Below are 57,060 nucleotides of genomic sequence, written 5' to 3' on the forward strand. Positions count from 1 at the left end.
CACGTTGCGGCCCTTGGGGCCGAGCGTGACCTTCACTGCGTCGGCGAGGATGTTGACGCCGCGCAGCATGCGCTCACGGGCGTCGCGGGAGAATTTTACGTCTTTGGCAGCCATTTTTTACTCCTGGGCTCAGTGCCCTTAAAGGTCTGTCTGGTGAAGAGGCGAACTGGTTTCGGCGGGTTCAGCCGATGATGCCCATGATGTCGGCTTCCTTCATGATCAGAAGGTCTTCGCCGTTGAGCTTGACTTCGGTGCCCGACCACTTGCCGAACAGGATGCGGTCGCCAGCCTTGACGTCCAGCGGGACGAGCTTGCCGGCTTCGTCGCGAGCGCCGGAACCAACGGCGATGATCTCGCCTTCCTGCGGCTTTTCCTTCGCCGTATCCGGAATGATGATCCCGCCGGCGGTCTTCGCTTCGGATTCGACGCGACGAACGACCACGCGGTCATGCAGCGGCCGGAAATTCGACTTTGCCATTTTTGGATGTCCCTGGTGCGGATGTTGAACGGTGCGGATGTTGAACGGTTCTCCGTTGCCGGAGAGTGGTTAGCACTCATCAGAAGCGAGTGCTAACGTGGCGTGAAATAGGTCGTAGGCTGGTACTAGTCAAGACGGAAGAGGGGACGGGCGAAGAGCGCATCAGGAGCAGATCATTCAAGGGATGATCCTATTGGCAGCGGCCGGGGTGAAAATCCGCGAGGGAAAGCAGCTTGCTGCCGCGCGCCATGCGGCGACAGCTGCAGCGCTTTTTTCGTCAGTTCGATCTTCTCGGCGCTCCGAAATCTCTTCGTCACTCCACATCACAGACGCTCCGCTCTCGCCACTCACATTCATCGCATCCGCGCAATGGCGCATTGGAAAGCTGTGACGGTCCTCCTGCCTCGCAGTTCGGCTGATAACGGCCTGCGAACATGCGCCGCCTCCTTCAGCACGTCGAGCAGCCCGGTCATCGGCCAGCGCGCCGATCTCGTTTTTGATCGAAGCGAGGCCCTTCGGTTCGGCCAAAGGCTTGAACGGCGTATAGCTATCCGGTTATCGCCGCCACAAAATACGAACCTTCTCATTCTGCGGAATATTGGCATCGAGGAGAAACAGTTCTTGCTCCAGCTCCTTCCGGATGGAAGCATGGAAGCGGTAAATCACCGTGCATCTTGTTGTCAGGTTCAGGCCAGAATAGTACGCATCTCCCGCACGGAACGTGATCGAGTGCATGTTCTGCAAGTTCAAGAATTGGCGTCGCATCGCAACACGATACGATCGCCATGCAGAACTACCTCTCAGCCCTTGCTCTCGCTAACAAAAAGACCCGGCACCCAATCTGGAGGGATTGGGTGCCGGGTCTTTAAGGTCACATTCGATTGGGAAGGTGCAGTGACGCTTCTTGGCTACGCCCCGCATGATTAACGAGCGGTTAACTGCGGGCATATTCGTCAGCTCCTATCCGGCGACAAGGGCGTCCAGATAGTCGTCTGGGTGACCGGGAATAACCGATAAGACCCCGACAGTGTGCCGGTGTCGATTCAGGTGCCTTGTTGCGTTCATGGATGATTGATTTCGCCGTTTTCGGGCGATGGCGCTTGTAGACAGGATCGCAAAGAGCGGCAGGACGTTCGGTCATGGCCCGACATACGAACCCTGCCTTCAGCGCCAACCTTATGCGACGGTACCCTCCCGACGTACCTTGCGTTGACCCCTACTGTCGGGTTTGTCGAGTCCGCGACACGGTGATGTTCGGCCCGGCGTGCCGCCGCGCTCTCAGTGAAGCCATTGAATAATATGCAGAACAGTTTTTCTGAGGCGCTTCCTGCGCAGTTGGCACGACTCTTGATGTTCTCGTTGTGCGGCGGCACATGCCGCCGACCGGCATCACTGATTCATCCTCGTATTTGAGCTCTAGGAAAGGAGACAACAATGAAGGCGGATATGTCAGCTTATGGTGTGACTGAATTAGCTCCTGAAGAAGCGTCTGCAATTTCGGGAGGGGTGTTTTGGGCAATAGCTTTCGCGGTTTTGGGGCTATTAGGCCTTGCAGCTGTAAGTATAGCGGCAAAAGCCGCCGACCGGCATCACTGATTCATCCTCTTATTTGAGCTCTAGGAAAGGAGACAACAATGAAGGCGGATATGTCAGCTTATGGTGTGACCGAATTAGCTCCTGAAGAAGCATCTGCAATTTCGGGAGGGCTATTCTGGGGAGTGGTTTGGGCAGCTGTTACGCTACTAGCTTTTGTAGCTGCGACTATAGCTGAAGGGGTAGTACGCGATAAGATACAGGGTTAGGACATAAGTGCGCAAGCTAACTATGCTTCATACTGAACATAGATCAGAATTTCCCCTTTCTCCTGAAATAGCCTGCTACACCGCAGAGAGCATTCTCTCCCGAAGATCAGGACGATCTTTGGTCATTTATAAGATGATTGTGCTCTCTGTGGTAGCGACATTGGTGTCGCTGCCACTCATCACCATAACGGTCTCTGCCCAAAGTGCCGGTATCATTCGCCCCACCGTCGAGAAGACGCCCCTGATCGCGCCCGTGTCCGGACGCATCTCCCGTATCCTTGCCGTTGAGAACGATCTCGTAGCCCAGGGGCAGGAGATCCTCGCCCTCGATGATGAGGTGGTTGAGGAAAAGCTCAGGGCGCTTACAGGCGATATTCGCGCTAAGAGCGATCTTGCCCGTGACCTCGAAACCCTGATCTCCTCCGGCACACAGGCCAAGGACCCGATCCGCCTCCTGACCGAGCCCGCTACGGCCGAGCGGGCGCATTTTCTCAACCTGCTGCGGGAGAACCAATATGCCCGCAGTAATGCCGCGGCGGAACTCGACCGCGCTAAGCGACTGCTCTCCGCTGCTGCAACGCCCGCAAAGGCCGTTGACGAGAAGGCTTTCGCCCTCCAGACAATTGAGGTTCAGGGCGAGATCCTCGCGCTGCGCAAATCCGCCGAATGGAACCAGCAGCTCTTCGACATTAACCTACGCCTCAAGGAACTCACGGCCACCTTGCATCAGCTCGAGAACGAACGGAATCTGACCCGCATTCGATCCCCCGTGTCAGGCGCTATCGAGCAATTCTCCGGCCTCACCCCCGGCAGCTACATCCAGGCCGGGCAAACCGTCGCTTGGGTCTCGCCGGACGGCGAACTGGTGGCGGAAATCTACGTCTCCCCCAACGACATTGGCTTCGTGCGGCCGGGCCAGGCGGTGCGGCTCCAAGTGGATGCCTTCAACTACAATCAATGGGGTGTCATTGACGCGACAGTGCTCGACGTGGCGCAGGACTTCACACTCCACGACAGGAGCCCGGTCTTCAAGGTCCGCTGCGCGCTCTCTCGCAGCCATCTCGCGCTCAAGAACGGGGTCATCGGTCACCTGAAGAGGGGCATGACCGTACGGGCCCGCTTCCTCGTGGCCGACCGCACTCTCCTGCAACTCCTCTACAATGAGGTCGACGATTGGCTCAATCCGCTCCTGGCGGGCCACTAATCCTTCGTTTTCCAAACAGCCAGCGAGCCGCCATGTCGAGCAAGGTCATCAAGTTCAAGCAACGCGACATCACCGATTGCGGGGCCGCCAGCCTTGCTTCTGTCGCAGCCTTCTATGGCTACAAGTTGCCATTGTCACGCATCCGCCAGTATGCCTCGACCGACCGCTCCGGCACCACCGTGCTGGGCCTCACGGAAGCGGCCCAGAAGCTGGGCTTTATCGCCAAAGGGGTGAAGGGTGGCTTCGACAGCCTATACAAGATCCCCAAGCCCGCTATCGCGCACGTGATCGTGAAGGAGGTTCTGCACCACTTCGTCGTAATCCAGGCGATCGACGCCAGGTGGGTCATCGTCATGGACCCAGCCCATGGCGAAATCCGCAAGCTGCCGCACGAGGAATTCAAGACGCAATGGACTGGCGTTCTGGTGCTCCTCGTTCCGGCAGACACCTTCAAGCGCCGCGAAAAGACCACCTCACCCCTCGCCCGCTTCGCGCGTCTGCTTGCGCCACACACGGCGGTGATGGCGCAGGCTCTCGTCGGGGCGCTGGTGACGACGATCCTCGCCCTCTCGACGGCCATTTACGTCCAGAAGATCGTCGATCACGTGATCACAGCGGGCAACCGCAACCTGCTCAACCTGATGAGCGTCGCCATGCTGCTGATCCTGGTCGCACAGATCCTGATCAATCTCCTCAGAAACCGGATCGTCCTGCAAACGGGGCAGAAAATCGATGTCCACCTGATCCTCGGCTACTACAATCACATCCTAAGCCTGCCCCAGAAGTTCTTCGACAGCATGCGCATGGGCGAAATCGTGTCCCGCATGAACGACGCGGTGAAGATCAGGAACTTCCTGAACGACGTCTCGATCAACATGTTCGTCGACGTGCTAATGATACTGTTCTCGCTCGGGCTGATGTTCATCTACTCGTGGAAGATCGCCTTGGTCGTGGCGGTCTCGATCCCATTGTACCTCTTAGTCTATTGGACCATCAACCGGCTGAATAGGAAGCGCCAGCGCGCCATTATGGAGAATGCCGCCGATCTGGAGGCACAACTGGTGGAATCCCTCGCAGCTGTCTCCACGATCAAGACCTCCGGCATGGAGAGCTTCGCCAACTTCAAGGTGGAGACCCGCTTCATCAAGATGCTGCACTCCGTCTACAGCTCCGGCCTCATCTCGATCTTCGGAGACAACGCCTCGAATTTCCTCTCGACCTTATTCATCATCGTGCTGATGTGGTTCGGAACGACGCTTGCCCTCGATCAAACCATCACGCCCGGCGAATTACTGTCCTGCTATACGTTGCTCGGCTATGTTACCCGGCCGGTTGCCAGCCTGATCCAGACCAACCGGATCGTTCAGGATGCTTTTATCGCAGCGGATCGCCTGTTCGAGATCTTCGACCTGGAGCCGGAGACAAGCGGCGGCGGCATTGATGCCACAAAGTCCAACCTTGGTGATATCCGCCTGGAGAACGTCACGTTCCGCTATGGCGCGCAGCCGGAGCTTTTCCAGGACCTCAGCGTCACCTTCCGCCGAGGCGAGATGACGGCCGTAGTCGGGGAAAGCGGCTCGGGCAAGAGCACCCTTGCGGCGCTGCTGCAGAATGTCTACCCGCATGAGGGCGGACGCATCCAGATCGGTCCCTTTGCTCTCCAGGATCTCTCAACCGTATCCCTGCGCAAGGCTATCGCTGCGGTGCCGCAATCGGTCGATGCGTTCTCGGGCTCGATGATCGAGAACATCGCCCTTGGCGAGTTCGAGCCGGACATCAAGAAGATCCTGCAAATCTGCGATCAATTAGGGCTACGAGAGCTGATCGATCGCTGGCCCGGCGGTCTCCAGACCCATGTGGGCGAGAACGGTGTACGCCTCTCCGGCGGCGAGAAGCAGCGCCTTGCCTTGGCTCGGGCTCTGTACCGGGATCCAGAGATCCTGATCCTCGACGAGGCGACCTCCTCTCTTGACTCGGTCGCCGAGGCGTTTGTCCTGCGGGTCGTCGAGGATCTGCGTCGGGCCGGTAAGACCATCGTCGTTATCGCTCATCGGCTCAGCACCATTTGTGGGGCCGACAAGATCGTGGTCTTGGATAAGGGGAGAGTTGTTGAGGAGGGAAGGCATGCTGATCTGCTGGCAACAGATGGCGCTTACGCTTGCTTGTGGCGGGCGCAGACCGGATCCAGCTACAGGTTCAGGTGGGGGGTCATCGCAGAATCTTCCCGGACCGTCGATCGGCCGATTCGAGGAAGGCCTGTCGCTGCGCCGTCACGTTAAATCGCGCAAGATCGACTACGTGCCCAATCTGGAGGGATGAGGCAACAGCGCTGGTCACGGCGTTCCAGTGCGCCATAGCGCAGATACGATGAATGTGGATGGCCGAAGGCGGAGCGTTTGTGATGCGGTGCGACGAAGAGTTTTCAAACCCCCGAGAAGACCGAGACGAAGCGCTGCGCCGCGGTTATCTTCCGTCACGCCTGCCATCACCGTTCGTGGCTCGAAGAGAAGCCACAGCCGATCGTCACCCCAATCTAGGCGGGTGCCGATGCCTTCGCGCCAAATTAGATCTGGGTGATTTGGACCACTTCCGGAGAGATTTCCGACCAACTTTCGCAGTGGTGCACAGCGCGGGTCAGCGGGATCAGCCGGAGCGAGAAGATCGGTGTTTCGGCGGCGGATGAGCGTCAGGTTATGTTTGCGCGCGAGCGCATGGGAGAGGGCTTGTCTAATAAGTCCGCGCTCCCCGTGGAGCGTGCGGCCACGATGTTCACGGACATGGCCGAAGAACCGCGGCGCGTCGACGGCAGCATCATGGCCGACCCGGCATGCTTGCATTTCATCCCGGCATGCCGGACCCGGATAATTTTCCGTTCAACACCTGGTCGAAACTGCTCAGCCTCCGGGTCGGTCCGTTCGAATTCGATGAAGCCGCGCAGCACGGGTGGTGGGTGGTGATCCAGGTTTGTGGTGTGGTCGATGTGGTGATCTCTGGATGAATTGACTGGCCTTTTTGTGCCAGCCGGGAAGACTGATGCTGTGTGGGTGTCTGGAATCGCGAAAAATACTATCAGAGCGCATCCCGATGGAATTGGGGCAAGCCTCTATCGGGGCCATGGCGATTGCGCTTGCGAGATTCGAGACGTCGAATATCTATCTAAGATGGACACGCTTTCGGTCGAGCAGCGACGCAGCATCATGAAGGCCGTCCGACGCGAGGACACCGCGCCGGAAATTGTGGTACGGCGCCTGCTGCGCACCTAATGCCGAAACGAATGGCAGCTCAGCAATCTGAGTGAGCTTCCGAGTGACAAAGCTGCTCCCACCTGTTATGTTCGACAAAACACACGACTTGGCTAACGCATAGGAGATATCGATATGACGAAGACGCTGAGAATGCGGTCGTCATCGACTGCTCCGCAACAGCGCCTCGTTGCGAAAAAGAAGCGCATGCGGAGTCTGATCCGTAAGGACGCCAACAAGGACATGCCGGGCGAGCAGAAGTTTGTCGTTCGGCAGACGCTTCGTGCTGCCATTCGCAAAGGCCTGATCGGCTCTAAAGACGAGCGGATCACAGCACGTTTGAGCCATGCCCTCATTGAGCAGGCTAAGCGCCAGACGGGCATTAAGGGTGACACCGAGTTGCTTGAATTCGCTCTCGCGAATGTTGCGCTCGAGGACAATTTCCCCGCGACCATGAACAAGCTCGCGGGCACCATCGATCCAGACATCAAGCTCGGCTTCTGATTGAGGTTTGAGTGTCAGAATTCGATGTTGAAGCAGCCCTTCGCTCGCTCCGTGGCTTTCCAACCAAAACACTTGCTCGCCGACCTGATGATCAGCTGCCCTTCGTGAACGAGGGCGAGCTCGGCGGACAAGCCCTATTGCTCGACACCTGTGTGTACATCGACAGGCTCCAAGGCAAAGCTCCTGCATTGGTGAAGCAGATCATGGACGGTCGGCACAACAACCATTCAGCCATCTGCATCCAGGAGTTGGCCCATACGCTTGGTGTCCTGAAGCCCGACGATCCCCGCACTGCGGGCGTGCATAGGGCTGTGTCCGAGGTAATCCGATCGATGCCCGGACACCGGATCCTAACGCCCGATGCCGACGTCCTTGGCCGCGCTGCTGTTCTCAATGGCGTGCTCTGTCGGCTGCAGGGCTACCAGGGCGACCAGAAGCTGCGCTGCCTGCATGACTGCACTCTGTATCTACAGGCATCGAAATCGGGGCTTGTCCTGTTGACTCGGAACATCGCCGACTACGACTTCTGCCGACAACTCATTCCTGGTGGCAAAGTCCTTTTCTACAGGTAGCGACTCCTCGGTTCGCCACCCTCTTGCTGCCCTTTGGAGCTGCCGCTCATCGGCCGACGCGACGCGTCAGGTCCGGGGTGTTCCTGGTGCATCCTCCAAGCGGCGCCAGCCTTCTTCCCGAAGAGCGTCTTCTCTAATTTAGATTGTATTAGCGGATGTTAAATTTAGAGCGTCTCGGCTTGCCGGAAATTAGGATCTCGGTGGCATAAGCCCGCATAGCTTTTGGGGTGTTGGCAGGAAGACCGATGCGCGGGCGTGGATGGATAAAGGCATTGCGTCAGGAAGAGGCTCGGCAGGTGCGTGCGCGCATTGCCGAACTGGAGCGCGATCTCATGGCGACCACACCTCAGGGGCGCCATCGACGTTTCGAAGCCGGACATGAACTTCGCAATGCGAAGTTCCGCCTGGAGCGTCTCGAGGAATCTATCCCCGAAATACCGGAGAAATGTGGGCGTTAGCGCAAGCTTCGCCGCTCTCAATCCTTGCCACGCGGTCGGCTGGTCGGCGGGGAACAGATGCCGGTCGTGCGGGTATATGCGTCGATGATGCCTTCATACAGAACGCGGCAACGATGCGAATGCGAGTTCAGGCCGAAATGAAAGACTCCAGTTCGACTCCTCGGAGGTGGGTCCCATTCGCATTTTGTAATGAAATCGCCGGCTTTTCCGGTTGGCACAAGCGTTGCAGAGCCATTTGCGAGAACATTTCGCCCAATGGGAGGAACGCATGAATCGCTGCAACAAGCTGGCCGACGTCGGCCGCCGTCAATTTCTAAGGGGAGGAGCGTTTGCCGCTGGAGGAATGGCCATAGCCGTGGCACTGCCGGCGCAGGCTCAGACAAAGACTGCACCGGGGCTGGCACTCGTCGAATACCCATCGAAGAGGCTGGCCAACTTAGGTGACCTGAAGCCGAACGAACCCCTCGACGTCAGTTACCACGACAGTGCGGGACCGGACGGCGACATTGTCGGATTCTCGACCACGTGCCCGCACAAGGGATTCCCATTGAACTACAACGCCGACGACCACTCCTTCAATTGTTCCGGCCAATACTCACATTTTGACGCTGATGCCGGAGGGCAGCAGATCTGGGGCCAGTCGACGGCCAATATTCCCCAATACGCGCTGCGCATCGACGCCAAGGGCGAAATCTACGCCGAGGGAGTCGACGAGCTCCTTTACGGCCGCCTGAGCAACGTACTTTAAGGGAGGATCGGATCATGGCTTACAAACATATCGACCGCCTGCCGTATCTTCAATCGGGGAGTTCCTGCGTGAAATATCTGTTCGTCGGTGCCACAATGGTTTTGGCGTTACTGCCTCCGGTCGCCCGGGCCCAGGATATCGAGGGAGGCAAGGCGGTCTTCAAAAAGTGCGCCGCCTGTCACAACGCTGATACCGAAGCGAACAAAGTCGGGCCAACCTTGAAAGGCGTCGTGGGCCGGACAGCGGGGACCGTCCTTGGCTATTCTTATTCGAAAGCCATGAAGGATGTGGGCGCTGCGGGCCTCGTATGGGATGAGCCGAACCTGATGGAATATCTGGCAAATCCCAAGGCGAAAGTGCCGGCGAACAAAATGGGGTTCCCTGGCCTCAAGAATCCCGACGACGTCAAAAACGTCATCGCCTATCTCAAGAGTGTGTCAGGTTAGAATCCTTTGGCCATTGCGTTTCGAGAACAACGCAAAGGAGGGAGCGATCATGGTTCACGCCGTGAAACCTGTTTTGAAAGCCGACTGTTCTGCCGGGCAGAGTGGCGAAGCTATCCCGTTCGAGACGGCGGTAGCCAAAGCCATCGCGCTCGCCAAACCTGTTCGATATAGGGAAACAGTCTCGCTCGTCGGTGCATTGGGGCGGGTTTGCGCGGCCGATATATGCTCGCCTATTTCGCTGCCTCCGTTCGATAATTCGGCCATGGACGGGTTTGCCGTTCGAACGGCGGATTTCGACGGGGAAGGGCCTTGGACTTTTCGTGTGGCTGAACGGGTGGTCGCCGGCGATGTACGCGCTCTTGAGAACCTCGACCCTCGAACTGCACTCAGGATATTCACGGGAGCACCCGTTCCGTGGACCTTCGACGCCGTGGTCATGCAAGAGCGCTGCGAGCGAATTGGCGACACCGTCACGATGTACGAGCGGCCCCGTCGTGGCCGTCACATCCGTTTTGCTGGCGAGGACGTCAGCGCCGACTCGGAACTGATAAGGCGGGGCAAGGGCCTATCCGCCAGGGATCTAACCTTGTTGGCAGCGGTGGGGATCGTCGACGTCCAGGTGCTTCGAAAAATCCGGATAGGACTGCTCTCGACCGGAACCGAATTGAAAGAACCGGGTGAACCCCTCGAACACGGTCAGATTTACAATTCCAATCAGATCATGCTGAGCTCGTTGCTGGCGGCTTGTCCTTGGGCGGAAATCGTCGACTTCGGCATGGTCCCTGACAGCCTGGGGCTCCTCACAGACGTTGTCGCTCGCGCCGTCACGTCCTGTGATGCCCTGGTTACCACAGGCGGGGTCTCGGCTGGCGAGGAAGACCATATGGTGGTGGCTGTTCAGGCTCATGGTGCCGACCTTGATGTCCTCAACGTCGCGATGCGGCCGGGCAAGCCGCTGAAGGTCGGAAGGATCAGGAAAACAGTCTTTGCAGGGTTGCCGGGCAATCCCAACGCGGCGCTGATAGCGTTCCGGCAGATTGTCCTGCCTGCCTTGCGAAGGCTGGCTGGCCTCGCGGAGATCCAGCCGCAATGGTTCTCGGCGGTGGCTGGCTTCAACTGCAAAAAGCGGCAAGGCCGAACCGAGTTTGTACCCGTCCGCATATCCGGCCGCACCGAAATGGGTGAACCTGTGCTGGAGATGCTTGAACGTGGAACCTCGGCCAATTTGATGGCCATTGCGTTGGCCGACGGCGTCGCACTCCTGCCGCCTGAGGCAGCCGAAATCACAAACAGCATGCCGCTACGCTACGAGCCGTTTGGGACCTAGCATTAGGGCGAGTCTGTGGGGAAGGTCAGCCTGCCCGCCGCAAATCCCGATGCCGCGCCCGAGCTGCGATGAGCAGGCAGGTCTCGTCGCTAAGTCCGGCCTGGAAAAGTCGAACCAGGTCAGAGGCAACGTTCTCGGCTTCTGGTGACCCTGGCTGGATATGGCTCTCTTGGGAAAGCTGGTCGAAAACCGACTTCAGGCTTTCCAAGTCACTCGGATAGAGGGCTGGGTCAAGGTTGAGACGATCAATCATCTGCGCCTCCCGCGGGCTGAGATCCTGAACGAAACAAAAGGGCGGCGGCGAGGGAGACCCGCCGACAGGCAAAAATGACTCCGCCAAAAGCGCTTGTCATCAAAAAAATTGTCGATTGAAATCTTGGTACATTCATGAAATCTCGAAACGAGATAGGAGCATATTCTTATCTCGTTTTTGCCGGCGTCAGCAATGCCCGCCCGCCACAAAGGCATCCACACCGAGGCCTTCCTGGATCGCTTTTGGCCCTAACAACGCCGTCATCCCCTGGGAGAACTGCTGCGAGAGGCCTACGAGCCCGATCATAGCTGGGCAGCGTCAATGGGAACCGCCGACCGCAGAGTACATATCCGCCTCGACGCCAAGGAATATCTCGCCTTTCGGTTCAAGGAAAAAGGCAGCGGCTGGGAGAAGGTGGCGGAAGAAGCGGAAGAATACCCACCACGGCCAGACCTACTAGTACCTCTGCACAGAGGATTTGACGGGTTCGATGGGTTGTAACCTGGGCAGGCTATCGGGTTCGACGAGCAGTTCAATGCTGCGCGCGAGGCCCGGTTGCCTGCGGATCAATCCCGCGCGCTCGAGGGTGAGCACCATCTGATGGACGGAAGGCGCGGTGACGCCGAAGAAGCGCTGCATGTCGCGTTCGGCCGGCGAGCGCCCGTTGAGCAGGCCGTAGGTCCAGATGAAGGCGAGATACTGTCCCTGCTTTTCGGTGAAGCGGGGTTGGGCAGGCGGCTGTCCGTCAAGTAATTGATTCATTTTCCGATTCTTCCGGAACCTCCGCAACCGAAGGAGGCCATCCGGATGAATGTACGCTATCGCGTCGATCTCGACCAACCCGAGCGCGACGAACTCACAGCCATGCTGCGAAGCGGCAAGCATCCGGCGCGCAAGCTCAAGCGGGCCCAGATCCTGCTCGCTGCCGATGCCGGCTTGGGCGACGAGACCATTGCGACGACGGTGGTGGTCGGCGGCTCCACGGTCTATCGCACCAAGCGCGCTTCGTGGAGATAGGCCTGGAGGCGGCGCTCAGCGAAGAGCCGCGCGCCGGGGCAGAGCGCAAGCTGACCGGCAAGGAGGAAGCCTTGCTGGTGGCCACCGCCTGCTCCAGCCCGCCGCCCGGACGGGCCCGCTGGACACTGGAGCTGCTGGCCGACGCGTTCGTCAAGTTGACTGAGCACGAACAGCTGTCGCGCGAGACAGTGCGTCGGCGTCTGGCCGAGAACGATCTCAAGCCATGGCGCAAGAACATGTGGTGCATTCCCAAGGTCGACGCCGAGTATGTCGCGCGCATGGAAGATGTGCTCGACCTCTACGCCGAGGCGCCCGATCCACAGCGACCGGTCGTGTGCTTCGACGAAAGCCCGACCCAGCTCATCGGCGAAGTGCGCCAGCCGATCCCGGCCGCGCCGGGAAGGCTGGAGCGCTATGACTGCGAGTACAAGCGCAACGGCACCGCCAACCTGTTTGTCTTCCTCGACGCGCACCGCTCCTGGCGCAAGGTCAAAGTCACCGAGCGGCGTGCGGCACACGACTTTGCCCACTGCATGCGCGATCTCGTCGATATCCATTATCCCGAGGCCGAGCCCATCCGCGTGGTGCTCGACAATCTGTCGACCCACACGCCCGCCGCGCTCTACCAGGCCCTGCCGCCATCAGAGGCGCGACGCATCCTCAAAAGACTGGAGTTCCATTACACCCCCAAGCACGCCAGCTGGCTCAACATGGTCGAGATCGAGATCGGCGTCCTGCGCGGCCAATGCCTCGACCGCCGCATCGAAACTCGCGGCAGCCTCACTGCCGAGGTCGCCGCTTGGGAAAACCAGCGAAACAACAGCGGCGCCCGCATCAACTGGATGTTCTCAACCAAACAGGCCCGCCTCAAATTGGCCAAAGCCTATCCAATACCAGCCAAAGAGTCATAATCCCTGTGCAGAGCCACTAGGCGAATCTTTCCTAGTTAAGGACCCGGCGCGCGTGAAGTGAAGGGCTGCTGGCATCCAGCGAGGAAACCAGGCGTATGACAACTTGGAGCCGATACGCTACCACGGTCAGAACGACACAGTGGAGGGTGCTCTGGCTTCGTTTTCCCAGGAACAGCTGCAGGCCATTGCAGATGCGCTCGCGGATACTTCGGAAGGACTGCGGGGCCCCGAGATTGGTCACCTTCTGGCGAGCTGCCACATTAAGGACAGCGACCCGGGCATCACGAAGCGCCACCGTCTCTATAACGCCTTTGCCCACGAGGAGAATACACGCCGCGATCGCACCCGCATCATGGGGTTCATCCGGAAGGCCATGAAGCCGGCGCGGTTCGCCCGCGAGCCTGAACGCTTCGAGCCAATGCGTGCCAACCTCAACCGGGCGCTCGCTTTCACCGGACTTTCCGTTGCCGCCTCTGGCGAGCTGTCGAAGGCAGAAAAGGTCCAGACGCTCGGGCAGGCAGAGCGGCGGGCGCGGGAACTCCGCGAAGACCTCGCGTCGCGAGGCGTGCATCCGGATGTGATGAGGTTCTGTCGGCAAGAGCTGCTGCAGGACAACTATTTCCACGCCGTGCTCGAAGCGGTGAAGAGCATCGCCGCCAAAGTGCGGTCCCGCACCGGGCTCGATGATGAAGGCGCCGGGCTCGTCGACAGGGCGTTTTCGGGAACGCCTCCGATGCTCGGCGGCGCTTCACCATAGGCGAGATGCAGGAAGCTAAGGACCACCTGCATTTGATTGCGAACCGCGTCCACGATCTCGGCTTCTGAGCCGTGACCTTCGCGATCGCTCAACCCGCGACATACAGCTTCAACCCAGCCTTGGAACAAGCGAACCGCGCTACCATCGTTGCAGAGGAGCCGTTCACCAGATAGCTCCACTTGTAGTCCGCGCCTTTGGTTGACATTGCGGACTGACTCTCGCCACCGGCAAGGTTGAAGAGCGCTCCCTTGTTGCAGTCGTACTTGGCCTGCGTGAACCAGATGCCTGTGTTGGCGCTACCGCGTGAGCTTATCACGTTGACGACGCCAGCACCTTCGTAGGTCACCTTCTCGACCATATACGTCACGCCACGCTCGCCCGCCCGATCGACGCGAGTGGGCTCTGTAATCAAACCGCCGTCATGTGGCGCTTCCACGACGGCACTGACGGCAGCCGTCTTGTCAGCGGCCGCGGTTGGACGTGTCAGCATAACGCCGACGAATCCGATGGTGGCAAGAACAAGCAGACCAAGCACCGCGGAGAAGCCGTAGTCCGCTCGAGTTCGCCTTGGAGGTGGAACGACAATGGGCCTGATCTGCCTTGGCATGCCAACATTGTCAGCACGCTTTCCGAAGCTTCTGAATTCCTTAGTGTCCATTTCCATTCAACCTCCGCCCAATTGTCGATTCTGAACCTAAAAGGTCGGCAAGTTGACAATGCGTACGGTCAGACAACGCGCAAAATCAGGAATTTTGAGGTTGGTACGGCGCTTGCTTGTTCACGGGACCATTATCCGATCGCTTATGAGAGCGAGATGGATAGTTTGGCAACATTGAGCAAAGGCAGGAATTAGCTATGCCGAGAACTGACTTAGAGCGATTCGTCAACGATTTAGGCAAAAAAGGCAGTCTGCTTGAAAGGCTCAAACAACGCGCTGGAGGGCTTGCATCGATTGTAGCGATTGGAAAGAGCCTCGACTACAACATCACGCTTGACGAGGTTAAAAGTTACATCCGATCGAACAGCCGACAGAAGCCAAGTAGTAAGAAGCTCGGCGCGATTACGGGCCGCAAGCGTGGTTCTAGCGCTTCGGCCTTGACCAGCCTTGTACAGACCACTGCGTTGGCTAATTTCGCTACAGATGTACCCATGAGCCCTGTGCAAGTCAGGGAAAAGGCTAGCGTCGCCGCGGTCGTTATAGTTGTTGTAGTTGTTGTTTTTGTCGCGACCTGATGTAATTTTAGCTCTAACCGCATTGGCTCGGACGAGCCGGTCTGAAGTAACATGAAAGCAAACCGTGTCGAGGATGAGATCATGCCATCAGGCCTACAACGGGCCGCTTCAAGGGCTCACCTGTGCCCTCGGGGCGAACACTGGCAACAAATCTTTGACCGGCGCACGCCGGAGGAACGGCGCACGTTGTCACACGTCAAGCGCTTCATGGAGCGGCTGGCCGGTGACAGGGAGTTCCGCACGGCGCTTTTGGAGAACCTCGACGCCCCTCGAGCGGTAACAGAGCGCTACGGCATCGAAGTTGACCCAATGGAGATGCTGCCGCTCTGGTGCGGTGACTACCTGAAGTACCGCTTCAAGCCGGAGTCTGCCCCGTGGCCGCTGGCTATGATGTGGGACGAGTATATGCGCGAGATGTTGCGCCATCGCGACCTCCTGCGCGACCAAGGCGAAATGTCGATGATCAACCCTCGCTTTCATGCCTGGCGCGAGCGCCAAATCCGGCGCTGTAACGACGAATTGGGCGAATTGGCGCCGTCGATCACGCACCCCATCCTCGCTTTCGAGCTGAGCGAAGGCTGCACCGTCGGTTGCTGGTTCTGTGGCCTCTCGGCGGACCGCTTCAAGGGTTATTATGAATATAGCGAGGAGCATGCAGAGCTTTGGCGCGGCGTGGTCGGTGTCGCGAGCGAGATGTTTGGTTCGGCAGTCCGCACTGGCTTCTGCTACTGGGCCACAGATCCGATCGATAACCCGGACTACGACCGCTTTCTGTTCGACTACCATCAAATCACGGGCGCATTGCCACAAACGACGACGGCCGCCCCGCTCAAGGATCAGGCACTCACCAGGCGCGTGCTCGAACTGTTCAAACGCTACGGTGGCGTGACGAATCGTTTCTCCGTGCTAAGTACGAACCATCTCAATCAGATTCACGCGGCGTTTTCGCCCGAGGACCTGATGGGGGTCGAACTCATCCTGCAGGGCAAGGAGGCGCCGACCGCAAAGGCTTTCACCGGGCGCGCACGCGCGCGGAAGGAGAAACTCAAGGCAGCCAACAAAGATGATGCAATCGCCTTGCCGGAGGGCTATCCCACGACGATCGCCTGTGTTTCCGGCTTCCTCGTAAATATGCTGCAGGGACGTTTACAACTGGTGACGCCGGTACCGGGTAGCGAACGCTGGCCTCTTGGGTACCGAACCGTGGGTCAACGTTTCTTCAGGACGCCCGACGAGTTCCGGGAGGGGCTCCAGAGCATCATCGACGAGCATATGGTCGAAAGCCCACCTCCCAACCTACCGATCCGCTTCCGCGGAGACCTGCAATACGAGGCAGGGAACCGGTGCTTCCATCTCCGCTCACGCAACATTGAACACCGGGTGCCCGACGAGGTCGTTCCGATTTCCGTTGGCGATCTAATCGCGTGCGGCAACTGTACAGCCTCGGAGCTGATTATGCGGGTCACGACGGACGGAGCGAGCGCCCTTGCAGTCGCCGACCTGCTCGATCAGCTATACGCGGCCGGGGTGATCGAAGAGGACCTCGACATCCTTGCCGCCGCATAGCACGGCCCGCCATCTCATCCTCCTTCGGCTCAACGAAGATTTGCAACAGAACCATCTGACGAGCATTCCCAATTCTGCCCCTAAACTAGAAACCCGACTTTGCGCACAACCGGCATTCATGATCGCGACAGCGGACAGGTTGCCAGCCAGACCCGCGTAAACGACAGACGTGTCGCCTGAAAATAGTCCGCGAGGGCCGCCGGATCGCTCGCAAGGCCTCATCGTCGACAATGCAGACGCTTGGTCTCGTCGAGAGATACTCTAGCGCCATTGCTCGGGTTGCCGAGCCGCCCGTCGGCTCCCCATCGGGGAGCCATCCTACATTCACATGTTCGGAGTCGCTTGCTCGATAACCGATCTGCGAACCGCGCAAGCAGATGTTTCAGATCCCGCCCACGCAGAGGTATTTCATTTCGAGGTAGTCCTCGAGGCCATGGCGGGAACCCTCCCGCCCGATACCGGACTGTTTTATCCCGCCGAAGGGTGCCGCTTCCGATGACATGCGTCCCGTGTTGATGCCAACCATGCCATATTCCAAAGCCTCGGCCACACGCCAGACACGCTTCAGGTTTGAGGCATAAAAATAGGCGGCGAGGCCGTAGATCGTGTCGTTGGCCTCACGTACCACCTGATCAGCATCGTTGAAGCGAATGATCGGCGCCAGCGGCCCGAATGTCTCCTCCTGCGCAACTGCCATCACGCTGGAAATCTCGGTGAGGACCGTGGGTTCAAAAAACGTGCCTTCCTCGCCGATGCGTTTGCCCCCGCATCGAATTGTGCCGCGTTTGGCGACGGCATCGGCGATATGGGATTCGATCTTGGCCAGAGCTTGCTTGTCGATGAGCGGTCCGATGTCCACTCCGGGAGCGAAGCCGTCGCCAACCGATAGGCGCCGGACTTTCTCCACGAATTTCTCGACGAACTCATCGTGAACGCGCGACTGGACATAAAGGCGGTTCGCCGAAACGCAGGTCTGGCCGGCATTGCGGAACTTCGCCTGGATCGCTCCGTCAACCGCAGCGTCGATATCGGCGTCGTCGAAGACGATGAAAGGTGCATTGCCGCCCAACTCGAGGCTGACCTTCTTGATCTGGTCCGAGCACTGGCGCATCAGCAGCCGGCCAACCTCGGTCGAGCCGGTGAAGCTGATCTTGCGGACCTTGGGGTTGGTGCAGAGTTCACGGCCGACGCCATCACCTTCGGACGCATAGATCAGGTTGACGACGCCTTCGGGAAACCCAGCCTCATGCGCTAGGGCGAACATTGCGCCAGCCACGAGCGGCGTCTGTTCAGCGGGCTTGAGGGTGATCGTGCAGCCCGCCGCCAAGGCTGGTGAGATCTTGCGCGCCACCATGGAAGCGGGGAAATTCCATGGCGTGATCGTGCCGACGACGCCGATGGGCTGCTTGATCACCAGCATCCGACGGTCCGTCGATGGTGCGGAGATCGTCTCGCCATAGATGCGATTGGCCTCTTCGGCGTACCATTGCAGATACGCCGCAGCATGCGATATCTCCGACCTGGCTTCCGCAAGCGGCTTGCCCATCTCCGCAGTGAGAATCGCGGCGAGATCGTCGGCGTGGTCGATGATCGACTGGTGCCATCGCCACAGAACATCGCTGCGCTCACGTGCGGTCAACGCCGCCCATCCAGGCTGCGCGATATAGGCTTTGTCGATCGCAGCGCGTGTCTCCTCCGCGCCCATGTCGGGGAGTTCTGCCAGCACTTCGCCGGTCGATGGATTGAAGACCTCGAATGTCCGGCCGCTAACAGGCGTGACAAGTGCCGGCAGGCAGTCGATGGCTCCAAACAGGTCGGGGGATTTCAGGTGGCGGATCATCGGCAGGCACAGGGGCAATACCGGATTCCTCCTCAACGCAGCGGATATTCATGTCGGCAGAGTGTTGGTATGTATTCCCCACGTCCGGGTTCCTTATAGGGCCTCGGCCAGACGGCTGGTAGACCACCGTATCCAACTGCAAAGGGAAAATACTTTGAATTCTCTAATCGATGCTCGCGGTTCTCGCTAGGCGAAAAAATCGGACGTCGGCTTTGCCATCCGCACGCAGTGCATGCTGGTGGCCTGCGCCTACAATCTGCGGACCACGATCGGCGTCCTCTATCACCCAAGAGAGGCTGGCGTGAGGAGGAGCGCGCCACAATCAGACGAGTCGGCCGCCTGAACCGGCAAATGCCTTGCAAGGCCCCGAAAACCGCTCCGCGGGCCTTTAAAAAACCTCACTAGCCCACCGAATCGGACTTCGCTCCACACGCGAAAAGGCCTCACAAGGGGACAAGGAAGACGAATGGGCTCCTGGACTTATCCTTTGCCCCCCAGCGGCGGGCCAACGACCATAATGGCGGGCTCGGCCGAAAGCAGCTTCTTCGCCGCGGCCTTGACCTGGTCGAGCGTCACCTGATCGATGAGGGCGGCGCGGCGCTGGATGTGGTCGATGCCGAAATCGTCGAGCTGCATCTCGACCAGCGTGGCTGCAATCGAGCTGGAGGAATCCAGATGGTTGATGGCATAGGCGCCGATCAGATATTTTTTGCTCGCCTCGAGCTCGGACTCCGTCGGCCCCTTCTCCGCCAGCTCCTTCACCACTTGGCGCAAGATGCTCAGCGTCTCGGCGGCGCGGTCCGACCGTGTCGCCGTTGTAACCAGCAGCGCATGAGAATGCTCGTTATCGACCAGATAAGAGCCGACGCCATAGGCAAGGCCGCGCTTTTCGCGCACCTCCTCCCACAGGCGCGACGTGAAGGGCGAGCCGCCGAGGATGTCGTTCATCAGCAGCGCGGCGAAGAAATCCGGCTCGCTGCGTCCAACGCCTGGAAAAGCCAACCGCAGCGAGGTCTGCGGAAGGTCGTAGTTCGCCTCCACCTGTTGTCCGAGTTTTGCGGCGACATCGGCAACGGGGGAGAGCGTCTGCTTCTGAGGCAATTCGCCAAACAGCTGGTCGAGCTTTTCACTCAGCCTCTTCGCGTCAATGTCTCCGACCACGGCAACATGGAGCCCGCCGCGTGCGAAAGTGGCCTTGTGGAAGGCGCCGAGATCGGCCGGCGTGACGCCGGCGAGGCTCTCTTTGGTCCCTTCGTCCGGCCTCGAATAGGGGTGCGCGCCGTAGATCGCGCGCAGCCATTTGCGCTCGGCGATCGCCTTGGGGTCGCGCTTACTAGCGATGATGCCGGAGAGAATCTGGGCGCGGATGCGGTCGATCGGCTCCTGGTCGAAGCGCGGCCTGTTGACCGCGAGCCGAAGCAGATCGAAAGCGGCGTCCTTCCGCAGGGAAAGCATGCGCATCGAGCCATAAATGCCGTCGCGCTGCGCTTCGAAGCTCATCTCGGCGCCGGCATCGTCGAGCTTCACCTGGAAGGCATCCCTGTCGAGATCGCCGGCGCCCTCGGCGAACAGGCCGGTCATCAGATGAGCGAGCCCCTCCTTGCCGACCGGGTCCTGGGTGGTGCCGCCGTCGAAGACAAAGCGGATGGCGACAATCGGCACCGTATGGTCCTCCACCAGCCAGGCGGTGATGCCCTTTTCAGATTTCACCTCCTGGATGGTCATCGCCGCATGGGCGGTGAGCGCCGGCAGGATGAGGAAGAAAGTGGCGAGGAGAAGGATGGCCAGCGGGGTGACGAGCCGCGCGGCCCTCCCTTCTCCCAGAAGGGGAGAAGGCAAGGCGTGCGCGAAGGTGCTGCGGTATTGGTTCGTCATCACATCATTTCTCTGTCTTGGGCAAGAGATAGCCGGTGGTCGAATGGTCGGGCACGAGATAGCGGCCGGCAACGCCCTTTACTTGGTCGGCGGTGACCTTGCGGATGCGGTCCGGCCATTCCTCGACATCATTTACGCTGCCGCCGGTGGCAAGCGTGGCGCCATACATGAGGGCCATGTAGGCCGGGTTGTCGCGGGCGAGGATCACCGAGCGGACCTGGCGGTCCTTGGCCTCGTCCAGCTCGTCATCGGTCACACCGTCCTTGACGATGCGGGCGATCTCCGCGTCGACCGCCGCTTCCAGATCGGCGATCTTGGCATCGCCGCGCGGCGAGCCGTAGATGGTGAAGCTGGTGGCATCGAGCATGGTGCCCCCGAAATTGGCGCCGGCCTCGGCGGCAATGCCCTGCTTCACCAACAGCTGCTGGTAGAGCCGGCTGCGATTGTTGCCGCCGAGGATTTCGGCCAGGAGGTCGAGCGCTTCGGCCTCGCCAGGTTCGGCCGTATGATAGGACGGCACCACCCATTGCGTGGAAAAGCGGGGCACCGAAACGCGCGCGTCGGTCAGCGTCACCGTGCGCTTGGTGTTCTGCTCGGGTTCGACCGGACGGATGCGGGCTAAACCAAGACCCGCCGCAACCTTTCCATACGTCTTCTCGGCCAGCGCCTTCACCGTTTCCGGCTCGACGTCGCCGGTCACCACCAGAACGGCGTTATTGGGCCTATAATATAGGTTATAGAAACAGACCGCGTCGTTCCAGTTCAGCTTCTCCAACTCCTGCATCCAGCCGATGACCGGGATACGGTAGGGCTGGCTCTGCCACAACGTCGCGTCGACCTCCTCGTCCATCACCGCCTGCGGATTGTTGTCGATGCGCGAGCGGCGCTCCTCCAGGATCACGTCGCGCTCGGTCTTGATATCATCGTCGGTGAGGTTGAGGTTGAACATGCGATCGGCCTCGAAGCTCATCATCTGCTCCAACGCCGAAGGCGCCACCGTCTCATAGAAGGCGGTGTAGTCGTAATCGGTGAAGGCATTATGCGAGCCGCCGATCTCGGCCACGGCGCGGTCGAACTCGCCGGCGGCATGGTTGATCGTCGCCGCCTTGAACATCAGATGCTCGACGAAATGGGCAATGCCCGACTTGCCCGGCTGCTCGTCGGCGCTGCCGATATTGTACCACACCATATGGGTGACGACCGGCGCACGGTGATCAGGAATGACGACCACCTCCATGCCGTTGTCGAGCAGGAAATCCGTCGCCTTGCCGTGATTGTTGGTGGCCAGAACCGGAGCGGTCGTCGAGAGAACCAACGCGGTCGCAATGAATGCCCTGCGCAGCCAGTGAGACCGAAGTTCGATCAATGGCTCCCGTTGTGGTGGCGGGTCGACAGGCAAGGTTCGAGGCAAAGTGATTTGTTCCTCATTTTGAAGGCGCTGCGTCCCCGTCTCCCCTTGTTGTGGGCGAAGGTGGGCCGGCGGGCAGCGCCGAGCCAGATGAGCAACCGTCTTCATCTTGCCAGGCCTTGCTCGAGCGTCATCTTCGGATGGGTCTGGGAGGCCCGCGGCTGTATTTTTTGGTGAGGTGATCATGAGTTCTCCTTGGTCAGTGACGCGTTTGCGGATGACCACGCATGTACCGTGCCAATCAGAAAACCGTTGGAGGCAATGTGATAAATCGGGCTCTGCTATGTTGCGTATCCGACATTGTCGGACATCGGACCTCGCCGAACGCGAAGCGCTTGCGGCTTGAGGCGATACCTTACGCGTGCGGAAGACGATCGAGCATGCTGCCGCGGAGGGAGATAGGATGCGCCTCGAATTCACTGCGGCACTAAGAGGGTTGGAATGGAGACGATGCTCGTCGCCGCAGGATGCTGTCCTCGACAGGGAGGCCAAGGTCGACGCTGAACGAGCAGTGTGTGCCCGGCAGGGAAGAGGAGCTGGCCGCCAAGCTATTCGCAGTGCAGGTGGCGGAGAGGCGAGGGGAGCTTGGCGGGCCGACGTCGAGGAGGCGCTCAACGGCACCTGGCTAAAGCGTGGCATCGCCGGGTCTGGCCTCGGCAGCGTGCCTGATCAGCTGTCAGAGTTGTCCAAAGCTATCAGGGATCGCGAGGCAATGTGTGTACACCTCCCGACAAGATCGCGGGCTGCCAGACGCTGGGCCGTGCACCCAAGCCGACAAAGAGCGCGTAGACGTTTTGAAAAACCGACAAACAAGCCAGCGACGGGAGGTGCTCTTGGCGTGTTTCCTATCGGCGTGCCTTCTTCAATTTCCGGAGCGGACCACGAAACCGCAATCGCCGTCCTCAAGGACGCTGAGACATTGCGGCTAATTGATCATAAATCGGCGGATGCGCGGACGAAGCGGCCTTGCGCGATGCCCTTTGCTGATCCCGCCGGGCGACCGCAGGCTGCAGCTGATCGAGATTTGGTAAAAGGCGATCGACGGCCGGACGGCGATTGGTGGACGGCATGAGCAGCGCGCTAAATATTACGCTTCGCGTCAAAAATCTAAATTCGCGACAGAATCACAAGCGATAGCTTCCGAACCTTTCGCCGAGAGCGGGTTCGTATAGCACCGCCACAGCCGCATTCACCTTGAATCGCAAGTTCACCTGTGGCCGTAAAAGAATGCAGTCATCGCGCAACGCCCCGATCTTCAATTGTTGCCTCTTTGCTGGCTTGGTCGCGCATCGAGCTCTTTCAGAATAGAGTGCTGGATTTTGCCCAACGCCGTTCGCGGCAATTCTTTGGTGAAAATAAACTCGCGCGGGACTTTGAAACGGGCGACCTGGGACTGCACATGGGCAGCCAGTGCTTCTGCTTCGATCCGAGCCCCCGCCCGCCTGATCACGTAGGCGACCGGCACTTCGTCCCAGCGCGGATCCGGCCGGCCGACGACAGCGCATTCTGCGACATCGGGGTGCTCGTTAAGCACACGCTCGACTTCCGCCGGATAGATGTTTTCTCCGCCGGAAATGATCAGGTTCTTTTTGCGATCACGGACCCAAAAATAACCGTCGGCATCGCGGTGACCGAGGTCGCCACTGCGATACCAGCCGTCACGCAGCGCCTTTCGGGTCGCTTGTTGATCGCGCCAATATTCATAGAAGACGTTGGGGCCCCGCACCGCGATTTCACCTGGTACGCCTGGCTGCAACTCCTTGCCAGCGTCGTCGATAATCATGGCTTCGCAACATAGTCCCGGTAGGCCAGTCGACCCCTCGCGCGAAAGATCACCGCCGAGCCTCGTATAGATGGCGAGGGGACAAGTTTCCGTGGAGCCGTAGACCTGCAGTACCGGTACCCCTCGCGCGGTAACGCGCTCGATCAAATGTTGAGCTACAATTGTCGAGCCGGTCGAAACAGCCTTTAAGGACGATAGATCGGTTGTCGACCATTCGGCGTGGTCTGCCAACGCTTGAATGGTCGTCGGTACCAATGCCGTAAGCGTTGGCCGATCGCGCTCGAAGGCAGCAAGTGTCGCGTTTGGCGCAAACCGAGAATGGATCGTGACCGTCGCACCATGATGCAATGCCGGAGTGGTCTGAATGTTGAGCCCGCCCACGTGAAAGAACGGCAATACCGAGAGCACATGATCCTCCGAAGTCAGGGCATGCATGTGCTGACTCATCACCCCATTCCAGAGCAATGCTTCTTGGCGGAGGACCGCGCCTTTCGGCCGTCCGGTAGTGCCAGAAGTGTAGATTATCATAAGCGGACAGCTCAAGTCGGCATGTGGGTTGCGGCCATCGCCAATGCCTTGGTCCAACAGGTTGCCCCATGTACTCCCGCGAGGGGGAGCGAAGTCGAAACCGACGACGAAGATGTCGGGCAGCCTGTGTGCCAGAGGCGGCAGAAGTGCCGCAAAGGCCTGCTCAACCACTACTACCTTTGCATCGGCGTTGGACAAGATGAAGAGCTGCTCAGCCACGGAGAGCCGCCAGTTCAAAGGCACCAAAATCGCGCCAATACGCGCACAGGCATAGAGGAGAACCAGGTAATCAGGTCGGTTTAGGCTGAGGATAGCCACGCGGTCGCCTTTATTGACTCCGAGCCCGGTGTTCAGGGCGCGAGCGGTTTGCTCAATGCGTTGGCCTAAGGCGGCGTAGCTCAAGGTCTCGCCCTCGAACCGGATTGCGAGCTTGTCGGGAGCAAACGCCGCATTGCGGTCTATCAGCGTGCAGAGATCCATCGTCAGCCATCCTTCTGTCCGGGCCCTTACAGAGCCTCTCCCGACGCGGACGATGCCACTCCGGGTCTTGATTACCTTGTGCTACCTCTAACACGCGATCCCGTTGCGATTTCTATTGCGCATGGTGGCAAGGTTGAGGCATCGCGAGGAATACCATCGCCCTATCCAGCCAAGACTGATCAGCGGTTACGTGCCATCACATATCGCCCTCCCGCAAAGGACCCCTGCTCGACCAGCGAGCGGGCGATTCGCCTGGTCGAGACCCGCCAGTGCGGTGTCCGCGACCGGCCGCGATAGGCCAAATGTGCATTTTTGACAGATCGGAAACACTACATTCTAAAGACGCCGTAACGCGGCGTTTCGATGGGAGCATTGAGCGAAGCACTCACGGCCATTGCGAGCGCGTTTCTGGTATCGGCGGGATCAAGAATCCCGTCGTCCCAGATCTCAGAGGTTGCGTAGTATGCGCTCGAGCGCTCCCAGTATTCTTCCGAAATCGACTCTCGAATAGCCTCCAACTCCTCCTCGGACAGGTGCCTACCGTCGACGGCCAGTTGCTTTGCCTTGATATCCGTCAGGACTCGCGTCGCTTGATCGGTACCTATGGCTGAAATCTGAGCCTGCGGCCAGGTGAACAGAAAACGCGGGTCGAAGGCTCGCCCGGCCATGGCGAATGCTCCTGCTCCGTGAGAATGGTTACAAACGACCGTGAATTTAGGCACCGACGCCCCCGACACGGCCATGATGAGCTTTGCGCCATTCTTCGTGATGCCACCCTGCTCATAGTCGCGGCCGACCATGAAGCCGGTGATATTTTGCAGGAATAACAGAGGCGTCCGATTCATGTCGCACAATTGGATGAAGTGAGCGCCCTTCAGCGCACTGTCGCCGAACAGCACGCCATTGTTCGCAAGAACACCGATTTGATATCCATGAAGGCGCGCGAAGCCGCACACCAGAGATCGGCCGTAGCGTGGCTGGTATTCGTGGAACCGGCTGCCATCGACCAAGCGGGCAATAATCTCCCGCATTTCAAAGTGCGCTCGAGGATCCTTTGGAATTATGCCGTACAATTCAGACGCATGATATGCAGGCGGTTCCGGAGTGACTCGATCGATCGGGGCTTTCTCGGTACGGTTGAAACGGGCGACGATGTCGCGGGCGATGGCGATCGCGTGCATCTCTGAGTTCGCGAGATAGTCAGCCGTTCCCGATACGCTGGTATGCATGTCAGCGCCGCCGAGCTCTTCGACAGATACGTGCTGGCCGGTCGCAACTTTCACGACCGATGGGCCCCCGAGAAATATCGCTCCGCTTCCCTGCACGATAATGTTGTATTCGCTTAGCGCAGGGACGTAGGCCCCTCCCGCAATGCAATGGCCCATCACGACGGCGACCTGCGGCACGCCCATCTTCGAGAGAATGGATTGGTTGTGGAAGATTCTGCCCGCGTGGTGGCGATCGGCGAAAAACTCCGCCTGCAAAGGCAGGAATCCTCCACCACAGTCGCACAGATGAACAACGGGCAGACGATTTTCGATTGCTATTTCCAAAGACCGTACGATCTTCTTGACTGACAGCGGATACCATGCTCCACCCTTCACGCTCGCGTCATCCGCGTGAACAATCACCTCGCGACCCGCTACGATACCGATGCCGACGACCTGCGCTGCGCTAGGCACCTCGCCGTCATAAGCCCTGTTCGCAGCCAGTGTCGAAAGTTCGAGGAATGGAGTTTCTGGATCGAGCAATGCCTCGACCCGTTCACGAACAAAAAGCTTGTTCTGTCGCCGTAGGCGCTCATGGTCCCGCTCTGGACGGTTGAAGCGCACGGCACGCTGGCGCTCCTTTAATTCAGCTGCAAGCCGTCTGTTGTGGAGCTCATTGAGACGAAATTCTTGCGATTTGACATCGACCAGAGAAGTGATCCGCTGCATCTCAATGCCCTTCCGCTGAGAGCGTAACCAGCACAGCATCTTGCTCGAAGCTCTCGCCTTCTTTGAAGTGCACTCGCTCGACCACGCCGTTCTGTGAGGAGCGTATGACGGTTTCCAGCTTCATGCTCTCGACCACCATCAGCGCCGTGCCTGCGGCAATCACTTCACCAGGCAAAACACTTGTTGCAACGACGACGCCCGGCATCGGCGCGCGTGCGACCAGATGACCTGCATGCTTTTCCGCCAGAGCAAGCGTTGACAATGGGTCGCGGTAGCGCAAAACGCTCGTCCTGCCCCGAATATGCAGGTGAATGGTGTCACCATCGATGGCGAACCTGACCGGCTCTTTTGCGCCGGCAACGGTAAGGATGCCGCATCCATCGCCTTGATGGCAGAAATCGATCGGGGCGGTCACCTCGTCGCCCAAGTGAAGACGATAGCCCTGCTTACAGCGTGAAAGCCATAACTGATAATCTACGCCTTCCAGCTCCAAGAAGTGGTTCACGTCAGTTTCTCCAACTGCCCAGGGACGCGTGAAGCTCAGGCACGGCATCTGCCGAATCGCGGACTGGTCGCGTTAGGAGGGCGGCGGCTGCCAGGAACGCCGTCAAGTCGGACGCAAATTCGCCAGCGGCAAGGTGCGGATTTTCGTCGAGATATCCAGTATGGACTTGCCCGCTTAGAAACTGCTCGTCCGCGAGGACGCGCGCGAGGAAACTCGTGTTTGTTTCGCAGCCGAGGAGCACCAGCTCCTGCATCGCGCGTTCGGCTTTGAGCGCAGCTTCAGTGCGCGTGGGCGAATGCACGATGACCTTTGCCAACATGGAATCGAAGGCTGTCGTAATCTGCTGACCTTGCAAGATGCCACTGTCGATCCGTACGCCTGGACTGCCCGGATAGTCGAGCACCAATACCTTGCCGGTCGTAGGAGCAAAGCCGCGTGCGGGAGCTTCAGCATATACCCGGGCCTCGATTGCGTGTCCTGCCAAGACGATATCGGATTGTGAAAGTCTAAGTTCGTGGCTCCCCGTGACATAGACCTGTTCGGCAACAAGATCGATGCCAGTGATCATTTCGGTGACGGGGTGCTCCACTTGCAGGCGCGTATTCATCTCGAGGAAATAAAACCCGCTCCCGTCGAAGATGAATTCCACAGTCCCGGCATTTCGATAGTTGGCGGCTCGAGCGATGTCGACGGCAGTTTCACAGATTTTCTTGCGCAACTGCGGGGAGAGCGCTGGCGAGGGCGCCTCCTCGATGACCTTCTGGAACCTGCGCTGCACCGAGCATTCCCGCTCGAACAGATGAATGACATTTCCGAAGGAGTCGCCAAGCACCTGCACTTCGATATGCCTCGGCTTTTCGACGTATCGTTCGACATAAAGCCGAGCATCTCCGAAGTACCGCTGCGCCTCACTGCGTGCTTGCACAATGGCGTGTTCCAATGCATCGAGGTCGCGCACGATCCGCATGCCCTTGCCGCCGCCGCCGGCGGATGGTTTCACCAGCAAAGGCGCGCCAATGGACCGTGCGCGGGAAATGAACGTTGCTGGATCATCCTCTTCGATCGCCGAAGGCGCGACGGGAAATCCATTCCGCTGAACGAACTTGCGGGCCCGGATCTTGTCGCCCATCAATTCGATATTCTCAGGAGTAGGCCCAATGAACACGATGCCGGCCTCCAACACCTTGCGAGCAAACTCCGCATTCTCCGACAGAAATCCATAGCCCGGGTGAATCGCCCCGGCGTTCACCTCGTGGGCGGCAGCGATGATTTGAGCGCTATCGAGATAGGCCGCGACCGGTGTGCGACCGCTTATGGGAATCGCCACGTCGGCCATTGAGACGGCTGGCGTCCCCGCATCGAGATCGTGGTAGACAATTGCAGAGCGCAGCTCCAGCTCGCGCAGCGTCTTGATGATTCGTATGGCGATCTCGCCTCTATTGGCGATCAGAACTGTATCAAAGGGTAATTTTCGCATTATCCTATTTTTCCAGGAACAGAGCTAGGGTAGTATTGTCATTATTTGCAGTTTAGGTGGCTGCCTACCTCAAGCTGTTGGGCCAATCATCCAAGATAGATACTGCCATTCGAGAGCCGAAATCGCACGTTGGTTGCATAGCCATTTTCGGCAACGGAAATGGACTTCGTTCATTCTAGCCTGGCGCAGCTAGGATCCGGCGCAACCCCGATTGAAGGCAGAACATCTAACTGCTTCGCCATCTGCGAAAGTGCCAAAAGCACGCTTTGCAGTTTGGGCAGTTTGGATCAGAAATTTTTCTTCTCCGTTCAGTCGTCGGGACAGGCAGAAACCGTAACAATTTCCGCCGATCGGGTTCTTCGGTGCTAGGTGGTTAAGTGGGCGACAAAGAGGGCCTTTTGCGTAGGCGCCACGCCGAGTGCGCTATTTGAACGTTTCCTTTTCCGATCGGGGTGGCAATGCTGGAAAGGTGAGGAGCTGCAGCCGCCGCTGGCTGAGGAGGCGACGGAATTTTGCACGCGCATGCAGGCAGTTTTTGCGCGCTGGTTAGCCGACGAACAGATCGATGCTAACCGGGACCGGCTCTGAGCTCAAGGCTATGATGCCAACAACAGCCTGACCCTGGTCAATTTCATGTGTGCCAACCGCCGCGCCGGATTGTGGAACATCTCTTGGGTGCTTTCAATAACAAACACCAGGGTCATCAAATCAAGCAGGAAGTCGTCGATCGCTTGGACGATTGTTTGTGACTTGTCGTCGAACTGATCCAGCAAAACGCGCGCCCTATCGATCGCATCCGCGCTGGCCGCATCGATTAACGCCTCGATCCTTTCGAAACAATCCAATTCCGAACTCCTTCAAGCCCTCGCCAGGGTTATGCACTAAGGTGGCGACGTGAACCACCCGGCCGTTGACTCAGTGGCGCGAGCCACCATCAGCAGATCGAGCCGGGCCCTGCAGTTTTTCGTTGTTGCTTTGCCTAAAGTCTCGGCTATGAATCGGACTGGCCTAATGGCCTGCCCCACGTTGCAATTGTTACAAAGGAATACGCAAATGGCGACCGGAACAGTGAAGTGGTTTAACAGCAGCAAGGGATTTGGATTTATCCAGCCCGACAATGGCGGTCAGGATGTTTTCGTCCACATTTCCGCTGTCGAACGCGCGGGCCTTTCGACCCTCAATGAAGGCCAGAAGATCAACTATGAAATCGAACAGGACCGCCGCACTGGCAAGTCATCCGCCGGCAGCCTCAGCAAAGCTGGCTGATTTTTCGGCTGCGTCACGCAAGAGCCGGAAGCACGCGCCGCGTCCCGGATTGGCTGACCCGCTCATAAAAGTGGACGAGAACATGGCTTGACCGGAGAATCGGGGCAGCAGATTGCGGCAAGCCGTCGCGAATTCCTGAAACCAGGCTGTCTGTAAAGACAAGGCGGGATTGCTCGCCCGCCCTTTCATATTCCGCGCAGATCATGCCAATGGCAGCAGCGCACTCTAAAACGAATCTCGGTTGCCGAAATTAAGCCGCTACCTTCTTGCGGGTCCGCTTCGCCGGCGCCGGCGTTTCCGGCTCCTTCGGTTTGCGGCCGAGCCCCATCGTCTTGGCCAATGCCGAGCGCGCTGCGGCGTAGTTCGGCGCGACCATGGGATAATCCGCCGGCAGGCCCCATTTGGCGCGATATTTGTCCGGCGTCAGCCCATAGTGAGTCGACAGATGGCGCTTTAGCGATTTGAATTTCTTCCCGTCCTCAAGGGAGATGATGTAGTCCGGTGTCACCGACTTCTTGATCGGGACTGCAGGCTTAAGGACCACCGGGTCTTCTGCGGAGACGCTTCCGGCCGTGCCTTTCAGAGCCGCATGCACTTGGCCAATCAGAGCAGGGAGATCCCCTACCGGAATCGGATTGTTCGAGACATAGGCTGAGACAACATCGGCGGTGAGCTCGATGAGTGTGTCGATGTTTTTGTCGGCTTCTTCTGTCATGAAACTCTCCGGGCAGCTTGAAACATAGTCGGCGAAGGGTCGCTTCATAGTGGCGGTTGTCGCTGAAAGCAACAAGTGTCTCGCGGTGCTCGTCCACCATCGAGGTCTATAGCGCAGCATCCCGCTGTCGTGCACATTTGATCCGCTCGGTGTTGGCTGTCCCGTAACTGGGTCGGAGTTTGCTTTGATTCTCGATCCCCTACGTTTGAATTTTGCAAAATGAAAAAGCTGAAGGTGTTTCGCGCCGCTGAAGGCTTCGTATGTCATCGGATACACGGCTTAGACATTCATGGTCTCCATGATGCTTTCCGCCTTGGCATTGTCGTGGGGAGTCGCCACGCCCCAGAGAACCAACCGTCAGCGCGAGCAAATTGCGATGGCGCCCGGCCACGTGGGATCCACGGTCGGAGCGATGGACACAGCCTGGTGGCGGCTTCCGCCACTCGATCGCAGCCCGATCGAAGTCTGGCCGTCAGGCCCGGTCCTCTCCCACCGTTGATCTAGCGCAGGGCGTTCACGAACCGCATATCCCACAATGACGTCCGTGCACAACGCTCGGAGATCATTTATGAAAATGCTGTTCACTACGATGGCCGTCGCCTTGCCGGTAGCCACCGCTTTTGCTGCGGAACCGATTCCCGCAGACCTCAGAGAAACGGCACTGGCCACTTTCAAGGCTTTGCCCTCCACCACGCCGGCAGTCGCCAACAACCCGATCACACCGGAGAAGATCACCCTCGGCAAGGCACTTTTCTTCGATCCGCGCATCTCTGCGTCAGGCGTCATCTCGTGCAACTCGTGCCACAACTTGGCCACCGGGGGCGACGACAATCTTGAAACCTCGATCGGCCATGGTTGGCAGAAGGGACCCCGCAACGCGCCGACGGTACTGAACGCTGTCTTCAACATCGCGCAGTTCTGGGATGGTCGCGCCGAAGACCTGAAGGCTCAGGCCAAGGGACCGGTCCAAGCCGGTGTCGAAATGGCCAACACACCGGGTCAAGTCATCGCCATGCTCAAGTCGATGCCGCAATATGTCGATTGGTTCAATGCAGCTTTCACGGGTGAGGCCGATCGCGTCACCTTCGACAACTTGGCCAAGGCAGTTGAAGCCTTTGAGGCGACATTGGTCACGCCCGCCCCCTTCGATGCCTTCCTCAATGGCGATGACGCCGCCATGACTTCCGAACAGAAACAGGGCCTGGCGCTTTTCATGAACAAAGGCTGCTCGTCCTGCCATGCCGGTATCAACGTTGGTGGGCAGGACTTTTACCAATTCGGCCTTATGGAAAAGCCCAGCGCCGACGTCCTACCGGAAAAAGATAAGGGCCGCTTTGCCGTCACCAATGCAGCTGACGATTCCTATGTTTTCCGCGCGGCGCCGCTGCGCAACGTAGCACTCACCGCGCCATACTTTCATTCGGGCAAGGTTTGGGATCTGAAACAGGCCGTCGCCATCATGGGAACCACCCAGCTCGGCGAAGAATTGACGAGAGAAGAAGTCGACCTGCTCATTGCCTTCCTAAACTCACTGACCGGAAAGGTACCGGAGGTCGTCTTGCCCATCTTACCCGCCGAAAAGGCGACAACGCCTCGACCTGAATCGCAGATCTTAGGGAAATAAATGGCCGGCTGGCTTCGGAAAGTCGCAATCAACAATGATTGCGACCATCACTGGGACGAGACGATCGCGACCTCCGTGAGAAGGCAATGCCTTCATGATCCCAAAGTGCAGACAATGCTTTCGCCGCCGGCTCGTTGCGATGGCATCATGCTAGATATTTAGCGCGAGTCAGGCCAAAGAGGTTCGAAAAGTTGGAGGATTGGCGAAGTTACTACGATTAGGAGCTCCCCTATGGGGCGATAGGGCACAAGGCCCCGACCGCCGGTCTCAATCTGGGCCAGAGTCAACGGCGTTTGATCGCCCAGTTCCGCTAATTCCCTGTGCAGCCACCGGTTCGCTTTGCCAGAATCTCCGAAGGTCTCTTGACTAATTCGCGGCGATGCTCAGGGATTTCCAGAGAGCTTAGTCTCGACCGTGCAAAGGCCTACGGCTGAGGGAGGGGAGGGGACGCTTGGACGAGCACGATCCGAAGGAAGAGCTGATCGAGACGATTTTCCGCAACGGCACGATCACCGTCGTGGGGATCTTGCTAGCCTTTTCGCTCGGCTTCGTCACGCATTGGGCGGCGAACCCCATGCCATGGCGGTTCTACGATCTGTTCGCCGTCGCGCCAATCCTGGTCGGCATCGCGTTGCAGATGCGGGCGCTGTCCATATTGCTCGATATTAGTTCGCTGCGCCGACCCATCTACGAACACGCCAACCGCATCTTCATGGCCGGCCTCATCCTGACCGCGTGCGGCGTCGGGCTGGCCATCCTGCTCGATGTCTTCGAGATGTCGGCGAATGGCACGCTGCCCGGCACTTAACGGCCTGTCACTGCGCTTTGGCGCTGCCGCTCATCGCGGTCAGTCGATTTTTGCATCCGCCGCAGCTCCGGCATCTTGGCAGTGTCGCACCATTCGACCCCGATGCTTACCGCTGCATTGGTTCGGCCGGCCGCCGGCACCACTTGATCGTAGGCGCGCAGCGACACATCGCAATAGACCGGCGAGGCGAGGCCGAAGGGGCAAACGCCGCCAACCGGGTGACCGGTGATTTCCACCACCTGCTCGGCGTTCAGCATGCGTGGCTTGGCGCCGAACGCCTCACGCGATTTGCGGTTGTCGATGCGCGCGTCAAGCCGCCAACGCCGACGCGATGCCGATGCGACTAGACTTAGATTAGCGGATGTTAAATTTAGAGCGTTTCGGCTTGCCGGAAATTAGGGTCTCGCTGGCATAGCCCTACATGGCTTTTGGGGTGTTGGCAGGAAGACCGATGCGCGGGCGTGGATGGATCAAAGCGTTGCTTCAGGACGAGGCTCGGCAGGTGCGTGCGCGCATAGCCGAACTGGAGCGCGACCTCATGGTGAGCACACCCATGGGGCGCCATCGACGTTTCGAAGCCGGACATGAACTTCGCAATGCGAAGTCCCGCCTGAAGTGTCTCGAGGAATGCATCGCCGAAATACCGGAGAAATGTAGGCGTTAACTGAAGCTTCACCGCTCTCAATCCTTGCCGCGCGGTCAGCTGGTCGGCGGGGGAACATATGACGCGGGTTACCCACGGGAAGAGCCGGTTGCAGGAAATCCGCCCGCGCGGATCTATGAGGGCGAAAACCGAATGGCTGAGCTACTCGACCACGATCCGACGAAATGTCGCGCTCTACAACACGCCTGGATATCTCGGCGACGATGCCGGGTCAAAGAGCGGGAACTAAGCCACTCGGAACGGCCGGACTGTCACCTCTCTAACTAAGTCCAAGCGGCGTGAAGACCAAGAGCTGTCGTTTCTTTTTTTCGGGGTTTGCCCGAAAAATCTTTAGCCCAGACCTGATTATTATGGTCGACCTGTCGTATTTTCGGTGGGTGTTGCACGGTAGAATAACAGCGCTTCGCCGTGTGCGCGGCAGGAAGCGCAGGAGCCACGGCAAAGGCTGAAACACTGTAAGACGGCGCAGACCGTCACACTTTTCAAAAAAGACTATTCTCCAAAAGGGGATCGTCATCATCGATCCGGCGGTCGGGAGGCTCGGCCGGGCTAAGGAGGACGATGGCAACGATGCGGTCAGGAGATGGATGGCGTGATCCACGCCAGGTACCTGCACGGATCACCTCCCCAAAATGGCGGTCCGGTCCCGGAATCGAGCCGCCGTCGCGAGATTTTCGCGGCCGTGGAGGCTTCGCTGTCTGCTGTCCGCAGGGCGAAGCGCGCAGCAGATGAGAGGCGGCGGCGGATGCATCATGTGGCAATGATCACCTGGCGATCGTTCAGATAACTGATGTTTTGTCCTTTTATTTGAATGTATGGCCTGATATATGATGGTGAAGTTTCTTATCTACGGTGATCTCCAATGGCGCGTCCGAGCCCAGATAGTTCGATCCGACACCCGCTGAACTCGGCCTTGGGGGCGGAGTCGAATATACGTCTCCTGAGGGAGCTCTGCCTGCATGGAGGATATATTTCAGCCACGCATCTTACCGAGAGAACCGGACTGGTCAGGAACAGCACCTGGAATGCGCTGAAAAGCTTGCGGCAGTATGGTCTGGTAGTCGAGGAAGGCACGGACAGGTCGCGCTTGTTCCGAATCAACTGGGAGCATCCCTTGGCCGATCCGATCGGCCAGCTCTTCAGGGCGGAAAGCGAAAGGCTTCATAACATCTTCGAAGAGATAAAGGCCGGTGGCAAAAAGCTGAACGATCGTATTGCCGGCATGTGGCTGTACGGAAGCGTCGCCCGTCGAGAAGATCACGCCGGCAGCGACGTCGACATCGGTCTGATCGCAAGACCGGACGATCTGGCGGAGATCGTCGAGGCGGTTCGCGAACATCTCCGGGAGGCGGGCGAGCGTCTTTTCTTCCTGCCGAATGTTGTCGGACTAGATTTCGACGATGTCGAGAGAATGGCTCGTGATGACGATCCATGGTGGAAAAGTTGCGTCGCAGATGCGGTTGTTCTTTTAGGGAAGCATCCGGAAGACGTGGCACAAGAACTGTTGAGAGGGAACGGGGATGGTCAGAAAAGGGCCGAGTAAAAAACGCGACGAAACGTTCGTCAGGGGAAGGCTCGTCATCGCCAGAGGCTTCTTGAAGGATGCGAGAAACAGCAACGCCGTGGCGGATCCTGGCGACATAGGCAATCCGTCCAGGTCGACGATCATCAATTGCGCCATCGCATTCACCGACGTCATCACCGCCAAGTACATCGGCGAGACCAACAAGGACGATCACCAGGCGGTGGTGAAGCTGCTTCGGGCGACTTTAGGAAACCGACTGCCCGAAGCCCAGGCAAGAAACCTTGCATCGCTTCTCGAACTGAAGGACGAAGTTCAATACGGGTCTCGAGCCAAGACCAGACGAGATGCCGATAGAGCATTAGAACGGCTGGAAGAATATGCGGACTGGGCCGAACGAACAATCGCCGAGTGATCCTGAGCATCGGAAGCCAGCGCCTCGCGGAACGTGCGCAGCACTAAGTTTCGAAAGTCGAAGTCCTTGAAGAGCCCCGAGATGGTCAGGCGCGCGTAGTCCTGGTGGTAGTTGCTACCTAATTGCGGAAAAACTCAATGACGACCAACGCCGCGATCTCCTGGAGATCATTGAGGACCGCTACGAACGACGCTCAACCATCGTCACAAGTCGGTGCCCGTGGATCGCTGATGGGAGATGGACGAGCTGCACGCGCTCCGTTGCCAATTTGTTCCCGTTTACGTTTGGTGATTGTATATTTGACAGACCCATTGGCGAATCCGGGGTGCGCTGATATGAAAAGCGCATGGATTTTATCAAGCCAATTCAGGACAATTGGGCGGTGGTAACCGCTGCGCCTTGGGCGTTTGTCGCCTTCACCTTGATTGGTATCTTGGCCGGTCGGTTTTGGCAGAATGGTGTGGTTTCCACCCTGACAAGCCGCCTCGCCCTCAGGGATGACCGCATTGCCGAATATGAGCGCAAGCTCGACGGAGCATCACCAGACGAAGCTCACCATAAGATTGCGGAGCTTGAACGGCGGCTGGACACAATGTCCGACCCTCGCCTTTTCTCCGAAGAACAGCTTGGGCGGATGGCCGCTTCGATTGATGGCTACAAAGGCAAGATACTGATCACGAGGGACGGCGGCAGCGTCGAAAGCGCGAAAGTCCACGTCCAACTGAGACGGTTCTTTAAGCGTATGGGGTGGGACGTGGACTCGTGGGAAACAATGGGGTCAGATAACCCGCCTGCTTGTGGCCTCGTCGTCTTCTCCGGCAAAGACCCGCCTAAAGACGAGATAGTTGTCCTAGCGGCCTTTGACGCAGCGGGAATCGGCTATGAGAAACTTTCAAGAACGCGTTCCCCCGCATCTCTACCAATTAGTTTTTACGGATATGGCCGATTAATTTCACCGGCCCTGTCCCGCTCCACTGTGAAAACCGGGTGTAGCGGCTTGTAGGAGTCGCCGCGCCGAAACGAATCACTATAATTTGCACTTGGCCTAACTCCTGACCGGCCACGGAACGCGCCCTTTGAGCGCGGGCGCAATCCCGCGTTTCCGGTCAACCGGGGATGATCCCGGCGGAGAACACGAACATGCAAGCATGTTCATGGCCCAAGTCCGTGCACGTCACCTGGTACGTGCGTGTACGGTTTGGACGAATTGAGTTCGTCCGAGAACACTGTCGCGGACTTCCAATCCGCTAAGCAGTGCAGCCTTTTCAGACCTTGGCCCCGCTATATGCGGGGTCATTTTTTTACAAGCGAATCTTGACTGAATTCGCTGCTATTTGCAAACCGTTTCGTCCCCGTTCCGGTCTGATTTGTGAGGACTTCCCACAGCCTAAGCGCCGCTGCTTTCCTTTTTGGCCTTGTCATCCTTCGGCGGCGATGACTTCGCCACCTTCTTTAACACTTGGTCAAAATTCTCTTCGGAGTCGTCCGCTTCGAGTTCACGGGCAGCCTGCTTGAACTTGTCGAGTTGTTCGTTAGGTTGTTTGTTCATTTCAACACCACCTCGGGTCGAACATGCCTAAAAGGCACTACACCATATACTGCGATGAATCCTCAAAGAAAGGCCCGCACTTTTCCAATTTTTATGGAAGCGCTCTAATCCAATCCGCTGATCGTCAGGCGATCGAAAAGGTTCTTCGGGAGAAAAAGGAAGAGCTCAATATATTTGGTGAAATGAAATGGACGAAGGTTACCAAGGCGTATCAAGAGAAATACATAGAATTTATTCGACAGTTTTTCGATTTCGTGGCGAGTGGACGTGTCAAAATTCGCATTATGTTCACTCAGAACTATCACAAGCCCAAGAATCTGACCGATGAGCACCGCGAAAACGAATACTATCTTCTCTACTATCAGATGCTAAAGCACGCATTTGGATTGCGTCACTGCAATCCTAATGGAATTGATAGAGTTTTTATCACAACTCTTTTAGACGATATGCCAGACAACAAAGATAAGATAGAGAGATTTCGTAATTACATATGCAGCATATCACAGACCAACGCTTTCTCTGGCTGCGGCGTATTTTTCCCGAAGGATCAGATAGCGCACGTAAATTCCCATGAGCATGACATTTTACAGGGCTTGGACATAATCCTGGGCTCTATGTATTTTAGGTTGAACGATCTGCACTTGGCGAAGCCTGATGGCGCGAAACGACGCGGCAAGCGCACGTTGGCCAAGGAAGCCGTCTACAAAGAAATTAACCGGCTAATTCGCGGGATCTATCCGAATTTCAATATCGGAATCAACACCGGCACACCCAACGGCTACATTGACCGATGGGAGCAACCATATCGCCATTGGCGATTTGTGCCCAAGGAATACGAGATCGATGAGGAAGCGGTAAAGCCCCGCTAAGGCCTACATAAATACTCCTAGTGGAACTAGAAGCTTCGACCGAAGCAGGGCTCACGAATCAAGATATAGCGTTTTAGGACCGATTCAAGACCATTAGGCTTGACGTAGTAAAAAAAGTCCTTATATGGGCGCCCCGCCCACAGGTTTTCGTTCCGTTACCGAAACTTTCGTCGTTTGTTTCGCCAACGCGCTTCGTATTTCCATAGCGGAAACGTTAGTTGCACCGGCTTCCTATAGTGATCATGCTTGGCTGTAACGAGGCCCATGATAGGTCAGGCGCTTACCCTTGGCACCATTCAAGGCGATCAGAGCGTCTTCAACGCCCATGGCCGAACGGTTCGAATAGCGGAAGTCGAATTCGGCCAGATAGCGATGCAGATGGTGTTCGGCGCAATGCTGGTAAACGCCCTTCATGCCGCGCTTGAAGATCGAATAGTAGCCTTCGACCGTGTTGGTGTGGACGGTGCCGCGAACGTATTCGTCCTTGGAATGCGTGACGAAATCGTGAGAGGCAAATTCCTGGCCCACGCGACGGTACACGCCGGCTTCATCCGTCATCAACGCGCTTTCCTTGGCGATGTTGGCGCGCACGATAGGCATGACAGTACCGATGCGAGCGGTATCGATATGGAAGGAGCGGGCGCGGCCACCGCGCTCAACCAGCGTGACAACGGTGTTCTTGTGCGCGCCGCCGCCCGGCTTAACCGGGGTGCCAGCCAGACGGCCAATGTACGTCTCATCGACTTCGACGGTCTTGCCATTGCCGCCCATGGGTGAGAAATCGCCGGAGCGCATGGCCTCGCGAATGCGATGGCAGAGAAACCACGCAGTCTTGTAGGTCACTTCCAAGACCCGATGCATCTGGTGGGCGCTGATACCCTTCTTTGAGGAGCACATGAGGTGGATAGCCTGCAACCACTTGTGCAGCGGAAGGTGGCTTTCCTCGAAGATCGTGCCCATACGGACAGTGAACTTCTTGCGGCAATCGCTGCACTTGTAGAGGCCGTGGATTTCGACGCCGTTAGGGTTCTTCTTGGAGGCCTTCGTGCGACCGCCCTTCAAGGCGTAATGCTTTTCCATCGAGCCGCAATGACGGCACACCGGACCCTGCGGCCAAAGCATGCCTTCGACATGCTCAAATGCGGCGGCTTCGTCGTGGAAGTAGGGGCGGGACAGGACGGACATAGCGATAACTCCTTGGAATCGTTATCGCATAATCGTTTGGGTCTGTCAAATATATAATCGCCTTACGTTTGTATTCCCGGGCGCCGAGGCGCCCGGAATCTTGTCGTTTCCGACGACCCGTCAGAGCGAGCCGACTTCGAATGTCAGACACGACATCTATTATGGCGCTGAGCCAGAGTGGCTGACGCGTCAGGCTCGCCTTTGGAGCGCCGGAAAACGTGTTGCGGCGCACCGTTGTGTCTTTCGAGGCGGCTTAGCTGGAAATGTTACCGGACTATGCGCGCACCGATAGCCTTCAGAAGATTGCAGCTCTCGCCATCGACGTCGAGCCTAGAACCTCTGCCTGAGAACTTGATCGAATTGATTGCTACCCCTGACCAGCAACGCGATACCTGCCGAGGAAAATTGTAGATTTTCCTCGAATGACTTATTTCAATAAAGTAATCGGGTTGGCATATTCACGGCCGGCATGCGGTAGCCGGTAAATCACCACAGGGTTAGGAATCAGGAAAGCCTCCGGCCTGCACTTTCTCCCGCAGCGCGCAGGCTGCAGCGACCATGTTCACGAGGGCAGGGCGGACCTCCTCCCATTTCCGTGTTTTGAGGCCACAGTCCGGATTTACCCACAGTTGGCCGTCGGACAGTCGCTCGCGGGCAAGCATGACGAGGTCCGAAATCTCGCCGACTTCCGGGACACGTGGTGAGTGAATGTCGTAGACTCCGGGACCGATTTCGTTCGGATATTTGGAGCTCGTGAAGGCGTCTAGCAGTTCCATTTTCGAGCGCGACGTTTCAATCGAAATTACATCCGCATCCATTTCAGCGATCGCGTCGATGATCTCATTGAACTCCGAATAGCACATGTGAGTATGGATTTGGGTCGCGTCCCCTACACCCGTTGAAGCGAGCCGGAAGCATTCGACAGCCCAATCGAGGTAGACTTTCCAGTCGGACTTGCGCAGTGGCAGGCCTTCGCGAAACGCGGCCTCGTCGATCTGGATCATCCTTGCGCCGGCTCTTTCGAGGTCCGTCACTTCATCGCGGATGGCAAGCGCGATCTGGCGGCAGGCGTCGGAACGGGGTACGTCGTCGCGAACAAAAGACCAGTTTAGAATGGTCACTGGGCCTGTGAGCATTCCCTTCACCGGCTTTTCCGTCAGCGACTGGGCAAATTGCCACCAGCGCACCGTCATCGGATTGGGCCGCGATACGTCGCCGAAGATGATGGGAGGGCGCACGTAGCGGGAGCCATAGCTCTGCACCCAGCCATGCTGGGTGAAGGCGAGGCCGGACAGCTGCTCGCCGAAATGCTGCACCATGTCGTTTCGTTCGAACTCACCGTGCACCAGCACGTCCAGCCCGATCTCTTCCTGCCAGCGAATAGCAGCCTCGGTCTCCTTCTTCAGGAAGGTCTCGTAGTCGACATAGCTCAGCTCGCCCTTCACATGAGCGGAGCGCGCCTTGCGCACCTCCGGCGTCTGCGGGAAGGACCCGATGGTCGTCGTAGGGAACGGCGGCAGGCCGAGCGCGGCAGCCTGGACTCTTGAACGTTGGGCAAATGCGCTCTTTCGTTGCTTCATGGCGTCGTCGATGCTGGCGATCCGCCCCTCGACGAGCGGATCATGGACCTTTGTGGACGTTGCGCGCGCGGCGGCCGCCTCGGCCGAAGCTTTCAATGCGCCTGCGGCGGCCTCCCTGCCTTCGGACAAGGCTTGGGCCAGCACGACCAGCTCTTCGGTCTTCTGGGCCGCGAATGCCAGCCACGAACTGACGTCCACATCGAGCGCGGTCTCCATCCGCAGGTCGATCGGCATATGAAGCATCGAGCAGGAAGGCGCGATCTCGACGCGGTCCATGGGCCAGCCGGCGACGATCGGCTTGATGCGGTCGAGAATGGCAGGCAGGTTCGCGCGCCAAACGTTGCGGCCGTCGATCAAGCCAAGCGAGAGCACCAGATCCTTCGGTGCGAGCCGACCAACCGTCTCCAACTGCTCGGGAGCGCGCACGAGATCGAGATGCAGGCCCGCCAAGGGCAGAGAAATCGCGGTCTCGTGATTGTCTCCCAGCGGCCCGAAATAGGTAGCCAGCATGATCTTCAACTCGGGCGCGGCTTTCGACAGCTGGCCGTAGGCGAATTCGAACGCAGCTCGTTCGTTCGGATTCAGATCGAGCACAAGCGCTGGCTCATCAATCTGCACCCAGTCGACTCCCGAGAGCTTCAGCCTCCGCAGGAGTTGCTCGTAGACGGGCAGCAGCCGCGGTAGGAGCGCCATGGGATTGAAACCTTCGGCAGGTGACTTCGCCAGCTTAAGGAAGGTGACCGGTCCAAGGATGACTGGGCGTGTGTGAATGCCGAGGGCTTTAGCCTCGAGGAAGTAATCGATCGGTTTCGTAGACAAGAGGGCGAAGGTCTGATCGTCTGTCAGCTCCGGCACCATGTAGTGATAGTTTGTGTCGAACCATTTGGTCATCTCCATCGCGGTTAAGTGGTGCCCCTGAACCGCATGCTCGTGACCGGCATGTCCACAACCCGCAGTCTCACCTTGCTTGCCGCGCGCCATCGCGAAGTAGATGTCGAGTGGGACCTCGCCGCCCTTCCAGGCGTAACGGGATGGCACGGCGCCGACCATGGCTGCGGTGTCGAGCACATGGTCGTAGAGTGAGAAGTCGTTCGACGGGATTTTCGATACGCCGCGATCGTGCTGCTCCCTCCAAGTAGCGGCACGGAGTGCCTTCGCCGTCGCGAGAAGGTCGGCAGCGGAAGATTTTCCGGACCAGTAGCTTTCAAGCGCGAATTTCAGTTCTCGCCTGCGACCGATACGCGGCATACCGAGCGTTGCTACAGGAATTTGCTGAGAGATAGTCATGCCATACCCCGATGGTTGGGGCGTGGGGACAAGGAAGGCGCTAGTAGGCCGGCATGAACGCCGGGCTGCCGCGGCCACCGAGACGCCCCGCCCGTGGACGTTGTTCGCCGTGGCAGGTCTCCTGGCTCGCGGGTCATAGCCTCTGCCCGTCTTCCCGAGGCCGTTCACCTCAGTGACATTAGTGGGGTTGGCTCGCCGCTAACAGTTGCGGGGGCAGCGCCGGCATCGCACCGGCTTCCCTCTTAGCTCCGCTGCGGCAGCGCCGAACGGAGAACCACGACATGCAGACAATCACAGCAGTCCGCGCCTTTGTCAATACAGCATAAAGAAATGTTTATATCGTTATGTGAACTGCCTTTGACTAGTCGGCGTGTCCAAAGTCGCTTGGCATCGTTGTCGTCAGCTGTTCGCATTCCAGCCGCTCTCCGGTCCGCGCAGGCGGTGGATGACTGCTGAGCGACCGGTTAATCAGCGCCATAACATGAGCCCAGTTGTTGAATGACTTGCGGCAAGCGTCGGCGTCGTGATGATTAAGATCGCCTGGAACTGCTACCGGTAGGTGGCGTCAACCGGTTTCTGAGTTTCGGCAACTAGAGACGCAGAGGGAAAACCCCCGTCTCACGGGGATGAGCATGCGACATTTCGATTTTACCCGCGCTCCCCTGAACAGCCTGCACAAGGGGGAGGTGGGCAGCTGGTCCTTGAAATATCCGCCTGACGCAGCCCCGCCTGCTCAGCCTCGTGGCGCAAATTCTGGCGTGGACGCGGGCCGATCTGCTGGATGACCAGCCCGGCCGCCAGCGAGCCGAGATCGCCGCAATCCTTCAGGCTGCGCCCTTGCGTGTAGCCGTAGAGGAAACCGGCGGCATAGAGGTCGCCGGCGCCGGTGGTGTCGACCAGCTCCCGGATTTTGGTCGCGTCGACGGTGACGGTCTCGTCGCCGCGCACGATGACCGAGCCCATTTCCGAGCGGGTGACCGCGGCTATCTTGCAGTCCTTGCGGATCTGGGCCAGCGCCTCGTCGAACGAGGCGGTCTGGTAGAGCGCCTTGATCTCGTGGCTGTTGGCAAAGACGATGTCGACGGTGCCCGAGCGCATTAGGTCCAGAAACTCGTCGCGGTAGCGGTCGACGCAGAACGAATCCGACAATGTCATCGACACTTCGCGCCCGGCGGCATGGGCGAGCTTGGCCGTCTGCCGGATCGCTTCCTTGGCGCGCGGCGGGTCCCACAGATACCCTTCGAAATAGGTGACCGCCGCACCGGACGCCTTGTCGGCCTCGACATCTTCCGGCCCGAGCTCGATGCAGGCGCCGAGATAGGTGTTCATCGAGCGCTCGCCGTCTGGGGTAACGAAGATCATCGAGCGCGCCGTCGGTGGCTCGCCATTGAGCGGCTTGGTGTCAAAGGCGACGCCCTGCGCATGGATGTCATGGGCGTAGATTTCGCCGAGCGCATCGTTCGAGACTTTGCCGAAGAAGGCGGCGCGTCCGCCGAAGCTGGCGACACCCGCCGCCGTGTTGCCGGCGCTGCCGCCGGAGGCTTCGATGGCCGGGCCCATGCGGCTGTAGAGCAGCTCGGCGCGCCTCGTGTCGATCAGGTTCATCGCGCCCTTGATGATGCCGTTCGTCTCCAGAAATGCCTCGTCGCACTGGGCGATAATGTCGACGATGGCATTACCGATGCAAAGCACGTCATAATCCGGCATCAATGTCTCCGCTCAACAGTCCGCCGGCTTTCTGCCACGCCGGCCGGGCGCTCGTTAGCGAGTTGGAATCGGGGTCTCGCATGCCGCCGGATCCAACATCGGCCGTCACGCAGCTGCGGGTCCTGCCTCTCGCAGCAAGGCGTCAGCTCTGTCCGTTCTTTCCCAGGTGAACTCAGGCTCTTCACGGCCGAAGTGTCCGTATGTCGCGGTCTTGCGGTATATCGGGCGCAAGAGATCAAGCATCTTGATGATGCCTTTCGGTCGGAGATCGAAAAGCTCAAGAACCACGCGCTCGATTCTTTTTTCCTCGATCCTTGCGGTTCCGAAGGTGTTGACGAGGATAGACACCGGCGCGGCCACGCCGATCGCGTAGGCAAGCTGAACCTCGCAGATCTCCGCAAGGCCGCTAGCAACGACATTCTTTGCCACGTACCGCGCCGCATAGGCGGCCGAGCGGTCAACCTTGGACGGGTCCTTGCCCGAAAAGGCGCCGCCGCCGTGACGCCCCATCCCACCGTAGGAATCGACGATGATCTTGCGTCCGGTGAGGCCGCAGTCGCCGCGCGGCCCACCGACGACGAACCGCCCCGTCGGATTGACCAGGAACCTGGTCCCCGTCGTGTCCAAGTGGGACGGCAAGACCGGCTTTATGATCTCCTCAATGACGCCTTCCCGGACCGTTTCTTGTGAGACCTCCTCCGCATGTTGCGTCGACAGGACTACGGTATCCAGCGCCACCGGGCGGAGACCTTCATAGCGTACGGACACTTGAGACTTCACGTCCGGGCGCAGCCAGCTAAGCTGTCCCGCTTTGCGGACCTCTGCCTGTCTTTTCGTCAAATGGTGAGCGAGTTGGATTGGTAAAGGCATCAATGTATCGGTCTCGCTGCATGCGAATCCAAACATGAGGCCCTGATCCCCCGCCCCCTGCTCGAGATCCTGCCCTCGTCCCTCGTCAACGCCCTGGCTTATGTCGGGCGACTGCTCGGTGAGGGCCAGAACGACGGCGCAACGCCGACCATCAAAGCCGATGGCATCGTCGTCGTATCCAATATCGACGATCGTATCGCGGGCAATCTGGCTGTAATCGATCTGCGCATCGCTGGTGATCTCCCCAGCCAGAACGACCATTCCTGTCTTGACCAATGCTTCACAGGCGACGCGCGCCATAGGGTCGATGCGGAGGATCGCATCCAGGATCGCATCCGAGATGTTGTCGGCCATCTTATCTGGGTGTCCCGCGCCGACGGATTCGGAAGAGAACACGAATTGCCTAGTCATGGAATGTCCTCGCTTCAGCTGTTGGAGTTAGGTGGGGACATTTGATTTGCCCGCCTTACCTGTCGGTGATGCCAGGGACCTCGAATGCAGCGCAGAAGTCGGCAACGTCTCTCAGCACGCAGGCATGGGCATCCGGATCATTGGGCTGGCGGCAGACCAAGTCGATGAAAGCGGCAATCTGCACCATTTCTCCCTCGCGCATGCCCATGGACGTCACCGCTGGTGTCCCTAAGCGGATGCCGCTTGTGAGCGCCGGATGCCGCGGGTCGCCCGGCACCATATTGAAGTTCGTAATGATACCCGCCTTTGCCAATCGCTCGGCATAGGCTTTGCCTGACAATGGTCGATCGCGGAGATCAAGGATCAGCATGTGATTGTCAGTCCCCCCGGTGACCAGGTCATAACCTCGGTCCAGAAGCGCTTGGGCCAGAGCCTTGGCATTCTTGACGATCTGTTGACCGTAGCTACGGAAGGGCGGGTTCGCGGCTTCCTGCAAAGCGACAGCTAGCGCGGCGATAACATTCATATGGGGCCCGCCTTGCAGTTGAGGAAAGACCGCGCGATCTATCCGTCTGGCGAGATTGTATTTGCTCTTCGAATGATACAGCGCCTGATAGCGGTCTTCATTCCTTGACAAAATGAAGCCCCCGCGGGGACCGCGTATCGACTTGTGAGACGTGCTGCTGACGACGTCGCAATGAGCTACGGGATTTGGATGCGCTCCTGCGACGATCAGGCCACTGATGTGCGCGATGTCGGCCACGAGATAGGAGTTCGCCTCCGAAGCGATTTCGGCCATTGCCGCGTAGTCAAAGACACGCGGATAAGCACTTCCGCCGACCCAAATGAGTTTCGGCCGTTCCCGCTTGGCCGTCTCGCGCAAGCGGTCATAGTCGATTTGCTGCGTCTTTTCGTGGAGCCCATAGGGGACGCGTTTATAATCAGTGCCGGAGAAGTTGACGGCCCAACCATGAGTCAGATGACCGCCACCGGGGAGAGGCAAGCCCATCACTTTGTCTCCCGGACTCAACAGTGCTCGATAGATGGCCTGGTTGGCTGGTGAGCCGGAATAAGGCTGGACGTTAGCGTGTTCACAGCCGAATAGCGCCTTCAAGCGCTCGATGGCGAGGTTCTCAAGCTCATCGACGATCTCGTTTCCCGCGTAATAGCGCGCACCAGGGTATCCCTCGGCGTACTTGTTGGTGAAAATCGAGCCGGTCGCTTCCAGTACCGCCGAGGAGGCAAAGTTCTCAGAAGCGATCAGTTTGAGCGTCGTCCGCTCCTGCCGCTCCTGTCTTAGAAGCAGTTCGTGAACGCGGTAATCGACCGCGGCCAAGTGAGACCGCCCGGAGGTGTCGGGCTGCGCGATGGCGCCGGCGGCGGAGTTGTCCATGGTAGTTTCGCGCTCCAATTGGATTGGTCTATTTCACGGTCAAGCAGGCGGTCCCCTTCGACCGCGCGTCTTGTATCGTCGCTTCGAGGCGTTGTAGGTCTCGTTTATGATAGCCATCGCCGTGGGGCAGGAGATCGACCAACAATTGAACCAGCCCGCCGTCCTTGCCTTCTGTTTTGAGATGGTACGAGCACCACGGACGTTGTTCGTTGCAGCAAAGAAAGTCGGCTCTGACGAGCAGCCGGACGTGTCGCACAACGTGCTCGCGACGCAGACCCAGAATCTCTGCTAGCTGGCAGACAGTTAGGTCCGCATGCGCGCAAAGGCCCAGGATTCGAAGGCGATCAAGATGCGCTGCCGTCCGTAGGCGACTGACCAGTGTCATCATTGGTCAGCATCAAGCCACATAGAAAAATTGGGCGTTCGTTCTACCGACTTTGTCATTTGGCGTTCTCCGAATGCTGCAGATTTCGAAAACTTAACTTGTTAGAACGAGGTCAAGATGCTAGTCTTTTGCGAATTATAGCAAGTCTTAACTAGTTTATTATCTTCAACCAAGATGAACGCTCTTCATGACATCTCCTTTAAAAGCTAGCTGCATTCTGTTCGGTGGCCGGAGAGTACACGGCACTACGGTTTTGACCCATTGACTTCAGATGTTGCCATAAGAGTACCATTCCCAGCGGTTTGGAGTTGCTAAGAGTCTATGAATTTCTTTGAAGGATCTGTTGCAACGCCTGCGCGCGCATTGGCGAGGTGCTGATCAGGCAGCGAGCAGGGGTAAGACAGGCGGCCAAATCGAACAGGCGCTTAATATACCGGACAAATTATCCAGGTCGCACCCATCACCGCCATCATTGCGATCGCCGTCTCAGCATTCAGGAGTGTTGGTAGACCTTTTGACCGGCCATCTGGTCGCGGCGGCCGCCCAGAGAGCGCAGCGCTTCTGTCAGGCCTGGGTCGCGACTGGCACGACAGTGTGCGGAACCGCTCGTTCATCATTGCCACTTTCGCGCGGGGCTGTTCTAGAAGGTCTCGACAGAGTCGACGCGACAGGGAGGGATCTGGGGCTCGCTGCTTGTCCTGCCATGGCGTTTGGTGGCCTTGGAACAGCCAAATTTGGCGTTTCACCCGCGCTGCTCGGGCATCGGCGAGCGCGACCGGCAAGATCGTCGATGGCATAGTCGCGTCATTCATTGCCACTATGCGTCCGTGAAGCCTGAGGATCTGATCGAGTTCGCGCCGGTCGAAGCGCACCGGCTGGTCGCAGCGCGGGCGTCGCGCCTCGATCAGCCGGATCAACATTGCGGATGCTTCCCCATCCTCCTGCCGCTGTGATTGGTCATGCCTCGACCCGTCGATTAAATCTTGCGTCGGCTATTGTTCGCGGTTTCGCGTCTGAATCGCAAAGGTCTGCCAAGCAAGCCGGCACCGCGCTATTTCCGAAACGTCTAGTCACGTTTGCGAAGTGCGTGTCGGAATTGGTGATTCTATGACACATTATCGCCACCATTGAGCCGCGCCATTGCCCCAATGTCCGACGAGATAGCCGGCGTTGCCTGAGACGGTTCGGTCCGGCACCGGCTCGTAAACCCCAAGCCCTCCACCCGCGGGTCAGTGCCGGATCGAACCACCCTGCATTTTTTCTTGGAAAAAATCAGGTGCGACGATCCCAAAAGATAAATGGCCCGCGGCAGAAGCAAGTGACGCCGGTTTTTTACTGGCTGATGCATGTCCCCCAAAAGTGCGCAGCGGGACAACGACGTGCATTAAAACAATAGCTTGAGGCGCGTCGGCTAAATCCGTTCAGGCGCGACGCGCTTTGGGCCGGCATCAGGCGAGAGGAGGAACCAGGAGGGGAGGCCAGCTCGCAGATCAGGCGAGCCGCTGACGCTTGTGCTCAACCGCGCCGGGTCTGGTGGGTGGATCGCCCCAAGGAGGAGGATCCAGGCGCGTATGGCGGCTTCCAATGGAATTTCGACGGCGTGCCAGAGTTCGGTGAGCGGCGCCATTACACGCGTCGGAAGGCGGGGCGGCCAGTGCTGGCGCCGCGTCGGGCGGGCGAGGAACGGCTGACGGGACGGCGCCACAGGAAGCCGGATCCGCTCATTCCGCGGATACTGGCGCCGCCTCCCGCGCGGCGGCCGGCCATCGCGTTGGCGGCCGAATAGCCGCACGCTAGAGTGACCGTTCCGACGGCCCTCCCTAGGGCGACGGGGCAGCCACTTCGTCCTCCATGTCGAGGGATTCTTCGACTGCTTCCGGATTCCGGGCAATGGTCCATAGGAGGGTATTCGCCGCTGCATCCGGTTCCGAGCGACCTTGCTCCCAGTTTCGAAGCGTTGCCAGATCGAGGCCATACCTCACGGAGAATGCCTCCTGGGAGAGCTTCGTGCGATCTCGGACCTCGCGGACGCTTATCGGCCGCGGCGCATGAACCTTCGCGATCACTCCTGCGGACGAGAGTTCATCCTTCAGTGACCGGAGGTCGTCGACGCAAGGAACCGTCACGAATGCCTTGCCGTGATCAACCATCTCCGTGAGGACCGCGTGGGCCGTCCTCAGCGGCAGCTGTCTCCTGACGAGAACCCGAGCAGCCTCAGGAGTATTCGCGCCGTGAAGAAAGCTGAGACTCAGCCGGACGGGAGAGCCTGACGACACCCGGACGACGTCCCGGGTTCGCACCCGTTGTCCGAACCGCTCCATGAACTTCGATGTAGTCGACATCCAGCTTCTCCGCGATCACCCGACCGAGCTTGCGCAATTTGGACCATCCCCACTGGACCTGGGCATCGCCCCCAATATGGAGGTCACGGACGACGAGATGGTTGCTGCCCATCTCCACGTCCTCCAGGAGCTGAAGTACGCCATCGGGCGTGACCACGTCAAAGCGCGGGCATCGCGCGGCTATGAACCTATTTCCGCGATAAGCTATTTACGCAGGGTTCGTTCCTCACCGACATGGTTCGGCCGATGGAGGGAGCGGAAGGCGAACGCGCTCCAGGCAGCGGTTGGCTAGCCTGAGCGGACCATCAATGTCGATGCGCCGGTTCGAAAGGAGGTTCTACCAGCGGAGGCGCTCCCGCTGGTCATGTCCATGAGTGTCGGCGCTTGAAGTCTACACTGGCGGTACGACCAAGCGGACCGCATAGTGCGCACATGCAGCGAGTCGCTGTCACGTGGCTGCATTCTTCTTCAGCTTCTCGAAAACAAACCCTTTGCCTTTGCGAACGCTGTCTTCAAGCGGGCTCGCGTTCGCCAGATGTGCCGCAATCGCGCTGGCCAGCATGCAACCCGTCCCGCGCATCGATATGGCAAGGCGCGGCGTGTCGAAGCGGATTGGTTCTTGATCCGAGCGCAACAGAATATCGGTCGATCGGGGTCCCGATGCGTGGCCGCCCTTGATCAGCAGCGCGTGAGTTTCGGCAGCTGCCAGCAATTTCCGGCCCTGCCTGACTGCGCCGTCCTCGTCGACCGCGTGTTCTGCCCCGACAAGAAGCGCAAGTTCGATGAGATTGGGTGTGACCAGACGGCAAAGCGGCATCAGATCACGCTTCATGATGGCGATGGCGTCTGCTTCGAGGAGTGCCCGGCCTGACGTGGAGGCCAGCACCGGGTCGAGTATTGCCGGCACCTGCGGACTTTCGCGCAGTACGGCGGCAACGGCAACGATGATCTCGGCCGTTGCGAGCATGCCGATCTTGACGGCCGCCACCTCGTTGGCCTGCAGCGCAGCGCACATCTGATCCGCCACCAGGCGGGGTTGCAAATGATGGATTTCCATGACGGCTTCGTGCGTCTGCACCGTTAGTGCGGTGACGGCAATGCAGGTGCGCGCACCAATGGAAGAGATCGTCTCGATATCGCGTGCAATTCCGGCACCCCCGCTGGGGTCCGACCCACCGACGACAAGCACATGCGGTTCTCGCCTCAGCGCCATGGCTTTGTCTTTTCGATCCATTCTCGCGTGCGCGCTTCCGGATCGACATTCAACGTAATGTCGGTGACCACTGCAGCACTGTCTGCGCCAGCCTCGAAAGCATCGACGAGCCGGCCAGGGTTGAGGCCGCCAATGGCGACCAATGGAATCGGTGCGACCCGGCGCTTCCACTCGCTGATCCGTTCGAGCCCTTGCGGGGCCCATTTCATCTTCTTCAGGATAGTGGGATAGACGGGGCCGAGCGCGATATAGTCGGGCCTGGCGGCCATGGCCGTTTCCAGTTCGACATGATCATGCGTGCTCAGTCCGAGCCTCATGCCGGCTGCTCGTATCCACGCGAGGTCGGCGGTTTGCAGATCCTCCTGGCCAAGATGCACGAAGGCACAGCCTTCCTCGATCGCCAGGCGCCAGTGATCGTTGACGATGAGTTGGCATTGGTGCTGCGCGCACAAGGCCTTCGCCTTCCGGATTTCGGTGCGCAACCCGGCCTCATCCATGGTCTTGATGCGAAGCTGCACCAGCTTCACGCCTAGCGGCACCAGCCGTTCGATCCAGGCGGCGCTGTCGACGATCAGGTAGAAGGGATCAAGCCTCATGAAAAAGCTGCCCTGCCGATCGTCGGCGTCGATGGCACGGCGACCTCGCGCGGTTCGAGCATTCCCGAGCTGAAAGCTTCACGGCCGGCATCGACCGCCTTGCCGAATGCGCGCGCCATGCCGACTGGATCGGCCGCCTTGGCGACCGCCGTGTTCAGCAGCACGGCGTCAAAGCCGAGTTCCATGACAGTTGCCGCGTGCGAAGGTCGCCCGAGCCCTGCATCCACAATCAGCGGGACATCAGGGAAATGGCCGCGCATCGAGCGCAGCGCCGTTATGTTGACTATTCCGAGAGCAGAACCGATCGGCGCGCACCAGGGCATCAAGACCTTGCAGCCCGCCTCCAGCAGCCGCTCGGCGACGACAAGGTCGTCGGTGGTATAGGGGAATACCGAAAAGCCGTCCTCGCACAGGATGCGGGCGGCTTCGACCAAGCCGAACACATCCGGCTGCAGAGTGTCGTGGTTGCCGATCACTTCGAGCTTGATCCAGCTCGTCCCGAAGACTTCGCGCGCCATTTTCGCGGTCGTGACCGCTTCCTTGACGGAGTGGCAGCCGGCCGTGTTGGGCAGGATTCTTGTGCCGAGCGAACGGATCAGCGACCAGAATTTTTCGCCGGCCCTGCCGCCCGCCATCTCGCGGCGCAAGGAGACGGTCACCACCGCCGTGCCCGACGCCTTGACCGCATCGGCAAGGATGGCAGGCGAAGGATATTGAGCCGTGCCGAGAAGCAGGCGGGAGGCAAGCGTCGTTCCAAGAAGATCGAACATGCTAGCCCCCCTGCATGGGTGAGAGGATTTCGATCCGGTCGCCGTCGCTCAACTGGAACCCCGCCCGGTTGGCTTTGTGCACGAGGTCGCTGTTGACGGCCGTTGCCAGCCAATCGCCCTCATAGTCGAGTACGGCAAGCAGCTCGGCCAGCGTGGTGGCGGCAACCTCAAGCGCTTCGCCGTTGACCATCAGTTTCATGAGCAAGCTCCTTGGTTCTGTCTTGACTGAAAGCCAGGTCGGCAGCCTGGCGCGCCATGGCGGGGGCGAGGAGAAAACCGTGACGATAGAGCCCGTTGATCGCGACGGTGTCTCCGCTCGTTTCGACGCGCGGCAGGTTGTCGGGAAAGGCCGGACGAACGCCGACACCGGTTTCAACGATCTCGGCCTCGCCAAAGGCCGGATGGAGGGCACAGGCGGCACCCAGGAGCTCCATCATGGAACGCGCCGTGACCGGTCCGGCGGACTGGCTTTCAATCATCGTCGCGCCGATCATGAAACGATGCTCGGTGCGCGGCACTGCATAGAGCGGAAATCGCGGATGCAGCAGCCTGACCGGGCGCGACAGCGAGATATCAGTCGTGCGCAGGATCAGCATTTCGCCGCGAACGCCGCGCAGCCTGTCATCGACGGCGGCCATTCCCGTGCAGTCGATCTGGCGATCGAAACCGGAACCATGCCGGGCGTCGGCGCCGAAGCGGAATTCGACGCCCATGGCCGCAAGCTTGTCATGAAGTGCCGCCATTGCCTGGCGCGGGTCGAGATGGGCCTCGTCGGGGAACAGCAATCCGCGGCGGAAGCGGCCGGCGAGGTCGGGTTCCAGGAGCGCAATCTCGTCTTCATCGACACGCCGATGGCCCGACGTACGGCTGGCGAACCGGTCGAGTTCGCCAGTATCGCGCGGCGCGGCCACGACCAGTGTTCCGGCGCGCGTCACCTGACCCGGCAGCACCGCATCCCACCAGTCGGCGGCGTCGCGTCCGAGATCCAGCACCGGCTGCTCGGCGCTTTCACGCTCGCACCATGGCGCCAACATGCCGCCGGCGAACCAGGACGCATTGCCGCCAAGGCTATGCCTTGTCTCAGCAACGGTCACCGCCGCGCCGCGTGTGGCGAGCTCGAAGGCGGCGGTGAGGCCAGCGACGCCGGCCCCTTTGACCAGCACCCTCATGACGGCTCCGGCATCTTCGGCATGGGCGGTTCGCCGTCCACCGGCATATAGAGATTGCCACCCTCGCGGTACTTCGCGGCCATCGCCGCCATGCCCTTTTTCTGTGCCTCGGCCCGAATGTCGTGGGAGATGCGCATCGAGCAGAATTTCGGCCCGCACATCGAGCAGAAATGCGCCAGCTTGTGCGCCTCCTTCGGCAAGGTCTCGTCGTGGAAGGAGCGCGCGGTTTCGGGGTCGAGCGACAGGTTGAACTGGTCTTCCCAGCGAAACTCGAAGCGCGCGCGGGAAAGGGCGTCATCCCTGACTTTCGCTGCCGGATGGCCCTTCGCCAGGTCGGCGGCATGGGCGGCTATCTTGTAGGTGATCACGCCAATCTTGACGTCGTTGCGATCGGGAAGGCCGAGATGCTCCTTGGGCGTGACGTAGCATAGCATGGCGGTGCCGAACCAACCGATCATGGCGGCGCCGATGCCTGAGGTGATGTGGTCATAGCCCGGCGCGATGTCGGTCGTCAGCGGTCCAAGCGTATAGAACGGCGCCTCGCCGCAGACAGCAAGCTGCTTGTCCATGTTCTCCTTGATCTTGTGCATCGGCACATGGCCAGGCCCCTCGATCATCACCTGGCAATCCTTCGCCCAGGCAATCTTCGTCAGCTCGCCGAGCGTTTCCAATTCGGCGAATTGGGCCGCATCATTGGCGTCGGCGATCGAGCCGGGGCGAAGGCCGTCGCCGAGCGAAAAGGACACATCATAGGCGCGGCAGATGTCGCAGATCTCGGCGAAATGCTCGTACAGGAAGCTTTCCCGGTGATGGTGGAGGCACCATTTGGCCATGATCGAGCCGCCGCGCGAGACGATGCCAGTGACCCGATCGACGGTCAGCGGGATGTAGTGCAGCCGCACGCCCGCATGGATGGTGAAATAGTCGACGCCCTGTTCGGCCTGCTCGATCAGCGTGTCGCGGTAGACCTCCCACGTCAGGTCCTCGGCAATGCCGCCGACCTTTTCGAGCGCCTGGTAAAGCGGCACCGTGCCGATCGGCACCGGCGCATTGCGGACGATCCATTCCCGGATGTTGTGGATGTTGCGCCCGGTCGACAGGTCCATCACCGTATCGGCGCCCCAGCGGATCGCCCAGACCATTTTTTCGACCTCTTCGGCCATCGAGGAGGTGACCGCCGAGTTACCGATATTGGCGTTGATCTTCACCAGGAAATTGCGCCCGATGATCATCGGCTCGCTCTCGGGATGATTGATGTTGGCGGGAATGATTGCCCGTCCGCGGGCCACCTCGTCGCGAACGAATTCCGGCGTGACAAAATCCGGTATCAATGCGCCGAAGGATTCGCCGTCGCGCTCAAGCTTGCTGCGCAGGATCTCGCGGCCGAGGTTCTCACGGATGGCGACGAACTCCATTTCGGGTGTGACGATGCCGGCGCGCGCATAGGCAAGTTGGGTCACCGCCCTGCCTGATCTGGCCCTGAGCGGCCGATTGCGGACTGGAAATTCCGGTGTCAGGCGCTCGCCCGCCGCGAATCCATTGTCTTCCGGCCGGACATGGCGGCCGTCATAGGCTTCGACATCGCCCCGCCCGGTAATCCATTCGTGGCGAATCCGTGCGAGGCCCTTTTCGATGCTGGTTTCGACGGTCGGGTCGGTATAGGGGCCGGACGGATCATAGACGATGACGGGCGGCTCGCCGGCCGTCGGATGGACGGAGATTTCGCGCATCGGCACCCTGATCTGCGGGTGGATCGTGCCGGGTTTGTGGATCTTCCTGGAGGCGGGCAGCGGTCCCGTCGAGACGGCTGGGGTGAGGGCATTCATCTTGAGGCTCCTTTGCTCATGCATTGGAGACCCAGTTCTGTGCCGGAAGGATGAAAAGACGCTTTGATCTACCTGCTTGGAAACAGGTCTTCGGGCGTGAACTCCCGCAAAGCGCTTGCACCGTCCCTACGCCAGTATGAACTGGATCAGGTTCAACGGGTCACTGCGCCGCGAAAGCCAGCAGTATCTCAGCCCCTTGCCGGGACTCCCCTGGTGAATGCCTCAGGTTGAACGGGCCGGCGCTCTCTTGTCAAGCGCATTCGGCCCGCGGCGCTGATCGGCGGCCCGTGAGACCCGGGAGGAAAGCTCGCGCATGTGTCGGGCGCACGCCCGGGAGACCAGGCAGGGATAAGGGGAACGCCAAACCGTCGATCCTTATGATGATTACGCCTTCAATCGGCACCAAAGGTTTGCGCGTAGATCGCCTCGATCCGCTCAATCGGACCACCGAGATGCAGCTTTTTATTCCGTTAGAATGAGCTTTGGAAACGGAGGATGCCGCCGACGCTGTTCTTTTTGTCGGCGTTAGTCCAGTTCACGTTGGAAGGGTCGACCATGACGACTCCGAAGTTGCCGTAGTCGTCATAGTCGACTTCGGCTGTGACCGTGAAACCTGGAACGACCGTATAGACGACGTTTGCAGCCACGCCATAGTTCTTGAGCTGATCACCTGAGACCTGAAGGTTGAACGAAGTTTTCTCGTTGAACTTGTAAGTGCCGCCGGCCCAGAAGGCCCAGTTACCGCCCCACTGCTTGTAGAAGCCACGGCCATTGGCGTCGATAACATTAGAGGAGTCATCGTTGAGCTTGCCGTTGGAGCCGTAGCCGAACATTCCGAATAGCGACAGTTCGTTGGTGACATTGACGTCGACGCGGACCTTGCCGGCCACCGATTCGTAATTGCTGTCATAGGCGATAACGCCCGTAACCGCGCCCCAGCCTTGCGTATATTTCACGCCGCCGACGACGTGCGGAACATAGCTGTCGATAGTACCGACTACGCCAGAGCCTTCTTCGAATGAAACCACAGCCGAAAAGCCGTTACTGGCGTCAAAGTAGTACTGAACCACGTTTGTATCGAAGTCGCCGTACGGAACAAGCATCTGATTGAGGACGTTCCCAGCGTATCCAATAAATGTATCAAAGGCCGACCAGTCCTTACCAACTCGGAGGCCACCAAGCTGAATCCAGGCGGAAGTCAACGTGATGCCTCTGTTGAAGGCATAGTTCTGAGGACTGTCCGGACCCGAATAAGCGTTGCGGTTACCGAAGTTCATGCGGGTTTCGGTATAGGTCTTCAACATGCCGAGTTCGGTCTCCTGGCGAGTCCAAGTTTTGAACGTGAAGAGCGTGTTGTTTCGCCATGTACCTTGATCCTCGCCAGTCCTCACATCGGAGGTTCTTGCGCGGTCATACGATCGGACATCGCCGAGGCCAATGTCGTAACGGACATAGCCGCCGATGCGCAGGCAGGTTTCAATGCCAGGGATATAGAAGTAGCCGGCGCCGTAGACGTCGCAGATCTTGACGTATTCGGTCGGTTCCGGCTCGGCGACCGTCACCGCGTCGGCGGCGCGAGCACCGGAAACTGCGATCAGGGCTGCAGCTGAGCCGAGAAGAAGGCTCGTGATGTTCATTATGACTGCAACTCCTATGCCCGGCGTGCTGCGCCTCGACGCAGCTCTTCAGCCAAAGTCGGTTGGACCGAGGGATTCAGCACTTCTGAGCCAATCGCCACGGTCATCTCCGCTAGTTGTGGGTAGACCGTCACAACGGCTTCCAAAGTTGACTGGGCAAGTGACGTGCCATCCTGAAGAGGTAGCTGCGCGCTGACACCCAAGTTGGCTGGCGCACCTTGGTGGCGCTTCCTTCTTTTTTGCTTTGAGGGTCAAGCTGAGCACGAAAAGCAACGTTTCGGATGTGATTCGTCTGTTCGATACGCGACAATTTCGTTCAATGGCGAGAGCTTTTGTTTGCTATGAAACCTCGAGATTGAGACATCATGCGGCACCACCGTCTCGGTACGTCAGTGGAGATGCTCCACTGACGCCGACACAATAGTCACGAGCGAGGTCGTCATGCGGCTTTTGGAGCATGGCCCAGCCAAGTAAGCGTCATCATCGTTAGGGCGGAGGGCCACGCCTCGGTCGTGGCGAAGCTGGTCATGATCCCGGGCGCCAGCTTGCCAATCAGATCCGGACAAGTGATTTCGCAAGGCTGACAAGATCGACACGGACCCTTGTAAACCGCCTCTGGATCGCAAGCTGTGCATGGCCCGTTCTGTTTTTGCAGCAGCACATGCGAGTTCTCGGCGCGATTGTTAAGTCCCTTGTGCGAGCGATGCTCGACTTGCGGCACCACCTGGCGCTTTGCCGCCATAGGGGCGCGATTTGTCGATTATCATGCCCCTTGAGGGGCGCAGCCCTGCTTTCAGCAACGAGGCAGTAGGCGCTTGGGAGCCTTAGCATTGCGGCGGACCTGGACGATCTCATCCAGCACATTCCCGTCCTGATCGACGGCGGGCCACAGCCAATGCTTCTATG

At 59.0% G+C, this 57,060-nt stretch carries 52 protein-coding genes, 6 pseudogenes and 2 riboswitches; of the genes and pseudogenes, 27 read left to right on the top strand and 31 right to left on the bottom strand.

Annotated elements, in window-relative coordinates; genetic code table 11:
- Positions 1-181: 181 nt before the first annotated feature.
- The gene (gene groES, locus CIT26_RS30270; RefSeq protein ID WP_095495974.1) at positions 182-478 is read right to left on the bottom strand and encodes a co-chaperone GroES; all 297 of its coding nucleotides are present in this window, start codon (positions 476-478) and stop codon (positions 182-184) included.
- Positions 479-760: 282 nt separating this feature from the next.
- Here groES and CIT26_RS38035 point away from each other — a divergent pair.
- A pseudogene (locus CIT26_RS38035) lies at positions 761-871 on the top strand (IS6 family transposase); the annotation flags it as partial.
- Between the two features lie 44 nt (positions 872-915).
- Here the strand turns inward: CIT26_RS38035 and CIT26_RS38955 are convergent.
- Positions 916-1,186: pseudogene (locus CIT26_RS38955) on the bottom strand (hypothetical protein); the annotation flags it as partial.
- Between the two features lie 726 nt (positions 1,187-1,912).
- Between CIT26_RS38955 and CIT26_RS36850 the strand changes: the two are divergent.
- The 11 genes from CIT26_RS36850 (at position 1,913) to CIT26_RS30320 (ending at position 10,781) form a co-directional block, all read left to right on the top strand.
- Positions 1,913-2,074, top strand: a complete 162-nt coding sequence (locus CIT26_RS36850) for a hypothetical protein (RefSeq protein ID WP_167391582.1) — start codon at positions 1,913-1,915, stop codon at positions 2,072-2,074.
- Positions 2,075-2,112: 38 nt separating this feature from the next.
- Complete coding sequence (locus tag CIT26_RS36855) at positions 2,113-2,280, top strand: hypothetical protein (RefSeq protein WP_167391583.1); 168 nt, start codon at positions 2,113-2,115, stop codon at positions 2,278-2,280.
- 118 nt (positions 2,281-2,398) lie between these two features.
- Positions 2,399-3,484, top strand: a complete 1,086-nt coding sequence (locus tag CIT26_RS30285) for an HlyD family secretion protein (protein WP_095495975.1) — start codon at positions 2,399-2,401, stop codon at positions 3,482-3,484.
- Between the two features lie 32 nt (positions 3,485-3,516).
- Complete coding sequence (locus CIT26_RS30290) at positions 3,517-5,763, top strand: peptidase domain-containing ABC transporter (RefSeq protein ID WP_245319619.1); 2,247 nt, start codon at positions 3,517-3,519, stop codon at positions 5,761-5,763.
- 548 nt (positions 5,764-6,311) lie between these two features.
- Positions 6,312-6,482 (top strand): hypothetical protein, encoded by a 171-nt coding sequence (locus CIT26_RS36860; protein ID WP_167391584.1) that lies wholly within the window; start codon positions 6,312-6,314, stop codon positions 6,480-6,482.
- 379 nt (positions 6,483-6,861) lie between these two features.
- The gene (locus tag CIT26_RS30295) at positions 6,862-7,230 is read left to right on the top strand and encodes a hypothetical protein (RefSeq protein WP_245319620.1); all 369 of its coding nucleotides are present in this window, start codon (positions 6,862-6,864) and stop codon (positions 7,228-7,230) included.
- Between the two features lie 11 nt (positions 7,231-7,241).
- Positions 7,242-7,802: a type II toxin-antitoxin system VapC family toxin gene (locus CIT26_RS30300; RefSeq protein WP_095495976.1), complete on the top strand. Its 561-nt coding sequence runs from the start codon at positions 7,242-7,244 to the stop codon at positions 7,800-7,802.
- A 245-nt stretch (positions 7,803-8,047) separates the two neighbouring features.
- Complete coding sequence (locus CIT26_RS30305) at positions 8,048-8,260, top strand: hypothetical protein (RefSeq protein ID WP_167391585.1); 213 nt, start codon at positions 8,048-8,050, stop codon at positions 8,258-8,260.
- A 268-nt stretch (positions 8,261-8,528) separates the two neighbouring features.
- Entirely contained in the window at positions 8,529-9,008 is a 480-nt protein-coding gene (locus CIT26_RS30310; protein ID WP_095495978.1) for an arsenate reductase (azurin) small subunit, read from the top strand.
- 95 nt (positions 9,009-9,103) lie between these two features.
- Complete coding sequence (locus tag CIT26_RS30315; protein WP_167391598.1) at positions 9,104-9,454, top strand: c-type cytochrome; 351 nt, start codon at positions 9,104-9,106, stop codon at positions 9,452-9,454.
- Between the two features lie 49 nt (positions 9,455-9,503).
- Positions 9,504-10,781: a molybdopterin molybdotransferase MoeA gene (locus CIT26_RS30320; RefSeq protein WP_095495980.1), complete on the top strand. Its 1,278-nt coding sequence runs from the start codon at positions 9,504-9,506 to the stop codon at positions 10,779-10,781.
- A gap of 25 nt (positions 10,782-10,806) precedes the next feature.
- Here the strand turns inward: CIT26_RS30320 and CIT26_RS30325 are convergent, their stop codons facing one another.
- Positions 10,807-11,034, bottom strand: coding sequence for a hypothetical protein (locus tag CIT26_RS30325; protein ID WP_095495981.1), 228 nt, complete (start codon positions 11,032-11,034; stop codon positions 10,807-10,809).
- 456 nt (positions 11,035-11,490) lie between these two features.
- Positions 11,491-11,796 carry a LexA family protein gene (locus CIT26_RS30330; protein WP_095495982.1) on the bottom strand — a complete coding sequence of 102 codons (306 nt, stop codon included), beginning with the start codon at positions 11,794-11,796 and terminating at the stop codon, positions 11,491-11,493.
- Positions 11,797-11,841: 45 nt separating this feature from the next.
- On the opposite strand from CIT26_RS30330, the gene CIT26_RS30335 reads away from it, so the two are divergent.
- Both CIT26_RS30335 and CIT26_RS30340 read left to right on the top strand, forming a co-directional pair.
- Positions 11,842-12,962 (top strand): IS630 family transposase gene (locus CIT26_RS30335; protein ID WP_425350387.1). Its coding sequence is split into 2 segments (ribosomal slippage): positions 11,842-12,034 and positions 12,034-12,962, totalling 1,122 coding nucleotides; the frame shifts between segments, so codons are not numbered across the junction.
- 103 nt (positions 12,963-13,065) lie between these two features.
- A complete protein-coding gene (locus tag CIT26_RS30340; RefSeq protein WP_245319621.1) occupies positions 13,066-13,719 on the top strand; it encodes a TIGR02391 family protein in 654 nt (217 codons plus the stop codon).
- A gap of 88 nt (positions 13,720-13,807) precedes the next feature.
- Here CIT26_RS30340 and CIT26_RS30345 read toward each other — a convergent pair whose 3' ends face one another.
- On the bottom strand, positions 13,808-14,383 hold the full coding sequence (locus CIT26_RS30345; RefSeq protein WP_095495983.1) for a hypothetical protein: 576 nt from the start codon (positions 14,381-14,383) through the stop codon (positions 13,808-13,810).
- A 191-nt stretch (positions 14,384-14,574) separates the two neighbouring features.
- Between CIT26_RS30345 and CIT26_RS30350 the strand changes: the two genes are divergently transcribed.
- Positions 14,575-14,952 (top strand): Nif11-like leader peptide family natural product precursor, encoded by a 378-nt coding sequence (locus CIT26_RS30350; RefSeq protein ID WP_095495984.1) that lies wholly within the window; start codon positions 14,575-14,577, stop codon positions 14,950-14,952.
- Positions 14,953-15,033: 81 nt separating this feature from the next.
- A complete protein-coding gene (locus tag CIT26_RS30355; protein ID WP_167391599.1) occupies positions 15,034-16,518 on the top strand; it encodes a radical SAM family RiPP maturation amino acid epimerase in 1,485 nt (494 codons plus the stop codon).
- 382 nt (positions 16,519-16,900) lie between these two features.
- Here the strand turns inward: CIT26_RS30355 and CIT26_RS30360 are convergent, their stop codons facing one another.
- From CIT26_RS30360 to CIT26_RS30395, 8 genes are all read right to left on the bottom strand, one after another.
- The gene (locus CIT26_RS30360) at positions 16,901-18,358 is read right to left on the bottom strand and encodes an NAD-dependent succinate-semialdehyde dehydrogenase (protein WP_425350389.1); all 1,458 of its coding nucleotides are present in this window, start codon (positions 18,356-18,358) and stop codon (positions 16,901-16,903) included.
- Positions 18,359-18,838: 480 nt separating this feature from the next.
- On the bottom strand, positions 18,839-20,233 hold the full coding sequence (locus CIT26_RS30365; protein ID WP_095496087.1) for a M16 family metallopeptidase: 1,395 nt from the start codon (positions 20,231-20,233) through the stop codon (positions 18,839-18,841).
- A gap of 4 nt (positions 20,234-20,237) precedes the next feature.
- Positions 20,238-21,596, bottom strand: a complete 1,359-nt coding sequence (locus CIT26_RS30370) for a M16 family metallopeptidase (protein ID WP_167391600.1) — start codon at positions 21,594-21,596, stop codon at positions 20,238-20,240.
- A gap of 1,300 nt (positions 21,597-22,896) precedes the next feature.
- On the bottom strand, positions 22,897-24,432 hold the full coding sequence (locus tag CIT26_RS30375; RefSeq protein WP_095495988.1) for a class I adenylate-forming enzyme family protein: 1,536 nt from the start codon (positions 24,430-24,432) through the stop codon (positions 22,897-22,899).
- Between the two features lie 329 nt (positions 24,433-24,761).
- Positions 24,762-26,369, bottom strand: a complete 1,608-nt coding sequence (locus tag CIT26_RS30380) for an acyl-CoA carboxylase subunit beta (protein ID WP_095495989.1) — start codon at positions 26,367-26,369, stop codon at positions 24,762-24,764.
- Between the two features lies 1 nt (position 26,370).
- The gene (locus CIT26_RS36865) at positions 26,371-26,874 is read right to left on the bottom strand and encodes an acyl-CoA carboxylase biotin carboxyl carrier protein subunit (RefSeq protein ID WP_167391586.1); all 504 of its coding nucleotides are present in this window, start codon (positions 26,872-26,874) and stop codon (positions 26,371-26,373) included.
- 1 nt (position 26,875) lies between these two features.
- Positions 26,876-28,351, bottom strand: a complete 1,476-nt coding sequence (locus tag CIT26_RS30390) for an acetyl-CoA carboxylase biotin carboxylase subunit (protein WP_095495991.1) — start codon at positions 28,349-28,351, stop codon at positions 26,876-26,878.
- A 596-nt stretch (positions 28,352-28,947) separates the two neighbouring features.
- Positions 28,948-29,196 (bottom strand): hypothetical protein, encoded by a 249-nt coding sequence (locus CIT26_RS30395; RefSeq protein ID WP_095495992.1) that lies wholly within the window; start codon positions 29,194-29,196, stop codon positions 28,948-28,950.
- 208 nt (positions 29,197-29,404) lie between these two features.
- On the opposite strand from CIT26_RS30395, the gene CIT26_RS30400 reads away from it, so the two are divergent.
- On the top strand, positions 29,405-29,617 hold the full coding sequence (locus CIT26_RS30400; protein ID WP_095495993.1) for a cold-shock protein: 213 nt from the start codon (positions 29,405-29,407) through the stop codon (positions 29,615-29,617).
- Positions 29,618-29,867: 250 nt separating this feature from the next.
- Here CIT26_RS30400 and CIT26_RS30405 read toward each other — a convergent pair whose 3' ends face one another.
- The gene (locus tag CIT26_RS30405; protein WP_095495994.1) at positions 29,868-30,332 is read right to left on the bottom strand and encodes a Ros/MucR family transcriptional regulator; all 465 of its coding nucleotides are present in this window, start codon (positions 30,330-30,332) and stop codon (positions 29,868-29,870) included.
- Between the two features lie 568 nt (positions 30,333-30,900).
- On the opposite strand from CIT26_RS30405, the gene CIT26_RS30410 reads away from it, so the two are divergent.
- Positions 30,901-31,956, top strand: a complete 1,056-nt coding sequence (locus CIT26_RS30410) for a cytochrome-c peroxidase (RefSeq protein ID WP_206072833.1) — start codon at positions 30,901-30,903, stop codon at positions 31,954-31,956.
- Positions 31,957-32,114: 158 nt separating this feature from the next.
- Here CIT26_RS30410 and CIT26_RS30415 read toward each other — a convergent pair whose 3' ends face one another.
- Complete coding sequence (locus tag CIT26_RS30415; RefSeq protein ID WP_095495996.1) at positions 32,115-32,327, bottom strand: MbcA/ParS/Xre antitoxin family protein; 213 nt, start codon at positions 32,325-32,327, stop codon at positions 32,115-32,117.
- A gap of 80 nt (positions 32,328-32,407) precedes the next feature.
- On the opposite strand from CIT26_RS30415, the gene CIT26_RS30420 reads away from it, so the two are divergent.
- Positions 32,408-32,764: a hypothetical protein gene (locus CIT26_RS30420; protein ID WP_095495997.1), complete on the top strand. Its 357-nt coding sequence runs from the start codon at positions 32,408-32,410 to the stop codon at positions 32,762-32,764.
- Here CIT26_RS30420 and CIT26_RS30425 read toward each other — a convergent pair.
- Positions 32,761-33,072, bottom strand: a pseudogene (locus CIT26_RS30425) (YbaK/EbsC family protein); the annotation flags it as partial. The gene CIT26_RS30420 and the pseudogene CIT26_RS30425 overlap by 4 nt on opposite strands.
- 1,470 nt (positions 33,073-34,542) lie before the next feature.
- Between CIT26_RS30425 and CIT26_RS38040 the strand changes: the two are divergent.
- From CIT26_RS38040 to CIT26_RS30450, 4 genes and pseudogenes are all read left to right on the top strand, one after another.
- Complete coding sequence (locus CIT26_RS38040) at positions 34,543-34,971, top strand: nucleotidyltransferase domain-containing protein (protein WP_245319622.1); 429 nt, start codon at positions 34,543-34,545, stop codon at positions 34,969-34,971.
- A complete protein-coding gene (locus tag CIT26_RS30440; protein WP_095495998.1) occupies positions 34,949-35,365 on the top strand; it encodes a hypothetical protein in 417 nt (138 codons plus the stop codon). The genes CIT26_RS38040 and CIT26_RS30440 overlap by 23 nt, the downstream gene beginning before the upstream one ends.
- Positions 35,366-35,492: 127 nt before the next feature.
- Positions 35,493-35,585, top strand: a pseudogene (locus CIT26_RS30445) (AAA family ATPase); the annotation flags it as partial.
- Between the two features lie 126 nt (positions 35,586-35,711).
- Complete coding sequence (locus CIT26_RS30450) at positions 35,712-36,368, top strand: hypothetical protein (RefSeq protein WP_095495999.1); 657 nt, start codon at positions 35,712-35,714, stop codon at positions 36,366-36,368.
- 384 nt (positions 36,369-36,752) lie between these two features.
- On the opposite strand, the gene CIT26_RS36870 is transcribed toward CIT26_RS30450, so the two are convergent.
- A complete protein-coding gene (locus tag CIT26_RS36870; RefSeq protein ID WP_167391587.1) occupies positions 36,753-36,914 on the bottom strand; it encodes a hypothetical protein in 162 nt (53 codons plus the stop codon).
- Between the two features lie 23 nt (positions 36,915-36,937).
- On the opposite strand from CIT26_RS36870, the gene CIT26_RS30455 reads away from it, so the two are divergent.
- Entirely contained in the window at positions 36,938-37,783 is an 846-nt protein-coding gene (locus tag CIT26_RS30455; RefSeq protein WP_095496000.1) for a DUF3800 domain-containing protein, read from the top strand.
- A 240-nt stretch (positions 37,784-38,023) separates the two neighbouring features.
- On the opposite strand, the gene CIT26_RS30460 is transcribed toward CIT26_RS30455, so the two are convergent.
- From CIT26_RS30460 to CIT26_RS30480, 5 genes and pseudogenes are all read right to left on the bottom strand, one after another.
- Positions 38,024-38,968: an IS1595 family transposase gene (locus CIT26_RS30460; RefSeq protein WP_095496001.1), complete on the bottom strand. Its 945-nt coding sequence runs from the start codon at positions 38,966-38,968 to the stop codon at positions 38,024-38,026.
- Between the two features lie 497 nt (positions 38,969-39,465).
- On the bottom strand, positions 39,466-41,835 hold the full coding sequence (gene metE, locus CIT26_RS30465) for a 5-methyltetrahydropteroyltriglutamate--homocysteine S-methyltransferase (RefSeq protein WP_095496002.1): 2,370 nt from the start codon (positions 41,833-41,835) through the stop codon (positions 39,466-39,468).
- Positions 41,836-41,929: 94 nt separating this feature from the next.
- Positions 41,930-42,129, bottom strand: a riboswitch (cobalamin riboswitch).
- Between the two features lie 426 nt (positions 42,130-42,555).
- Positions 42,556-43,542: pseudogene (locus CIT26_RS30470) on the bottom strand (adenosine kinase); the annotation flags it as partial.
- Between the two features lie 105 nt (positions 43,543-43,647).
- On the bottom strand, positions 43,648-44,823 hold the full coding sequence (gene metK / locus CIT26_RS30475) for a methionine adenosyltransferase (protein ID WP_095496004.1): 1,176 nt from the start codon (positions 44,821-44,823) through the stop codon (positions 43,648-43,650).
- A gap of 55 nt (positions 44,824-44,878) precedes the next feature.
- A complete protein-coding gene (locus tag CIT26_RS30480) occupies positions 44,879-46,216 on the bottom strand; it encodes a serine hydroxymethyltransferase (RefSeq protein WP_095496005.1) in 1,338 nt (445 codons plus the stop codon).
- Between the two features lie 106 nt (positions 46,217-46,322).
- Between CIT26_RS30480 and CIT26_RS36875 the strand changes: the two genes are divergently transcribed.
- The gene (locus tag CIT26_RS36875) at positions 46,323-46,508 is read left to right on the top strand and encodes a hypothetical protein (protein ID WP_167391588.1); all 186 of its coding nucleotides are present in this window, start codon (positions 46,323-46,325) and stop codon (positions 46,506-46,508) included.
- Positions 46,509-48,138: 1,630 nt separating this feature from the next.
- On the top strand, positions 48,139-48,387 hold the full coding sequence (locus CIT26_RS30495) for a hypothetical protein (protein ID WP_095496007.1): 249 nt from the start codon (positions 48,139-48,141) through the stop codon (positions 48,385-48,387).
- A 34-nt stretch (positions 48,388-48,421) separates the two neighbouring features.
- On the opposite strand, the gene CIT26_RS30500 is transcribed toward CIT26_RS30495, so the two are convergent.
- The gene (locus CIT26_RS30500; protein WP_143747945.1) at positions 48,422-48,943 is read right to left on the bottom strand and encodes a helix-turn-helix domain-containing protein; all 522 of its coding nucleotides are present in this window, start codon (positions 48,941-48,943) and stop codon (positions 48,422-48,424) included.
- Here CIT26_RS30500 and CIT26_RS30505 point away from each other — a divergent pair.
- Complete coding sequence (locus CIT26_RS30505; RefSeq protein WP_095496009.1) at positions 48,921-49,235, top strand: hypothetical protein; 315 nt, start codon at positions 48,921-48,923, stop codon at positions 49,233-49,235. The genes CIT26_RS30500 and CIT26_RS30505 overlap by 23 nt on opposite strands.
- 156 nt (positions 49,236-49,391) lie before the next feature.
- On the opposite strand, the gene CIT26_RS30510 is transcribed toward CIT26_RS30505, so the two are convergent.
- The 8 genes and pseudogenes from CIT26_RS30510 to CIT26_RS38050 all read right to left on the bottom strand — a co-directional run.
- Positions 49,392-50,156 (bottom strand): hydroxymethylpyrimidine/phosphomethylpyrimidine kinase, encoded by a 765-nt coding sequence (locus CIT26_RS30510; RefSeq protein ID WP_095496010.1) that lies wholly within the window; start codon positions 50,154-50,156, stop codon positions 49,392-49,394.
- On the bottom strand, positions 50,147-50,752 hold the full coding sequence (locus CIT26_RS30515) for a thiamine phosphate synthase (RefSeq protein ID WP_095496011.1): 606 nt from the start codon (positions 50,750-50,752) through the stop codon (positions 50,147-50,149). Before CIT26_RS30515 ends, CIT26_RS30510 begins: the two co-directional genes overlap by 10 nt.
- A complete protein-coding gene (locus CIT26_RS30520) occupies positions 50,749-51,522 on the bottom strand; it encodes a thiazole synthase (RefSeq protein ID WP_095496012.1) in 774 nt (257 codons plus the stop codon). Before CIT26_RS30520 ends, CIT26_RS30515 begins: the two co-directional genes overlap by 4 nt.
- Before the next feature lies 1 nt (position 51,523).
- Complete coding sequence (gene thiS, locus CIT26_RS30525; protein ID WP_095496013.1) at positions 51,524-51,721, bottom strand: sulfur carrier protein ThiS; 198 nt, start codon at positions 51,719-51,721, stop codon at positions 51,524-51,526.
- The gene (gene thiO, locus CIT26_RS30530; protein ID WP_095496014.1) at positions 51,690-52,691 is read right to left on the bottom strand and encodes a glycine oxidase ThiO; all 1,002 of its coding nucleotides are present in this window, start codon (positions 52,689-52,691) and stop codon (positions 51,690-51,692) included. The genes thiS and thiO overlap by 32 nt, the downstream gene beginning before the upstream one ends.
- Positions 52,688-54,517 (bottom strand): phosphomethylpyrimidine synthase ThiC, encoded by a 1,830-nt coding sequence (gene thiC, locus CIT26_RS30535; protein WP_095496015.1) that lies wholly within the window; start codon positions 54,515-54,517, stop codon positions 52,688-52,690. Before thiC ends, thiO begins: the two co-directional genes overlap by 4 nt.
- A 105-nt stretch (positions 54,518-54,622) precedes the next feature.
- Positions 54,623-54,739: riboswitch (TPP riboswitch) on the bottom strand.
- A 248-nt stretch (positions 54,740-54,987) separates the two neighbouring features.
- Positions 54,988-56,154 (bottom strand): porin, encoded by a 1,167-nt coding sequence (locus CIT26_RS30540; RefSeq protein WP_095496016.1) that lies wholly within the window; start codon positions 56,152-56,154, stop codon positions 54,988-54,990.
- Between the two features lie 569 nt (positions 56,155-56,723).
- Positions 56,724-57,055: pseudogene (locus tag CIT26_RS38050) on the bottom strand (DDE-type integrase/transposase/recombinase); the annotation flags it as partial.
- Positions 57,056-57,060 lie beyond the last annotated feature (5 nt).

The sequence above is a fragment of the Mesorhizobium temperatum genome (genome assembly GCF_002284575.1).
Classification (GTDB): Bacteria; Pseudomonadota; Alphaproteobacteria; order Rhizobiales; family Rhizobiaceae; genus Mesorhizobium; species Mesorhizobium temperatum.

Coding starts and splice junctions, on each gene's coding strand:
- CIT26_RS30515 (WP_095496011.1), bottom strand. CDS start 50,752: ATGAGGCTTGATCCCTTCTACCTGATCGTCGACAGCGCCGCCTGGATC.
- CIT26_RS30375 (WP_095495988.1), bottom strand. CDS start 24,432: ATGGATCTCTGCACGCTGATAGACCGCAATGCGGCGTTTGCTCCCGAC.
- CIT26_RS36855 (WP_167391583.1), top strand. CDS start 2,113: ATGAAGGCGGATATGTCAGCTTATGGTGTGACCGAATTAGCTCCTGAA.
- CIT26_RS30410 (WP_206072833.1), top strand. CDS start 30,901: ATGAAAATGCTGTTCACTACGATGGCCGTCGCCTTGCCGGTAGCCACC.
- CIT26_RS30355 (WP_167391599.1), top strand. CDS start 15,034: ATGCCATCAGGCCTACAACGGGCCGCTTCAAGGGCTCACCTGTGCCCT.
- CIT26_RS30365 (WP_095496087.1), bottom strand. CDS start 20,233: ATGACGAACCAATACCGCAGCACCTTCGCGCACGCCTTGCCTTCTCCC.
- CIT26_RS30455 (WP_095496000.1), top strand. CDS start 36,938: ATGCCTAAAAGGCACTACACCATATACTGCGATGAATCCTCAAAGAAA.
- CIT26_RS30350 (WP_095495984.1), top strand. CDS start 14,575: ATGCCGAGAACTGACTTAGAGCGATTCGTCAACGATTTAGGCAAAAAA.
- thiO (WP_095496014.1), bottom strand. CDS start 52,691: ATGAGGGTGCTGGTCAAAGGGGCCGGCGTCGCTGGCCTCACCGCCGCC.
- CIT26_RS30505 (WP_095496009.1), top strand. CDS start 48,921: ATGAACTTCGATGTAGTCGACATCCAGCTTCTCCGCGATCACCCGACC.
- groES (WP_095495974.1), bottom strand. CDS start 478: ATGGCAAAGTCGAATTTCCGGCCGCTGCATGACCGCGTGGTCGTTCGT.
- CIT26_RS30315 (WP_167391598.1), top strand. CDS start 9,104: ATGGTTTTGGCGTTACTGCCTCCGGTCGCCCGGGCCCAGGATATCGAG.
- CIT26_RS30440 (WP_095495998.1), top strand. CDS start 34,949: ATGGTCAGAAAAGGGCCGAGTAAAAAACGCGACGAAACGTTCGTCAGG.
- CIT26_RS30320 (WP_095495980.1), top strand. CDS start 9,504: ATGGTTCACGCCGTGAAACCTGTTTTGAAAGCCGACTGTTCTGCCGGG.
- CIT26_RS30480 (WP_095496005.1), bottom strand. CDS start 46,216: ATGGACAACTCCGCCGCCGGCGCCATCGCGCAGCCCGACACCTCCGGG.
- CIT26_RS30290 (WP_245319619.1), top strand. CDS start 3,517: ATGTCGAGCAAGGTCATCAAGTTCAAGCAACGCGACATCACCGATTGC.
- CIT26_RS30360 (WP_425350389.1), bottom strand. CDS start 18,358: ATGATCCGCCACCTGAAATCCCCCGACCTGTTTGGAGCCATCGACTGC.
- CIT26_RS30450 (WP_095495999.1), top strand. CDS start 35,712: ATGGATTTTATCAAGCCAATTCAGGACAATTGGGCGGTGGTAACCGCT.
- thiS (WP_095496013.1), bottom strand. CDS start 51,721: ATGAAACTGATGGTCAACGGCGAAGCGCTTGAGGTTGCCGCCACCACG.
- CIT26_RS30345 (WP_095495983.1), bottom strand. CDS start 14,383: ATGGAAATGGACACTAAGGAATTCAGAAGCTTCGGAAAGCGTGCTGAC.
- CIT26_RS30390 (WP_095495991.1), bottom strand. CDS start 28,351: ATGCGAAAATTACCCTTTGATACAGTTCTGATCGCCAATAGAGGCGAG.
- CIT26_RS30325 (WP_095495981.1), bottom strand. CDS start 11,034: ATGATTGATCGTCTCAACCTTGACCCAGCCCTCTATCCGAGTGACTTG.
- CIT26_RS30500 (WP_143747945.1), bottom strand. CDS start 48,943: ATGTCGACTACATCGAAGTTCATGGAGCGGTTCGGACAACGGGTGCGA.
- CIT26_RS36875 (WP_167391588.1), top strand. CDS start 46,323: ATGATAGCCATCGCCGTGGGGCAGGAGATCGACCAACAATTGAACCAG.
- thiC (WP_095496015.1), bottom strand. CDS start 54,517: ATGAATGCCCTCACCCCAGCCGTCTCGACGGGACCGCTGCCCGCCTCC.
- CIT26_RS30520 (WP_095496012.1), bottom strand. CDS start 51,522: ATGTTCGATCTTCTTGGAACGACGCTTGCCTCCCGCCTGCTTCTCGGC.
- CIT26_RS30540 (WP_095496016.1), bottom strand. CDS start 56,154: ATGAACATCACGAGCCTTCTTCTCGGCTCAGCTGCAGCCCTGATCGCA.
- CIT26_RS30295 (WP_245319620.1), top strand. CDS start 6,862: ATGACGAAGACGCTGAGAATGCGGTCGTCATCGACTGCTCCGCAACAG.
- metE (WP_095496002.1), bottom strand. CDS start 41,835: ATGACTATCTCTCAGCAAATTCCTGTAGCAACGCTCGGTATGCCGCGT.
- CIT26_RS30380 (WP_095495989.1), bottom strand. CDS start 26,369: ATGCAGCGGATCACTTCTCTGGTCGATGTCAAATCGCAAGAATTTCGT.
- CIT26_RS30305 (WP_167391585.1), top strand. CDS start 8,048: ATGCGCGGGCGTGGATGGATAAAGGCATTGCGTCAGGAAGAGGCTCGG.
- CIT26_RS30510 (WP_095496010.1), bottom strand. CDS start 50,156: ATGGCGCTGAGGCGAGAACCGCATGTGCTTGTCGTCGGTGGGTCGGAC.
- CIT26_RS36870 (WP_167391587.1), bottom strand. CDS start 36,914: ATGAACAAACAACCTAACGAACAACTCGACAAGTTCAAGCAGGCTGCC.
- CIT26_RS30400 (WP_095495993.1), top strand. CDS start 29,405: ATGGCGACCGGAACAGTGAAGTGGTTTAACAGCAGCAAGGGATTTGGA.
- CIT26_RS30310 (WP_095495978.1), top strand. CDS start 8,529: ATGAATCGCTGCAACAAGCTGGCCGACGTCGGCCGCCGTCAATTTCTA.
- CIT26_RS30405 (WP_095495994.1), bottom strand. CDS start 30,332: ATGACAGAAGAAGCCGACAAAAACATCGACACACTCATCGAGCTCACC.
- CIT26_RS30330 (WP_095495982.1), bottom strand. CDS start 11,796: ATGAATCAATTACTTGACGGACAGCCGCCTGCCCAACCCCGCTTCACC.
- CIT26_RS36850 (WP_167391582.1), top strand. CDS start 1,913: ATGAAGGCGGATATGTCAGCTTATGGTGTGACTGAATTAGCTCCTGAA.
- CIT26_RS30460 (WP_095496001.1), bottom strand. CDS start 38,968: ATGTCCGTCCTGTCCCGCCCCTACTTCCACGACGAAGCCGCCGCATTT.
- CIT26_RS36860 (WP_167391584.1), top strand. CDS start 6,312: ATGCTTGCATTTCATCCCGGCATGCCGGACCCGGATAATTTTCCGTTC.
- metK (WP_095496004.1), bottom strand. CDS start 44,823: ATGACTAGGCAATTCGTGTTCTCTTCCGAATCCGTCGGCGCGGGACAC.